This is a genomic window from Acidovorax sp. Q11, assembly GCF_054950075.1.
On the sequence record NZ_JBUDZG010000004.1, the window covers coordinates 56,641 to 112,448 of the forward strand.

A 55,808-nucleotide genomic window follows, 5' to 3' on the forward strand; every position below is an offset into this window, starting at 1 on the left:
CTTCTTTCGGCAAGCCCTCGCGTTTTTCCCGTAGTGCTGTTGTCGCACGGTACCGGCGGCAGCGCATTCCAGCTGGGGTGGCTTGGCCGTGCTTTCGCGGCCCGAGGCTATATCGCAGTCGCTGTGAATCACCACGGCAATACCAGCATTGAGCCGTATGTTCCGCACGGATTTTTGCTGTGGTGGGAGCGCGCGAAGGACTTGACGGCTGCGCTGGATCAGCTTCTGGCGGACCCGCTCTTGGGTGATCGGGTCGATGTTGCTCGCATCGGAGCTGCTGGCTTCTCGCTCGGCGGCTACACGGCTTTGACCGCCGTGGGTGGCCGTTGCAGCCTTGAGCATTTTCTTGCGCTCAGTCGGGCGAATGGTGAGTCTGCGCCTGCGGGTCCTCGCGAGTTCCCCGACGTAGGTAAGTTATGGGTCGAACTCATGAACACCGATCCTGCCTTTGTGAACTCCGTTGCAGAACATGCGCGCTCGTACCGCGACGAGCGGATCAAGGCGGCATTTGTGATGAACCCAGCGCTCGGTGGTGCGTTTGACGCTGGCGGACTGGCTGATATCCGCGTGCCTGTTCATATCGTAGTCACGGCAGGCGACCAAGAGGTGCCGCCGCTATCAAATGGCTCCCGCTATGCGGATCACATCGCTTCGGCTGAACTCACCTGGATTGATGGCCCGGCTGGACACTACGTTTTTTTGGCGGAACCCACAGCCGCTGGCAAGAAACAGCTGCCTTTACTCTGTGTAGACGATCCCTTGGTCGATCGGAAGGCCATCCATGATGAAGTTGGAAACTTGGCGTGTTCATTCTTCGAGCAGCATCTGGTGTTGCCGTCGCGAAGTTCCGCCGCCTATTGAAGTTGCCATGCGTTCGTACCAGATCCGCTTGTTCTGAATGACGCTCGTACGCACTCTGTGACGCACGCACGGGCAAAGTGAGGCATATGTCACGCTTCGCAGCCTGCGATCTTTGTTGTCTGGCAATTGCGGCCATACCATCTCGATGCCGTTAATTCTGACGGTTCGATCCCACGAAGCATCGAGATATGCAAGATTTAGCCCGCCTTGTGCGGGCTATTTTTTTCGCAACCTTGGGGCATGTCTGCCGCAAGCAGACTGAGGCGCAGTCAGATGGGGCCATCTCTGACGATGGATCGGAACGCGCTGAGTGGTCTTTTTTGGACGTCCAGGCGCAGCCCGACCACTGCCCCGCGTTGCTCCGCTGCCGCAATCCCCCACTTTTGTGTAACCGAACCCTTCAACACGCATTTTTTTCTTGTTATTTTGCGTAATTATGAGAAATTACGTGTATGGCGAAACGATGCACCCGGTAGCCAGCATTTAACGGTGTGTTGCGAGCAGTAAAGGTGGGGCTGGCCGCTGGATGTCTGCGGTGGCTCCTTCCGGTCTGTGTGCGCCAGAGGAATCAAGCGATCAACCGAGTACCCCAGTGGGTCGATGACCCTGGAGCCCTGTCCACCATGCGTCCCGTTCCGAACTCCCTGCACGATGAAGTCGCCTCGCGGCTGCGGGACCAGATTTTTGCGGGGGACCTGCGTCCCGGCAGCTTTCTGGACGAGGCCGCGCTGTGCGAGCGGCTCGAAATCTCGCGCACGCCGTTGCGCGAGGCGCTCAAGGTGCTGGTGGCCGAGGGGCTGTTGCGCCACGAGCCGCGCCGGGGCTGTTTTGTGGCCGAGATCACCGACAAAGACCTGGACGACCTGTTCCCCGTGATTGCGCTGCTGGAAGGCCGCGCGGCGCACGAGGCCACGCACAAGGCGAGCGGGGCCGACGTGGCGGCGCTGGAGCTGCTGCACCAGCGGCTGCAGCAATGCGCGGCCGAGGGGCGCATCACCGACTACTACGAGGCCAACTACGCCATCCACGAGGCCTTCATCACGCTGGCCGACAACCGCTGGCTGGCCCAGGTGATTGGCGACCTGCGCAAGATCCTGCGCCTGGCGCGCCACCAGACGCTGCACGCCCCGGGCCGCCTGCAGCAAAGCCTGGCCGAGCACCTGGCCGTGTTTGCCGCCCTCAAGGCGCGCGACTCGGAAGCCGCCGAAGAGGCCATGCGCACCCATCTGTTGCGCCAGCGCGATGCGCTGCGCGACATCGCCCGCAATCAGCAATCGAGGTTGACACCATGATGAACAGCACCCCCGAATGGATCACCCGCAGCGTGTCGCGCCTGCGCACCAGTGCCCCCGCCGCCGACAAGGGCGGTGACAAGCTGGCCAAGTCGGCCCTCGACAAATCCGTGACCGATGTGGTGGCCAAGGTGGCCGTGCCACGTTCCACCAACGAGCGGCTGGCCGCCACGCTGCGCCGGGGGCAGGAGGCGCTGTCGCCCCGTGCGCTGCGCCGCCTGCTGGCCGACCTGCAGGAGGTCGTCGCCCCGCAGGTGAGCGAAATCGAAGGCGGGCGCCGCGCGCAGGCCGTGGCCGATTGGTATGCCAAGGCCGAGCTGGAGGAGCGGCGCGACATGTGGCTGCTCATGTGCGAGCAGTTCGCGCCCGATGCCACGCGCTTCAAATCGGCCCGCCAGCGCTATGAAGCGGCGGCGGGCACGGCCGAGGAGGGCCAGGCCGAGATCAGCCTGCGCCGCGCGCTGGTGTCGCCGCGCACGCGGCTGCTGCAGCGGTTCTCGGCCTTCCCCGAGGGCATGCGGTTTCTGGTGGACATGCGTGCCGAGATCCTGCCGCTGCTCAAGGCCGACAAGCGCCTGCTGGCGCTCGATGCCGAGCTGGAGCATCTGTTCTCGACCTGGTTCGATGTGGCCTTTCTGGAGCTGCGCCGTCTGTCGTGGGATTCGCCCGCATCGCTGCTCGAAAAGCTCATCAAATACGAGGCGGTGCACGACATCCGCAGCTGGGCCGACCTGAAGAACCGCCTGGACAGCGACCGCCGCTGCTACGGCTTCTTCCACCCCCGCCTGCCCAATGAGCCGCTGATTTTTGTGGAGGTGGCGCTGGTGGACAAAATCTCGGCCAGCATCACGCCGCTGCTGGACGAGGCCGCCGCGCCGGTGGACATCACCCGGGCCACCACGGCCATCTTCTATTCGATCAGCAACACGCAGACGGGCCTGCGCGGCGTGAGTTTTGGCGATTCGCTCATCAAGCATGTGGTGGAGACGCTCACGGCCGAGTTTCCGCGCCTGCGCACCTTTGCCACGCTGTCTCCCATCCCGGGCTTTCGCGCCTGGCTTTCCAAACATGCGGGCGCGATGCTGGAGCGCTTGGACGACAAGCGCCGGGCCGAGCTGGGCCGCGCCGTGGGTTTTGAACCACCGCAGGCCACGCACCTGCTGGGTGCCATCGACAAGGCGCTCGAGCTGGATGCCAGGTCGCCCGTACGCCAGATGCTGCTGGAATGCGCCGCGTACTATCTGGGCCGCGAGATGCAGGAGGGCAAGCCGGTGGACCCGGTGGCCCGCTTCCACCTGGGCAACGGTGCCCGGGTGGAGCGCCTCAACTGGGCGGGCGATCCGTCGTCCAAGGGGCAGAAACAGTCGTACGGACTCATGGTGAATTACCTGTATGACTTGAAGCGCATCGACAAGCACCGCAGCCTGCTGGCGCAGGGCAAGGTGCCGGTGTCGGGCGACATCGACAGCCTGTGCCGCGACTGAGTGAGTGCGCAGGTGGCCAAAGGTGCGAGTGAGTTGTGAGTTGACCGGTAAGTGTGTGAGTAGGTGAGTGAATGAATGATGGAGCGCGGACGGGTGCACCACATGGCGCCCGGCCCGCGTTGCTGGCAATGATTTTTACAACGACAGGAGACAAGCGAATGAATAGGAACCCATCGCGAATTCAACGCCGGGATGTGCTGCTGGGCGCGGCCGCTGCAGGCCTGGGTCTGGCCAGTGGCAGCAGCTGGGCGCAGGCCTCGGCCTGGCCCGCCAAGCCGGTGAACTTGGTGGTGCCGTTTCCGGCCGGGGGCGGCACCGACACGTTTGCTCGCCCGCTGGCGGCGCAGTTTGCCAAGACCACCGGCAAGACGCTGGTGATCGACAACCGGGGCGGCGCGGGCGGCAACGTGGGCGCAAGTTTTGCCGCCAAGGCCCCGGGCGACGGATACACGCTGTTCATGGGCGGCGCGCACCACGTGATCGCGCCCTCCGTCTACCCCAAGCTCGACTACGACCTGGAGAAGGACTTCGTTCCGCTGGCCCTGCTGGCCAGCGTGCCCCAGGTGCTGGTGGTCAACCCCAAGAACATGCCAGTCAAGGACTTCCGCGAGTTTCTGGCCCTGGTGCGTGCCAACCCCGCCAAGTTCAATTACGGCTCGGCGGGTTCGGGCAGCTCGCACCATCTGGCGGGGGAGCTGTTCAAGATCCAGTCCAAGACCTTCATCACCCACATTCCCTACCGGGGCGCAGGCCCGGCGCTGGCAGACCTGGTGGGCGGGCAGGTGGACATGATGTTTGACGGCCTGGGCTCGTCCGCCGGGCACATTAAGGGCGGGCGCATCAAGGCCCTCATGGTGGCGGGCGCCAAGCGCAACCCAGCCTTCCCCGACGTGCCTTGCGCCGCCGAAGTTGGGCTGCCCGACTACACCGTCACCACCTGGTACGGCCTGTGGACGCCCAAGGGCACCCCCGCCGACGTGCAGGCACGCATTGTTGAAGAGGTGCGCAAGCTTGGCCAGTCAGAAGAAATCAAGACCACCTGGGCTGGCAATGGCGCCGAGTTCGGCACGCTGAACCCGCAGGACTTCGGCAAGATGGTCAGCGGCGAGATCAAACGCTGGGCGCAGGTGGTGAAGGCCGCTGGCGTCAAGCTGGACTGAGGGGCACCATGCCGGGTGAAGTCAGGGCCCGCCAGGGCGATGGGGGTGTGGTGCATGTTGTGCTGTGCCACGAAGGGCGGCTCAACGCCATGTCGCGCGCCATGTGGCGCGAGTTGCGTGCTGTGTTTGAGGGCGTTCAGCGCAGTGCGGACGCGCGCTGCGTGCTCATCGAGGGCGATGGCGGTGCGTTCTGCGCAGGGGGGGATATCTCCGAGTACCCCGGCTTTCGCTTTGACGCTGCCACTTTGCGCGACTTCCATGAGGGCGACGTGTGGGGCGGGCTCCATGCCATGCTGGCCTGCGACGCGCCCATCGTGGCCAGCATTCGCGGGGCCTGCATGGGCGCGGGGGTCGAGATTGCGAGTTGCTGCGATATCCGCATTGCGGGCAGCGCCGCCCGATTCGGTGCCCCCATCGCCAAGCTCGGCTTTCCCATGGCCCCGCGCGAGGCGCAGCTGGTGGCGGGCGCGGTGGGCGAGGTGGTGGCGCGCCAGATGCTGCTGGAGGCCGCCACTTTCAGCGCCCCCGACATGCTGGCGCGTGGTTTTTTGAGCCGGGTGGTGGCCGACGACATGGTGGCCACCGACGCCCTGGGCAGTGCGCAGCGGGTGGCGGCGCTCGCCCCCCAGGCCGCGCGCCTGAATAAACAGACATTAAGAGCATTAAAAATGCCTTCTGCGCGCGACAGTAAAGAGTTTTTTGCTATCGAAAACATAGTAAACGGTGCCCCTGACCCCTACGGCTATGCGAACAGCGCCGAGCACCGTGAGGGCATCACCGCATTCCTGGACAAGCGCCCGCCGGTGTTTTGACCGGAGCGCTGCAGGCCCGCCTTTCGCCTTCTTCCTTGTTTCAAAAAAAGCCAAGCCCAAGCCATGAGCCAACACAACCTCTTCAGCGCCCTGCGCGCAGCCTTCCCTGCCGACCTGCCGAGCACCGCCGTGGAGACCACGGCGCCCGATGGCTCACCCCTGTTCTACACCTGGGGCGACCTGGACCGGGCCAGCGCCCGCATGGCCAACCTGCTGGTGTCGCTGAAGCTGCCCGAGGGCAGCCGCGTGGCCGTGCAGGTGGAGAAATCGGTCGAGGCCATGGTGCTGTACCTGGCCACGCTGCGCGCGGGTTATGTGTTCTTGCCGCTCAACACGGCCTACCAGAGCGCCGAGATCGAATACTTCATCGGCAACGCCGAGCCAGGTGTGGTGGTGTGCACGCCCGGCAACTTCGGCTGGGTGAGCAAGATCGCCTTTACCCAGGGCACGGGCCATGTCTTCACGCTGAGCGATGACCGCACAGGCAGCCTGCTGGAGCGCGCGGCGCACCACAGTGACGTGCACCAGCCGGTGCAGAAGTCGGCCGACGACCTGGCCGCCATCCTCTACACCAGCGGCACCACGGGCCGCAGCAAGGGCGCGATGCTGACGCACGGCAACCTGCTCAGCAATGCGGTGACCTTGAAGGACTACTGGGGCTGGAAGGCTGGTGACGTGCTCATCCACGCGCTGCCCATCTTCCACGTGCACGGCCTGTTCGTGGCCATCCACGGCGCGCTCATCAACGGCAGCAAGATGATCTGGTTCGCCAAGTTCGACCCCAAGGCCGTGCTCGCCGCCATGCCACGCGCCACCGTCTTCATGGGCGTTCCCACGCTGTATGTGCGCCTGCTGGTTGAGGCGGGTCTCACCAAGGATGCGGCCAAAAACATGCGCCTGTTCATCGCGGGCTCTGCGCCGCTGTTGATCGAGACCTTCACCGAATGGCAGCAGAGCACCGGCCACACCATCCTGGAGCGCTATGGCATGAGCGAGACCATCATGCTCACCTCCAACCCCTATGCCGCCGACAAACGCCATGCGGGCCAGAGCGAGCGGCGCGGTGCCACCGTGGGCTTCCCGCTGCCGGACGTGGGTCTGCGGGTGGTGGATGACGCCAACAAGCCACTGCCCGTGGGCGAGATCGGCAACATCCAGGTGCAGGGCCCCAACGTGTTCAAGGGCTACTGGCGCATGCCCGAGAAGACCAAGGAAGAGTTCACCGCTGACGGCTGGTTCAAGACCGGCGACGTGGGCAAGGTGGACGAGCGCGACTACGTGAGCATCGTGGGCCGCAGCAAGGACCTGATCATCAGCGGCGGCTACAACGTCTACCCCGCCGAGATCGAGGGCTACATCAACGACATGCCCGGCGTGGCCGAAAGCGCGCTGGTGGGCGTGCCGCACCCCGACTTTGGCGAGGTCGGTGTGGCCGTGGTGATTGCCAAGCCCGGCGCCAGCCTGAACCCCGACGCCATCGTGGCGCAGCTCAAGTCGCAGCTGGCCAACTTCAAGATCCCCAAGAAGTGTTTTGTGGTGCCCGAGCTGCCCCGCAACACCATGGGCAAGGTGCAGAAGAACCTGCTGCGCGAGCAGCACAAGGGGCTGTTTGCCTGATGGCCAAACGGCTAGACGGCTAGATGGCCGGTGGCAAGACAAAAACAAATAGGGCCGCGCAGGCCCCATTTGTTGCTCATTTTTGATAGCTGCTACCGCTTTGTGGATGCGCGATAGAGCCTGTTTCTATTCAAATTTTCTTATCGCAGCACCAGCACCGGGATGTGCGAGTGCGTCAGCACATGCTGCGTTTCGCTGCCCAGCAGCAGGCGCTTGAGGCCCTTGCGGCCATGTGATGCCATCACGATCACGTCGCACTTGTGCTTCTTGGCGGCAGAGATGATGGCCTCGGCCACCAGGTCGGACTTGGCGATGACGGGCTTGACCGACACGCCCTGTGCTTCGCCTTGGGCCTTCACGCCATCGACCATGGCCTGGGCTGCATCGCCCCACTGCGTTTCGATGCGCTTCACATCGTTGGTATCGACGGGCATGCCGCCTTCAAAGTAGCTGCGGGGGTAGCGGGGCACCACCTTTAGTGCGACGGCAGAGGCGCCGGTGAGGGCGGCCAGCGACAGCCCGTGTTCCACGGCTTTGTCCGAGAGGGGGGAGCCGTCCGTTGCGATCAGGATGCGTTTGTACATAAAGGTCTCCTCAAAACGATGGATCAAGCTTAGGATGAATCATGTTCCGGGACTTGATGCAGGTCAATGTACCTGTCATGGCCCAACGATAGGCTTGAACCATGTCAATGTTTCGACCCGATGCGTCGGTGGCTTCCCCGGCGCATCTGCCTGATGGCATGGCGGATTCATCGCCCGTCGCGCCCACCCAGTTGCTGGACGACCCGCAGGAATGGCTGGCGTTTGGCCGCCCCTGCACACCCGCAGGCAGCCCCTTGCCCGCCCAGGCCGCCGAGGCGGTGCAAGCCTGTCCCGAATCCACCACCTGGGATTCGCATGTGGTGTTGGAGGGCATGCACTGCGCCGCCTGCGCTCTCACCATCGAAGACGCCCTGCGCGCCGTGCCCGGTGTGTTGCAGGCCGACGTGAGTGCGGCCACGCGCCGTGCCCGCGTGGTGTGGCAGCCGGGCAGGGTGCTGCCCTCGCAATGGATGAAAGCTGTGCAGAACGCGGGCTACCGTGCCATGCCGGCCATGGATGCGTTTGCCCGCGCGCAGCGCCAGCGCGAAAGCCGCCGCGCCTTGTGGCGCTGGCTGGTGGCGGGCTTTTGCATGATGCAGGTGATGATGTACGCGTGGCCCGCGTATGTGGCGCAGCCCGGCGACCTGTCGGGCGAGATGGAGCAACTGCTGCGCTGGGCGTCCTGGGTCATCACGCTGCCTATGGTGGTGTTCTCTTGTGGCCCCTTCTTTGCCAGCGCATTGCGCGATGTGCGCCTGCGCCGCGTCAGCATGGACCTGCCGGTGGCGCTGGGCATGGCGATCACCTTTGTGGTCAGCACGGCGGGCACGTTCGACCCGAGCGGCATTTTTGGCAAGGAGGTGTACTACGACTCCCTGACCATGTTCGTATTCTTCCTGCTCACTGGCCGCTGGCTGGAGCTGCGCCTGCGCGACCGCACGGCTGGTGCGCTGGAGGCGGTGATGAACCGCTTGCCCGACAGTGTGGAGCGGCGTGATGACGCCACGGGCACCTTCGCCCGCGTGGCCACGCGCCGCCTGGTGGTGGGCGACACCATCCGCGTGCTGCCGGGCGAGGCCTTTCCGGCCGACGGCTGCATCACCGCAGGCAACACCCACGCCGATGAGGCGCTGCTGACCGGTGAGTCCACCCCCGTGGCACGCCCGGTGGGCAGCCGCGTCACGGCGGGCAGCTACAACCTGCAGTCACCCGTCGAGGTGCGGGTGGAGGGCACGGGCGGGCAGACCCGGTTTGCGCAGATCGTCGCGCTGATGGAAAGCGCGTCACTGCAAAAGCCCCGGCTGGCCTTGCTGGCCGACCGCATTGCACGGCCCTTCTTGGTGGCCGTGCTGCTGGCGGCGGGGTTGGCGGCCGCATGGTGGTGGCCGTCGGACCCTGGGCATGCACTCATGGTGGCGGTGGCCGTGCTCATCGTGACCTGCCCTTGTGCGCTTTCGCTGGCGACGCCGGTGGCCATGCTCACCGCAGCGGGCACGCTGGCACGCCACGGGGTGCTTGTGCGCAACCTGCAGGGGCTGGAGGCGCTGGCCCATGTGGACACCCTGGTGTTTGACAAGACCGGCACCCTGACGCGCGACGGCATGGCGCTGCAGGCCGTGCACACCGCGCAGGGCTGGACAGCCGATGACGCGCTGGGCCTGGCGGCTGCGCTCGCGCGCCACTCCATGCACCCGGCATCGCGCGCGGTGGCGGCAGCTGCCTCGGCATCGGCGCCAGCACTGCAAGGGCGCTGGCGCGTTGCCAATCTGCAAGAGGACGCGGGCTTGGGCCTGAGCGCTACGGTGTCGGACAACATGGGCGTTGTGCCCGATTGCAAGGTCTGGCTGGGCTCGGCCCGCCACGCCGGGGTGGCACCGCAGCAGGGCACTGCGGCGCTGCAGGTGGTGCTGTCGGCGCAAGGGATCGAGCAAGGGTCCGATGGCGACCTGCTGGAGCTGGCCCGGTTCGATCTGGTCGAAGACCTGCGCAGCGAGGCCCCGGCCGCGGTTGCCACGCTGCAGCAGGAAGGTGTGGCGGTGCAATTGCTGTCTGGCGACCGACTAGGGGCCGTGCAGCGTGTGGCCGCGCAGGCAGGCATTGCGCGGGTGCAGGGCGAATGCTCGCCCCAGGGCAAGCTGGAGGCCTTGCGGGCACTACAGGCGGGCGGGCACCAGGTGGCCATGGTGGGCGATGGCCTCAATGACGGCCCGGTGCTGGCCGGTGCCCATGTCTCGTTTGCGTTTGGCCGCGCCGTGCCGCTGGCGCAGTCGCGGGCGGATTTTGTGGTGCTGGGCGACAGCCTGGCGCTGGTGCCGCAGACCGTGTTGCTGGCACGCCGCACGCTGCGGGTGGTGCGCCAGAACCTGTGGTGGGCTGCGGGCTACAACGCGCTGTGTGTGCCGCTGGCGGTGGCGGGCTGGATGCCTGCCTGGCTGGCCGGGCTGGGCATGGCGCTGAGTTCGCTGCTGGTGGTGCTCAACGCGGCGCGGCTGGCGCGCGGCCTGCCTGTACTGCCCGCCCTGGCCGGTGCAGATGCTGGTGCGGATGCCGAGGTCATCGCTGCGGGCAAGGCGCAACAGGTGCCCCCGCCTCTTCCCAAGACAACCCTGGAGCCCGTCTGATGGACATCCTTTATCTCCTGATCCCGCTGTCTGTGCTGCTGGTCCTGCTGATCTTGGGAGGGTTGTGGTGGGCTGTCTACCACGGCCAGTTCGAGAGCGTGGAGCAAGAAGGGGAGCGCATTCTCAGAGGCGATTGACATGTGTCAATGTCGCAAATGATGCTCTGCAACAAACTCTTACTGCAATACAAAGAGGTGCCCGATGGATTCTCAAAAAACTATGACTGCGCACTACAACGATACGGTCGTGCGGCAGTTTTCTATCTTGGCCGTGGTTGTGGGGGTGGTTGGCATGCTGGTGGGGGTTGTCATCGCCGCCCAGCTGGCCTGGCCAGAACTCAACTTTGGCATTCCCTGGCTTAGTTATGGGCGCTTGCGCCCCTTGCACACCAATGCGGTGATCTTCGGTTTTGGCGGCAGCGCCCTGTTCGCCACCAGCTACTACGTGGTGCAGCGCACCTGCCAGGTCCGGCTGTTTGCCGGGCCCTTGGCCGCATTCACTTTCTGGGGCTGGGTGCTGGTCATCGCGGCCGCTGTGGTCAGCTTGCCGATGGGCTACACCTCTGGCAAGGAATACGCTGAGCTGGAGTGGCCCATTGACATCCTGATCACGCTGGTGTGGGTGTCCTATGCCATCGTGTTCTTTGGAACCGTGGGGACCCGCAAGGTCAAGCACATCTACGTGGCCAACTGGTTCTTTGGCGCGTTCATCCTGGCGGTGGCGCTGCTGCACCTGGTCAACAGTGCGGCCATTCCCGCAGGGCTCATGAAGAGCTACTCGGCCTACGCCGGTGTGCAGGACGCCATGGTGCAGTGGTGGTACGGCCACAACGCCGTGGGCTTCTTCCTCACGGCGGGCTTCCTGGGGATGATGTATTACTTCATCCCCAAGCAGGCTGGCCGCCCCGTGTATTCGTACCGCCTGTCGATCGTGCACTTCTGGGCGCTGATCTTCACCTACATGTGGGCGGGCCCCCACCACCTGCACTACACCGCGCTGCCAGACTGGACGCAATCGGTGGGCATGGTGTTCTCGCTCATCCTGCTGGCGCCCAGTTGGGGCGGAATGATCAACGGGATCATGACCCTGTCGGGTGCATGGCACAAGCTGCGTGACGACCCCATCCTGCGCTTTCTGATCGTGTCGCTGTCGTTCTACGGCATGTCCACGTTCGAAGGCCCGATGATGTCCATCAAGACCGTCAACGCCCTGAGCCACTACACCGACTGGACTGTGGGTCACGTGCACTCTGGCGCGCTGGGCTGGGTGGGCCTGATTTCCATGGGCTCGCTGTATTACCTGGTGCCGCGCCTGTTCGGCCGCGACAAGATGCACTCCATCAAGGCGATCGAGCTGCACTTCTGGATGGCCACTATCGGCATCGTGCTTTACATCGCCGCCATGTGGATTGCCGGTGTGATGCAGGGCCTGATGTGGCGCGCCATCAACCCCGACGGCACGCTCACCTACACCTTTGTCGAGAGCGTGAAGGCGACCTATCCGTTCTACGTGATCCGTGTGGCCGGTGGCCTGCTGTACCTGGGAGGCATGGTCATCATGGCCTGGAACGTGTGGATGACCGCGATCTCTGGCCGTTCGGTCAAGGTGGCCATTCCTGCCGTGAATGCTGCCCACGCCTGAGCCGAAGGAGTCAATTCATGTCCAACAACAATTCATCTTCCTCCACCGGCTTCTCGCACGAGAAGGTCGAGACCAACAACTTCCTGATGATCGTGCTGATCCTGCTGGTGATCGCCATTGGCGGTCTGGTGGAGATCGTGCCCCTGTTCTTCCAGAAGTCCACCACCGAGGCGGTGAAGGGCGTTGAGCCCTACACCGCCACCCAGCTGGTGGGGCGCGATGTGTACATCCGCGAGGGTTGCTACAACTGCCACTCGCAGATGATCCGCCCCTTCCGTGCCGAGACGCTGCGCTACGGCCACTACTCGGTGGCGGGCGAGTTCGTCTACGACCACCCCTTCCAGTGGGGCAGCAAGCGCACCGGTCCTGACCTGCACCGCGTGGGCGGCAAGTACAGCGACGAATGGCACCGCATCCACCTGAACAACCCGCGTGACGTGGTGCCCGAGTCCAACATGCCCGCCTATCCCTGGCTGGAGAAGAGCGTGGTGGACCCCGCCAGTGTGGCCCCCCGCATGAAGGCGCTTCGCACGGTGGGCGTGCCTTATACCGACGAGCAGATCACTGCCGCCGCAGCCGAGGTGAAGGGCAAGACCGAAATGGACGCCCTCATTGCCTACTTGCAAGTCATGGGCCGCGCGCTCAAGTAAAGGAGATTGGCCATGGACATCACGACCATGCGCATCGTCGCCACCCTGGCATCGATGGCCTGCTTCATTGGCATTTGGGTCTGGGCCTACCGGGGCCGCAACAAGTCCCGGTTTGACGAGGCGGCACAACTGCCCTTCGAACAAGATTGACCCTCACCAGAACGAGAACATCCCATGAGTGACTTCACCAGCAATTTCTGGTCGGTCTTTGTGACCGCGCTGACACTGGTCGGCATCATCGCCTGCGGCATCCTGCTTTGGATGGCGGGCCGCAAGAAGGTGATGGCCACGGCCGACAACACCACGGGCCATGTCTGGGACGAGGACCTGGTCGAAATGAACAACCCCCTGCCACGTTGGTGGGTGTGGCTGTTTGTCATCACCATCATCTTCGGCCTGGGCTACCTGGCTGCCTATCCGGGCCTGGGGAGCTTCACCGGCAAGCTGAACTGGACCCAGAAGGGCGAGTACGAGGCCGAAATGGCCAAGGCCAAGACCGAGCTGGAGCCGTTGTATGCCCGTTTTGCCTCTATGAAGCCAGAGGACATGGCCAAGGACCCCCAGGCCCACGCCATTGGTGAACGCCTGTTCATGAACAACTGTGCGCAGTGCCATGGCTCGGATGCACGTGGCAGCAAGGGCTTCCCCAACCTGGCGGACGGCGACTGGCTGCACGGCGGCGCCCCCGAGAAGATCCGCGAAACCCTGGAAAAGGGCCGTATCGGCAACATGCCTCCCATGGCAGCGGCTGTGGGCTCGCCAGAAGATGTGCGCAACCTGTCGCACTATGTGCTGAGCCTGTCGGGCAGCCCGCACGACTCGCTGCGCGCTTCGCTGGGCAAGTCCAAGTTCACGGCGTGTGCTGCCTGCCACGGCATGGACGGCAAGGGCAACCAGGCCCTGGGTGCACCGAACCTCACCGACGATATCTGGCTGCATGGCTGGGGCGAGGCGGCGATCACCGCCATCGTCAACAACGGCAAAGTCAACCAGATGCCTGCGCAGGCTGACAAGCTGACGGAAGCCCAGATCGGGGTCCTGTCCGCCTATGTCTGGGGTTTGTCGAACGGCAAGCAGGCGGCTGCCGCGCGGTGATTGGTGCTGCCAGGCAGCCCGCATCTGGCGGTGGTTGCCTGGCTTCTTTGTTGTTAGGCTGTTTACCTCCCTGTGAGTAGATCGACACCATGAAGCCCCCCAGCGAGCCTGCTCGCAAGGTCATTCCCATCGCACCCGTGGCGTCCGAGCCGTCTGCCCAGGGCGAGATCGTCTCGCTGTACGAAGCGCAGAAAAAGATCTATCCGCGCTCCATCAGTGGCCTGTTTGCGCGCTGGCGCTGGGGCATGGTGCTGCTCACGCAGATCGTGTTTTATGGGCTGCCCTGGTTTGAATGGGGACAGCGCCAGATGGTGCTGTTCGACCTGGACGCGCGCCGCTTCTACATCTTCGGGTTGGTGCTGTACCCGCAGGACTTCATCTACCTCACCGGGCTGTTGATCATTTCGGCGTTGTCGCTGTTCCTCTTCACGGCGGTGGCCGGGCGGTTGTGGTGTGGCTTTGCCTGCCCGCAAACGGTCTACACCGAGATGTTCATGTGGATCGAGCACAAGATCGAAGGCGATCGCAGTGCGCGGCTGCGGCTGGACAACGGGCCCTGGACCTTCGAGAAGATCCGCAAGAAGTTCTTCAAGCAGTTGGTGTGGGTGGCGGTGGCCTTGTGGACCGGATTCACCTTCGTGGGCTACTTTGTGCCCATCCGCGAGCTGGGCAGCGAGTTGCTGGCGCTGCAGGGCAGCTGGCAGATTTTCTGGGTGCTGTTCTACGGCTTTGCCACCTATGGCAACGCGGGCTACATGCGCGAGCAGGTCTGCAAGTACATGTGCCCGTACGCACGCTTCCAGAGCGCCATGTTCGACAAGGACACGCTGGTCGTGACCTACGACCCCGAGCGGGGCGAGCAGCGCGGCCCGCGCAAGAAGAACCTGGATTACAAGGCGCAGGGGCTGGGCGACTGCATTGACTGCTCGCTGTGTGTGCAGGTCTGCCCCGTGGGCATCGACATTCGCAAGGGGCTGCAGTACGAATGCATCGGCTGCGGCCTGTGTGTGGATGCCTGCAACACGGTCATGGACAAGATGCAGTACCCCCGGGGGTTGATCCGCTACTCCACCCAGAACGGCGTGGCCCAGCGGTGGACCCAGTCGCAGATGCTGCGGCGCGTGCTGCGGCCAAGGGTGCTGATTTACAGCGCGGTGCTGGTGGCTCTGTGCGTGGCCATGCTGGCCAGCCTGGTCGTGCGGACTCCGCTCAAGGTCGATGTGGTGCGGGACCGTGCAGCGCTTTCGCGCATCGTGGCAGGGGGCAAGCTGGAGAACATCTACCGCCTGCAGATCATGAATGCGACGGAGGGCGAGCAGCGCTATCGCATCAGCGCACGGGGGCTGGAGGGGCTGGAGGTGTCTTCCGATGCCGAGGTGGACATCGGCCCGGCGGAGTCGCGTTGGGTGGCGGTGCGTTTGCAGATCCCGTATGGTTCGGCAAACCCTGGCTCCCATGCCGTCCAGTTCGATGTGCAGGCCGTCGGCGCCGCCGCCCATGTGACAGAAAAATCTGTGTTCCTGGTGCCGCGCTGAGCCGCACCCTGGTGCAAGGCCTCGCATGGCCTTGTGTTGATTGAGATGATTGTGAAGGAGTAAATCGCCATGTCTTCAAGCCCAGCTATTGCCCCTGTTGCGTCAGCACCCTGGTGGAAATTCGGCCATGTCTGGCTGGTGATTGCCGGCCCGGCCATTGTGATCGTTGCGGGTTTTGTGACCTTGTGGCTGGCGCTGTCCCGGCCCGATCCTGTGGTGGCAGAGGACTACTACCGCAAGGGGATCGAGATCAACAAGACGCTGGAAGCCCCCGAGAAAAGCCTGGCACCCGCCATGAAGGGCCGCAACCATGCGGCCACCCCCGTGCAGGACCAGCCGCGTTGAAACGTGCAAGCATGTGGCTCGTCAGTGATGCCAGCTTGCCGTAACTGAGCCCCCAGGAGACAGGAACAACGATATGTGGACGCAACGCCTGATGTGGATTGCATGGCCCGCCTTCTTGATGGCAGGGGTGCTGGAGATGCTGGTTTTTGCCATGGTGGACCCCCAGGATCTGCACTGGCTTGGGCAGCCCCTGGCGCTGTCGCGGCAGGGCGTTTATACGCTGGCGTTTTTTGCGTTCTGGATCATCACCATGGCAAGCAGTGCATTGACCACGCTACTGGCCATGTCGCCCTTCGAGCTGAACCGCTGCCCGGTACCTGAAGGAGAGCGGCCGGATGACTGCCGCAAGACATCATCCTGCTCTTGAACTGAGGGGAGGCGCTTCTGGTCGGCCGGTGAAGGCAGGCCGGGATGGCTGCCGATCAGTGGCAGGCTTGCTGGCTGTTGACGATGCGCTTGAGGGCATCCGTGTCCAGGATGCGGACATGGCGCTGCTTGACTTCCACGATGCCTTCCTCCACAAATTTGGAGAAGGTGCGGCTCACGGTTTCGAGCTTCAGGCCCAGGTAGCTGCCAATTTCTTCGCGCGTCATGCGCAGCACCAGTTCGGACTGCGAGAAGCCGCGGGCATGCAGGCGTTGCACCAGGTTCAGCAGGAAGGCTGCCAGGCGTTCTTCGGCGCGCATGCTGCCCAGCAGCAGCATCACGCCGTGTTCGCGCACGATCTCGCGGCTCATGATCTTGTGCACATGGTGCTGCAGGGCCGTGACCTCGCGCGAGAGTTCCTCGATGCGGTCGAAGGGCATCACGCAGACCTCGGCGTCTTCCAGGGCCACCGCGTCACAGGTGTGGTGGTCGTTCACGATGCCATCGAGGCCAATGATCTCTCCAGCCATCTGAAAACCGGTGACCTGGTCGCGGCCATCTTCGGTAGCCACGCAGGTCTTGAAGAAGCCGGTGCGGATGGCGTAGAGCGATGTGAAGGATTCGCCGTTGCGGAACAGCGTGCTGCCGCGTTTGACCTTGCGGCGTACGGCAACGACTTCATCGATGCGCTGCAGTTGCTCTTCGTTCAGGCCCACGGGCATGCACAGCTCGCGCAGGTTGCAGTTGGAGCAGGCGACTTTGATGGTGAGCGGGTTCATAGGCACGTGAGCTAGGGGTTGGGTGTCGAGTACATTGCGCCCGATACGAAAAGCTGGGAAGGCCTTCGGGTGGGCGCCTTAGCGACTGACATTTGTCAAATTGTCGCTCGTCGGCCTGATCGTTCACTTGATGCAGGTCAAGGACATCGTGCAGAGGGTACGGCACAGTCAGAGTGTACGCAAGGATATTCCCCCATGACCGCTGTTTCGCCCGATCTCCTGCGCCGTTTTGACGTGCCGGGGCCCCGCTATACCTCTTATCCGACAGCCGACCGGTTTGTCGAAGCGTTCGGGCAGGAGGACTACATCCTGGCACTGGAGCAGCGCCGGACAGGCTCGGTGGCCAAGGCCTTGCCCCTGTCCTTGTATGTGCACATTCCGTTCTGCGAATCGCTGTGCTACTACTGCGCTTGCAACAAGATCATCACCAAGCACCATGACCGCGCAGAAGTCTATCTGCGCTATCTGAGCCGCGAGATCGACCTGCACACCGCGCACTGCGGGGTGGGCCAAGTGGTGAGCCAGCTGCACCTGGGTGGAGGCACGCCCACGTTCCTGTCGGATGCGGGCTTGCGTGAACTGATGGCCATGCTCAAGCGCAGCTTTACCTTGGCGCCGGGCGGTGAGTACTCTATTGAAGTGGATCCCCGCACCGTGAACGCCGACAGGCTGGCGTTGCTGGCTGAGCTGGGCTTCAACCGGCTCAGTTTTGGTGTGCAGGATTTTGATGCCGAGGTGCAGAAGGCTGTGCACCGCGTCCAGCCTGCCGAACAGGTGTTTGCGCTGGTGGAGTCTGCACGCTCGCTGGGTTTTGACTCGGTGAATGTGGACCTGATCTATGGCCTGCCGCGCCAGACCCCCGAATCGTTCGACCGTACTCTGGCGCAGGTGGCGCAGTTGCGGCCTGAGCGCATTGCGCTGTATGCCTACGCGCACCTGCCAGAACGTTTCAAACCCCAGCGCCGCATTGTTTCGGCCGAGCTGCCAACGGCGTCGAGCAAGCTGTCCATGCTGTCGCGCTCGCTCGATGCGTTCATGGACGCGGGCTATGTCTATGTCGGCATGGACCACTTTGCGTTGCCCTCGGATGCCTTGGCTGTGGCCAAACGCCAAGGGCGCTTGCACCGCAACTTCCAGGGCTACAGCACACAGCCTGACTGCGACCTGATCGGCTTGGGCGTGTCGGCCATTGGCCGGGTGGGTGCGACCTACAGCCAGAACTCAAAGACCTTGGACGAGTATTACGACTTTCTCGACCAGGGACGTTTGCCGGTGGTGCGGGGTCTGGCGCTCACGCGTGACGATCTCGTGCGCCGCGCCGCCATCATGGCCCTGATGTGCCAGGGCGAGTTGCTCTATGAATCCATGGAGCAGGCCTGGTTGATTGATGTGCGGCAGTACTTTGCGGCAGAGATCGCGCAGCTCGAAGACATGGCCGAACAGGGGCTGGTGCGGGTGGGGCCCGAGGGGATCGAAGTGACGGCCATGGGATGGTTTTTTGTGCGGGGCATTGCCATGGTGTTTGACCGTTATCTTCAGGCAGACCGCAACCGCGCCCGGTTTTCGCGCATCATCTGAGGCCTATGCTCGCAACCGTGGCCTGGACGGCTTTGCTCATGGGACTCGCAGGCGGGTCCCATTGCTTGGCCATGTGCGCCGCGCCCTGTGGTGCCCTGGTGGGGCGGGCTGCGGCCGCAGAAGGCACGGGTAAGCTGGCGCAAGAAAGCACCGCAGTGCAGGTTGTGCAATGGATGCCGCAGGGTGGTGTGGTGTTGCGCACCCTGGCGTTTCATGGGGGGCGGCTGGCGGGCTACGCGGCCGCAGGCGCCCTGGCGGCCCTGGCCATGGACAGCCTGGCGTGGCTTACCCAGCAGACCACGGCCTTGCGTCCGGTGTGGACCCTGATGCATGTGGCTGTCATGGCCTGGGGCCTGATGATGATGGTGCAGTCGCGCCAGCCCGCCTGGGTGGAGCAGGCCGGGAGGGCCGTGTGGGGGCGCGTGCGGCCATTGGTGGGGGCGCCCGCTGGCGTGCTGGCGGCAGGTGCCCTGTGGGCCTTGATGCCCTGTGGATTGCTTTACTCGGCCCTGCTGGTCGCCGCTCTGAGTGGCGGCGCATTGGAAGGGGCGCTGACCATGGTGTTGTTTGCCGTGGGTAGTGGGGTGTGGCTGCTGGGTGGCCCTTGGGCGTGGAGCCGACTGCGAAGCCGTCTCAATCGGGTGCGTGCCGACTGGGGCACCCGGGTCGCGGGAGGCTTGCTGTGCGCCGTCGCAGCCTGGGCTCTCTGGATGGACCTGATCTACAAGCCTTCGCTCTGGTGCCGCTGAGGCCAGGCGCGGTCTGAGCCGAGGCGACCTTGGAGCCCGGCGAAGGCGGGCAGGCTTCAGTGCATTTTGAGCCCTGTTTTATGGCGATCTGCCACGGTCCAGGAGCTTTGGGGACAAGTGTTGCCCAAGTGTTGCCGTATCGCTGCGATGGGGCTGTGCTCCTTAGACAAGCCCCAGTAACTGGTGATAATCTGCGTAACTATTGGTGGCATTGATGTCTCCATGTTTCGCGTACGCCTGAAGTGAACTCTTCCATCCTCATCGACATCAGCCAACTGCGGGTCGGCATGTACATCCAGCTCGATGTGGGCTGGATGCATCATCCATTCCCGACCAGCAGCTTCCGGGTGGCGTCGGCCGAGCAGATCGCCACCTTGCGGGGGCTGGGGTTGACCGAGGTGCGCTACCTGCCCAAAAAAAGTGACCCAGCGCTCAAGGAGCTGGTGCCTGCCGCCTGGAGCGTTCCCGAAATGGTCGCGCCCCCCGCCAATGGCCTGGAGGCCCCGGGGGTTCCCGCAGCGGTGGACGCCGAAGCCCTTCGGCGGCGCCAGTTGCTGGACGCACAGAACAAGGCGCTGGCCGCCTGCAACCAGCGATTCGCCGAGGCCACCCGGCAGTACCAGGCACTGGAGCGGGCTGTGTCCGAACACCCCGACCAGGCGCGCGACAAAGGTGTGGCGCTGGTGTCCGGGTGTGTTTCCGAACTGCTGGAGAACGGTGACTCGGTGATCCGGCTGTTGTCGGAAGGTGTGGGCGAACGCAACGCCTTGCACCCTATCAACGTGATGGTTATTTCGCTGTTGCTGGGTCGTGCTTTGGGTATGAAAAGCGAAGAACTGCAGGGCCTGGGGGTGGCGGCACTGATTCACGACCTGGGCAAGCTCAAGCTGCCGCCGAACCTGCGGCAGCCCACGCCGTCGATGCCCCTGATGGAGCGGTCGCGGTACGAAACCCATGTGGCGGAATCCGTGGCCATGGCCAAGCGCATGGGGTTTGCTGAGGCCGTGGTGCTGGCGGTGGCCCGGCACCATGAAATGGCCGATGGCAGCGGGTTTCCGCAGCGGCTCACCGGGGTGGACCTGGGGCGGGCAAGCCAGGTGCTGGCGCTTGTCAACCGGTACGACCGCATGTGCAACCCTACTGTTGGTGTGGATGCCCTCACACCCCACGAGGCGCTCTCGGTCATTTTTGCCCAGCTCAAGGCGAAGTTCGATTCCGTGGTGCTGGGCGCTTTCATCCGCATGATGGGGGTGTATCCGCCGGGTTCCATCGTCCAGCTGGTCAACGACCGCTATGCGATTGTTGCTTCGGTGAATTCTTCGCGCCCCCTGCGGCCTAAGGTCATCGTCCACGACTCCAGGGTGCCCAAGGATGAGGCGCCCATCCTGGACCTGGAAACTGTTCCCGAGCTGGGCATACGCCGCAGCCTCAAGCCGGCACAGCTGCCGCGCGACGCGCTGGACTACCTGTCGCCCCGGCAGCGCATCTGTTATTTTTTTGAGCGAGCGGTCAGCCCCGGCCCTGAAGAGGCGGATACGTGACCGATTTGCAATCGCATGGCTGGCTGGATGGGCTGCAGGAAGCCGTCTGGCTGGTCGACGAGGCACACCACCTCATTCTGCATGCCAATGCCGCCGCCGAACGCCTGGTGGGTATGCCCGCAGCCGACATGGCGGGCAAGCCCGTGCTGGGCCTCGCAGCCACCCCGCAAGACCAGGCCTTCTGGGTCGAGCCCCCGGAGGTGATTGCAGCGGGAATCCATTCGCACACCAGCCTGGTGCGTGCCAATGGCCAGCTGGTGCCTGTGGAGCGCCATGTGGTGCGTGTGCCCTGGGGGCCGGACGGACGCACGGTCTTCATGTTGACCATGCTCGACCGCAGTGCCCAGGAGGCGACGGAGCGCGAGCTGGAAACTTTGTTGTCCGAATTGCGTGCGACGCTGGATTCAGCGGCCGATGGCATGTTGGTCTGCGGGCTGGACCGCAGCGTGCGCGCTTTCAACCAGAGGCTGGCCCAGCTCTGGGGGCTGCCGCGCCAGCTGCTGGTGGAGCGCGACGATGCGGCCGTCTATGCCTTCATGGCCAGCCAGGTGGCAGATGCCCGCGCCTATGCCGAGCGCATGGTTGCCATTGAGCGCGAACCCATGCAGGAGAGCACGGACATCCTGGAGCTGCGCAGCGGCATGGTGCTGGAAATGCGGACCGTGCCGCAATTTCGCCAAGGGCGGGCGGTGGGGCGCGTCTACTCATACCGGGACATCACCCGGCAGACCGAAATCCAGGCCAGCCTGCGCCTGGCGGCACGCGTGTTTGAGTCAAGCCTGGATGCCATTTTTATTGCCGACAGCCAGCACCGCATCATGCGCATGAACCCGGGCTGTGAGCGCCTGGTGGGGCCTGCTGCCAAAGCCTTTGAGGGCTGCATGGCCGCCTCGCTGTTTGGCGGCGGCTCGGATGCTGCCTTCATGGAGCGGGTGCAGCAGGGTTGGTCGCGTGACGGTTTCTGGGAGGGGGAGCTTTGGCTGCCCCGCGACAACGGGGCTTACTGCGCCGTGCAACTGTCTTGGGTGGCGCTGCGTGACGACGAAGGGCGGCTGGTGCAGAGCATCGGCTTCATGCGTGACCTCACGCTGCAGCACGCTGCACAGAAGCGCATCGAGGAACTGGCCTACAGCGACGTGCTCACCGGCCTGCCAAACCGGCTGCTGCTGTCTCAGCGGGTGGACACCGCGATCCAGGGGGCGCGCCAGAGCGACACCGGGTTTGCCGTCCTCTTCCTGGATCTGGACCGTTTCAAAATCATCAACGATTCCCTGGGGCACCCTTTTGGCGACCGGGTGCTGCAACTGGTCGCCGAGCGCCTGCAGACCTGCCTGCGGCAGACCGACATGCTGTGCCGGCTGGGGGGGGATGAGTTCGTCATCTACCTGCATGGTGGTGATGCGCCGGTGGCCGAAAGCGTGGCGCGCCGCATCCTGGACGACATGCTCAAGCCTTTCATGCTCGACAGCATGGGGTTCTCCATCCAGTGCAGCATTGGCATTGCTCTGTATCCGCAGGACGGGGCGACGCTGGACGACCTGATCAAGCAGTCGGATACCGCGATGTACCGGGTCAAGGAGCGGGGGCGTGGCAGCTATGGCTTCTACCAGCCTCAGATGAATGCCAACCTGCTGGCCCGCATGCAGATGGAGCACGCCATGCGGCAGGCGCTGGGTCTGCAGCGCATGGCCGTGCACTACCAGCCGCAGGTCAACATGGCCACAGGGCGTATTACCGGGGCCGAGGCGTTGATCCGCTGGACCGATCCCGAGTTCGGTGCGGTTTCACCGGGCGTGTTCATCCCCTTGGCGGAGGAGTCGGGCTACATCGTGACCCTGGGCGCCTGGGTGATGGAGCAGGCGGTGCGCGAGGCGGCGGTGTGGATGCACAGTGGCATGCCGATCATGATTTCCGTGAATGTGTCGGCGCTGGAGTTCCGCCAGCCTGATTTTGTGGACCGGATCACGCGTTTGCTGGCCGTACACCAGCTGCCGCCGACCTTGCTGGAGCTTGAGCTGACGGAAACCATCCTGCTGCAGGATGCGCAGGAGATGGAGCAGCGCCTGCGGGTGCTGGCCGATCTGGGCATTGGCCTGGCCATTGATGACTTTGGCACGGGCTACTCCAGCCTGGCTTACCTTAAGAAGTTACCGATCCACAAACTCAAGATCGATCAGTCCTTCGTGCGTGGCTTGCCCGATGACGATGGCGATCGTGCCATCGTGAGCGCCATCATCAGCATGGGCCGTGCCATGCACATCGAGGTGGTGGCGGAAGGCGTGGAAACCGAAACCCAGCAGGCCGTGCTGCAGCAGATGCTGTGTGAGCACTACCAGGGCTTCTTGTGCGCCCCCGGGCTTCCGGCCGACAAGTTCCGCGCCATGCTGCGCGAGCCCTTGCCGCTGAAGGCGCAGGGCAAACACCGGCCGATCATTTCGTAACTCCCGTTGAGGGAGGGGCTTGCATCAGCAGGCTCGCCAGTGTCTCCAGAGTCTTCTGGAGCGCCAGGGCCTCAAAGGGCCGCCACGCCCTTCCACAGCATGTAGGCCGCCAGGCCAAACAGCAGGTAGGCGAACACGCGCTTGAGCTGCTTCACGGGGAGGCTGTGCGCGGCCTTGGCGCCCAGTGGCGCCGTCAGCACGCTGCAGGTGGCGATCACCGCGAGCGCGGGCAGCCAGACATAGCCCAGGGATGCAGCGGGCAGGCCCGCCACGTTCTGCCCGCCCACCACGTAGCCGACCACATTGGCCAGCGCAATCGGAAACCCGAGCGCTGCACTGGTGGCCACGGCGTTGTGGATGGGCACATTGCACCAGGTCATGAACGGCACGCTCACAAAGCCTCCACCAGCCCCCACCAGGCCGGACAGGAATCCGATCACGCCGCCTGCTGCCACCTGGCCTGCGCCACCAGGCATCTGGCGCGTGGGGGCGGGTTTTTTGTCCAGGAACATCTGCGTGGCGGAGAAGCTCACGAACAGTGCAAAGAAGATGGCGAGGAAGGAGCCCTTGAGTAGCGCAAACACCCCGAGGCTTGCCACAAACCCGCCCAGCACGATGCCGGGGGCCAGGCGCTTGACGATGTCCCAGCGCACCGCTCCACGCTTGTGGTGGGCCCGCACGCTGGAGATCGATGTGAACATGATGGTGGCCATCGACGTGGCAATCGCCATCTTCACGGCCAGGTCTGGCGCAACTTTTTGTGCTCCCAGGATGTAGGTCAGGAACGGCACCAGCAACATGCCGCCACCAATGCCCAGCAGACCGGCGAGAAAGCCGGTGGCCAAGCCCAGCACACCGAGTTCAACAATCAGGAGAGGGTCCAGCATGGCGCAATAAGAAGAAATGAAACAGAGCAGCGTGGCCCGGAGAGAGGGGGCAATGCCCTGCCTGGAGGGATGCAACAGTGGCGTGCGATGGCAGGGGCATGGGGAAGAGGGTGTCTGCGAATGCCACCGGACTCTCATCCTGAACCGGGGGTTCAGGTGGGCGAGGGCAGCCAAGCGTTGGGTTCATCTGACGCGAGATGATCACGCTCACCGGGCAATGTACCAAGCCCGAGCTCGTTGAGCATTGGTTCAAGGAAATATAAAGCCCGGCGGCTTCGCAGACCTCGTCATTGTAGGCGCTCACAACGGGCGTGGAGAGCGGAGCGAAGGAAAAGCCCGCAGGCTTGCTGGAGCATCGTCTGCGGTGGCCTGCGCGCCGGGGCGGCGCAGCGTCAGAGCAGGCGGCCGTCGTCGCCCAGTGCCTGGTCTAGGCGCTGCACCAGGGTCTGCAGGCGTTGGTTGTCGTCGTCGGGCAGCAGGGATTCTTGCTGCCCTGCCGCCGATGCAGGCGCTGCTGGGGGCGCCGCTTTGGCTGCAGAACCCGCCGCCAGGTCGGCGGCTTCACGGTCGGCGATCTCGAAGGCCAGATTCAGGGCGGCCAGCACAGCGATGCGTTCGCGGGCACGCACCTTGCCTGCATCACGGATGCGGGTCATGGCGGTATCCACGCGCTCCACGGCGTCCAGCAGGCGGCTCTCTCGGCCCTCGGGGCAGGTCAGCAGGTAGCTTTGCTGCAGGATCTGCACCTCGATTTGCTTCATTCGGCTTCTTTCGTGAGCGGCACGGCGGCGGGAAGGCGTTCGAGCAGGGCATCCACACGGGCACGCGCTGCACTCAGGCGGGACTTGAGCGAGTCCCGCTCCTGGGTGAGGGCGGCCACCTGGTCCGTCAGCAAGGCGTTGGTGCGTTGCAGTTCCGCGTGGCGCAGCAGCAGGCGCTCAACGCGGTCGGCGATCTGGTCGGTGGGGGACGGTGTTGCCATACAGCCAGCGATTGTAGGGTTGCGCGTTGTAAACGGTCGTAAAATCCCGCCGTTGGTGCTCGCGGTGTGGTTCACATGCCGCAGTTCAACGGGAAGCAGGGAGGTGCCGCCACACATGGCGCGCCCAGCCTGCGCTGCCCCCGCAACGGTCAGCGGACGAATCTTCGATTCTCTCTCCATCCATAAGCCACTGGGCGCCTTGAACAAGCGGCTGGGAAGGCATTGGAGGGTGCTCCGCCAGCCCGGATACCGGCCAACATGGTGGCTGCGTGCGCCTTTTTTTGGCGCTGCGCGGCTGTATCACCCACATGCTGGCGGGAGGCCGGCCCCGGGTTGTTTGTTGACGATGATCCCCATGAAAATCCGTACCCTTCGTGCGCGCCCTGTGGCGTCGCTGCGCGTGCCCGCCCAACGCCTTGCGCTGGTGGCCCTGGCGGTTGGCAGTGCCTGCAGTGCCCTGGCCCAGACCGTGCCCGGCGCTGGTGAACTGCTGGCCCAGAATCTGCGCGCGCCCCAGCTCGGCGAGACCGTGGTGGCTGCCACGCGCACGCCGCAGCCGCTCACCGACCTGGTCGCCGACGTGTCCATCGTGGACCGCGAAACCATCGAAACCAGCGGCGCCACCGGCCTGGCCGACCTGCTGGCGCGCTTGCCAGGGGTGGAGTTCTCGCGCAATGGCGGCCCGGGCACGACCACTGGCGTGTTCCTGCGCGGCGCCGAGTCGCGCTTCACGGCGGTGTACATCGACGGCGTGCGCATCGATTCGCAGTCCACTGGCGGTGCGCCCTGGGAGAGCATTCCGCTCGGCCTGATTGACCGCATCGAAGTGCTGCGTGGCCCGGCTGGGGCCGTGTATGGCTCGGACGCCATGGGCGGGGTGGTGCAGATCTTCACCAAGCGCGGCGAGAACGGCACGGCGCCCTATGTGGGCGCGGGCGTGGGCAGCCATGGCACCTCCAAGCTGGAGGCCGGTATCAGCGGTGCCCGCGGCACCCTGGACTACGCGCTGGGCCTGTCCCGCGAAAACAGCAAGGGCTTCAACGCCCGCACTGTCGCCACGCAGAACCCCGACCGCGACGGCTACCGCAACACCGCAGGCCACGCCCGCGTGGGCCTGCAGGTCGATGCCGTGCACCGCCTCGAAGGCACGCTGATGGTCAACGACACCAACAGCGGCTACGACAACGGCCTGGGCAAGGACGACCGCAACCTGCACACCATGCACGCGCTGGGGCTGAACTGGAATGCCCAGTGGAGCAGCGCCTACAAGACGCGCCTGTCCATCACCGACTCGCGCGATGAGTACGAAACCCGTCCTTCGCCCTATCTCAGCGACACGCGCCTGCGTGGCTACTACTTCCAGAATGAGTACCGCCAGGGCGCACACCTGGTCACCGCTGCGCTGGAGCGCCGCGAAGACCGCCTGGAGAACAAGCCCATCGACGCCAAACGCTCGCAGGATGCGCTGGCCCTGGGCTATGGCTACAACGCCGCAGGCCACACCGTACAGCTCAACGTGCGCCACGATTCCGACAGCGAGTTTGGCGGCAAGAGCACCGGCAGCGCGGCCTATGGCTACGCCATCACCCCGCAGTGGCGCGCCACGGCATCGGTGGGCACGGCCTTCCGTGCGCCCACGCTGTACCACCGCTTCAGCGAATACGGCGTGGCCACGCTGCGTCCCGAAAGCAGCCGCAATGCCGAGCTGGCGCTGCGCTACGCCCAAGGCGGCAGCACGTTCTCGGCCACGCTGTTCCGCAACCGCGTGAGCAACCTGATCTCCTTCGGTGGCGCAGGCACCTGTGCTTCGAGCTTTGGCTGCTACGCCAACACGGCACGCGCCGAGTACAAGGGCGTGACGTTTGCTGGCTCGCACCGTATGGGCGATGTGCAACTGCATGGCTCCATCGACCTGCAGCGCCCGCGTGACCTGGACACCGGCAAGCAGCTGGCGCGCCGCGCCAAGCAGCACGCCACCTTTGGCGCCGACACACGCCTGGCGGGCTGGACCGTGGGCGCCGAAGTGCAGGCCTCGGGCAGCCGCTTCGATACCGTTGCCAACACCAACGTGCTGGGCGGCTATGTGCTGGTCAACCTGTACGCCAGCACCCGCATCGCGCGCGACTACACCCTGCTCGCCCGCATCGACAACTTGGCCGACAAGGACTACCAGCTGGCCCGTACTTACGCCACTGCTGGCCGCACGGTCTACGTCGGGGTGAAGTGGGCGCCGCAGTGACCCTGGCGGCCTCTGCCACCGCCGCTGCCCGCGGCCCGGCGCTGCTGATCGCAGCCCCGGCCTCTGGGCAGGGCAAGACCACCGTCACCGCCGCCCTGGCGCGCTTGCATGCGCGCCAGGGGCGGCGCGTGCGGGTCTTCAAGTGTGGGCCGGACTTTCTGGACCCGCACTGGCACCAGCTCGCCAGCGGTGCGCCCGTGCACCAGCTCGACCTGTGGATGAATGGCGAGGCCGACTGCGCGCAGCGCCTTCATGACGCTGCACGCGAGTCGGACCTGATCCTCATCGAAGGCGTGATGGGGCTGTTTGACGGCAGCCCTAGCGCGGCCGACCTGGCCCGGCACTTTGGTGTGCCGGTGCTGGCCGTGGTCGATGCCTCGGCCATGGCGGGCACGTTTGGCGCACTGGCGTTTGGCCTGCGCCACTACCGCCCCGGCCTGCCCTGGGCAGGGGTGCTGGCCAACCGCGTGGGCAGCGCACGCCATGCCGACATGCTGCGGGACGGCCTGCAGGATCCCGACGACTGGATGGGCGCACTGATGCGGGTGCAGGCTACCGGCAAGGTGCCCGCTGCCGCCAAGGCGGCTGCCGCATTGCTGCCCGAGCGCCACCTGGGCCTGGTGGCCGCACACGAGCTGGAAGACAGCCTGCAGCGGCTGGACGCCGCCGCCGACGCGCTGGCTGCCACGCCGCTGGGCCAGATGGACCTGGACGACCTGCAGTGCTGGGCTGTGGATTTCCCGGCGCCCGCATCGGCGCCCGCCGTGCCGCGCCTGCTGGCAGGCCGCACGGTGGCTGTGGGGCGTGATGCGGCCTTCTGTTTTATCTACGCTGCCAACGTGCAATCCCTCGAACAGATGGGCGCGCGCGTGGTGTTTTTCTCGCCGCTGCACGATGCCGCGCTGCCCGACTGCGACGCGGTGTGGCTGCTCGGCGGCTACCCGGAGCTGCACACCGCGCAGATCGCAGCCAACACCGGAATGCAGGCCAGCCTGCGTGCCCATGTGGAGGCAGGCAAACCCCTGTGGGCCGAGTGCGGCGGCATGATGGCGTTGTTTGAATCGATCACCCTGGCCGACGGCAACAAGGCCGCGCTGTGGGGGCTGTTGCCCGGCCATGTGACCATGCAAAAACGCCTGGCGGCGCTGGGCCCGCAGCAACTGGCCGTGGCCGGGCACACCCTGCGCGGCCACACCTTCCACTATTCGACCAGCGACAGCAGCGCCCCTGTGGTGGCCCGCACGGCGCGCCCGAACGAGGCGGTTGCGCCGGATGCGGGCGAGGCGCTGTACCGGCAGGGCAGCATCCATGCCAGCTATTTCCACGCATGGTTTCCGTCCAGCACCGAAGCCGTGGCGCAGCTGCTGGGGGGCGCATCGGCATGACCATTACCACCGAACTGATCCTGGGCGGCCAGAAGAGCGGCAAGTCCCGCCGCGCCGAGCTGCTGGCGCGCGACTGGCTGGCGCAGTCCGCTGATCACCGCGCGGTGTTGATTGCCACCGGCGAAGCCTGGGACGACGAAATGCGCGAGCGCATCTCCCGCCACCAGCGTGACCGCGCCGAACGGGTTCCGGGTCTGCAGACGGTGGAAGAGCCGCACGACGTGGCCGCAGCCCTCACGCGGCTCAGCACGCCGCAGACCCTGCTGGTAGTGGACTGCCTCACGCTGTGGCTCACCCACTGGAGCATGCCCCTGGGTGTGGAAACCATGAGTTTTGAACAAAAACAGGCCCTTGCGCTCGACTGGAAAGCGCAGGTAGCTATGTTTTTAGGAGCGGTTCGGAAATCCCCCGGCCCCGTTGTTCTGGTGGGCAACGAAATTGGCCTGGGGGTCATCCCGATGGGGCGCGAGGTGCGTGCCTTTGTGGATGCACTGGGCACGCTGAATCAGCAGGTGGCCCAGGTGTGCCCCCGCGTCACGCTGATGGCCGCCGGGCTGCCCCTCACTTTGAAAGAACCTTGCTGATGAAACCCACCCCCGTGCGCCGCATCCTGTGGGTGATCGCCATCCTCATCGTGCTGGGCCTGCTCATGGCCGGGCTGGCGCAGGCGCAGCCGGTGCACATCAAGGACGACCGGGGCCGCGAGGTCTCGCTGCCCCGGCCGCCGCAGCGCATCGTGAGCCTGCTGCCCTCGTTGACCGAAAGCGTGTGCGAGCTAGAGCAATGCCACCGGCTGGTGGGGGTGGACCGCTATTCCAACTGGCCCGAGGCCGTGATCGGCAAGCTGCCCAAGGTGGGAGGCGGCATCGACCCGAGCATCGAGGCCATCGTGGCGCTCAAGCCGGACCTGGTGCTCATGTCCGTCAGCTCGCGCGCCAGCGACCGGCTGGAGGCGCTGGGCCTCACGGTGGTGCAACTGGAGCCCAAGACCCATGCCGACGTGCGCCGCGTGCTGGGCACTGTCAGCGACCTGCTGGGCGTGCCGCGTGCCCAGGGCTCTGACCGCCTCTGGCGTGTGATCGATGCGGGCGTGCTGGCGGCGGCACAGTCCCTGCCGCCCAAAGCCAAAAATGCACGCGTGTACTTCGAGGTGAGCCGGGGGCCTTACGCGGCGGGCGAGGCGTCGTTCATCGGCGAATCGCTCACCCGCCTGGGCGTGCGCAACGTGGTGCCGGCGTCGCTGGGCCCGTTTCCGCGCCTGAACCCCGAGTTTGTCGTGCGCGCCAACCCCGACATCATCATGATCGGCAACCGCAGCATGCAGGCCATGGTGCCGTACCCCGGCTGGGCCAGCATGCGCGCCATCCGCGACAACCGGCTGTGCGTGTTCGGCCCCGGCGATTCCGACGTGGTGGTGCGCCCCGGGCCCCGCATGGCCGAGGCCGCCCGCATCATGGCGCGCTGCCTGGTGGATAAATCCTCGTGACCTACGTTGCCATGGACTTGCCCACTGGTTCCGCCAGCCGCCGCGCAGCATGGTGCGCCGCTTGGCTGCTGCTGGCCAGTGTTGTGCTGGCCGTGTGTGGCGCCAGCGTGGGCAGCACGGGCTTTGACAGCGTGCTGCGCATGCACGGTGACCCTGTGGCCTGGCAGATCGTGTGGGACATCCGCCTGCCGCGCACGCTGGGTGCGTGGCTGGCGGGTGCGCTGCTGGGCCTGTCAGGCGCGGTGGCGCAGGGGCTGTTCCGCAACCCGCTGGCCGACCCCTACCTGCTGGGCAGCGCCTCGGGCGCCGCGCTGGGCGGGGCGGTGGCGATGGCGATGTTCGGCGTGTCACCGGTGGCAGCGCAGTGGCTGGCGCGCATCGGCATCACGGGCATGGCATTTTTGGGCGCGGCGGGGGCGGTGGTGCTCACGCTGCTGTTGGCCAAAGGCGTGCAGCACACGCTGCGCCTGCTGCTGGCGGGCGTGATTGTGGGGGTGGTGCTGGGCGCGCTGCGCGACTTGGTGGAGCTGGCCTCGCCCGATATCCTGCAGGCCATGCAGGCCTTCATTCTGGGCAGCACGGCCTTTGTGGGCTGGATGGCCTGTGTGCTCATGGCCGTGGCCTGGGGGCTGTGTTCGATGGTCGCCTGGATGCTGGCGCGTGCGCTCGACGGCCTCACGCTGGGCGAGGCCACGGCCGCCAGCCTGGGCCTGCCGCTCATGCCCATGCGCGCCGGGCTGGTGGCCGCCATGGCGCTGGCTACGGGCGCTGCCGTGGCGCAAACGGGGCTCATCGCCTTTGTGGGGCTGGCCGCGCCACACCTGGTGCGCTCCATCGTGCGCGTGACGCACGAGCGGCACATCGTGCTCTCCAGCCTGATGGGCGCGGTGCTGCTGCTGGCGGCCGACATCCTGGCGCGCTGGCTGCTGGCGCCGCAGGAGCTGCCCGTGGGCGTGCTCACGGCGGCGCTGGGCGGCACCTACCTGCTGTGGCTCATGCACCGGCGCACGGCGCAAGGCGGTGCACTATGAATTCAATAGCTATCAGTGCTTTCCAGATAGGCGCAAGCATCGGAAATCGCTTGATACTGCAGAGCATCGACCTGCAATTGCCCGCCGGGCGCTGGACCAGCATCGTCGGGCCCAACGGCGCGGGCAAGTCCACCCTGCTCAAGGTGCTGGCGGGCCTGTTGCCGCGCGCAGCGGTGCAGGGCGACGTGTTGCTGCTGGGCCGCCCGCTGGCGCAAATCCCGGCGCGCGAACGCGCCCGCCAGCTCGCCTGGCTGGGCCAGAACGAAGGCTCGGCCGACGACCTGACAAGCTACGACGTGGCCATGCTGGGCCGCCTGCCGCACCAGGCCTGGCTGGCGCCGCCGGGCGCGGCCGACCACGCGGCCGTCGAGCAGGCGCTGCGCACCACGCAGGCCTGGGACTGGCGCCACCGCCCGCTGTCGCAGCTGTCGGGGGGCGAGCGCCAGCGCGTGCTGCTGGCCCGCGCCCTGGCCGTGCAGGCGCAGGTGCTGCTGATGGATGAACCCCTGGCCAACCTCGACCCGCCCCACCAGACCGACTGGCTGCACACCATGCGTGCGCTGGTCGATGCGGGGGGCACGGTGGTCAGCGTGCTGCACGAGGTGTCGCTGGCGCTGCAGGCCGACGACATGGTGGTGATGGCGGGTGGCCGCGTGCTGCACCAGGGCGCCTGCGATGCGCCCGATACCCACGCCGCGCTGGAGAGCGTGTTTGACCACCGCATCCACGTGCGGCATCTGGATGGCATGTGGATGGCGCTGCCCTCCCTGCAACGCAAGAACAACAACCAAGGAATGAAGGACGTGCAAGCATGAACATCGAATCGGGTTTTTCGCAGGTTGCGCAGTCGTTGCTCTGGCCCGTGCTGGTGCTGGTGGGGCTGGCGTTTGTCTACGCGCTGTGGTCGGGCGGCGCCACGCTCATGGAGGCGTGGCAACGCTGGCGCCAGCCGGAGTACCGCTCGCTGCGCGTGGCCCCTGGCTTGTCGATGGAAGAGCTGGAGCTGCAACTGGTGCGCCAGGTGGAGCCCGTGCGCCTGCTCAGCCGCCTGTCGCCCATGCTGGGGCTGATCGCCACGATGATCCCACTCGGCCCCGCGCTGCAGAGCGTGGCGGCGGGCAACGGCCAGCAGGCGCTGGCCGTTTTCAGCGGCGCCTTTGCGGGCGTGGTGCTGGCGCTGGCCGCCGCGTCGGTGGGCCTGGTGGTGTACTCGGTGCGCCGCCGCTGGCTGCTGGCCGAGCTGCTGGTAGTGCGCAAGGAGCGCGGGGTGGCGCAATGAGCTTGCGCCACTTGAACGTCCTGGCCGAGGACGACGACGATCCGATGCTGTCGGCCGTGAACCTGGTGGACGTGTTCCTGGTGCTCGTGGTGGCGCTGCTCACGGCCGTGGCCGTGCAGACCCAGACCAGTGCTCATGAGAGCGTCACCATCATCCGCAATGCAGGCCAGCCCGACATGGAAGTGGTCGTGCGCGAGCAGGGCAAGGAAGTGCGCTTCAAGGGCGCTGGCAGCGCAGCGCAAGGGCAGGGCGTGCGTGCGGGCGTGGCCTACAAGCTGGAAGACGGCAATATCGTCTACATCCCCGAAACCGGTGTGGCGCCTGCAGACGCGGGCGCTGGCGCGGCCGACCCCGCCAAGCCATGAAGGCGCTGATTCTGCGCATGGCACTGTGGTGCCTGCTGCTGGCTGCGCCGCTGGTGCAGGCCGCGCAGTCTGCGCCCGTGTTGCTCTGGCTCACCTCCGACATCACCACCGCCCCGCGCACGGCCATGGTGCAGCGCCTGGCTGGCGAGGCGGGCCTGGGTTTTGTGCATATCGACTACCCGCTGGGTGGCCCGGCGGTGCTGGACGCGGCCCAGGCCCAGACGCTGGAGCGCGCGCTGGCGGGCGCTGCGCTGGTGTGGGTGGATGCGCCGCATGCCAGCGTGGAGGCGCGCTTGCGCCGCATGGCGGGGGCGCAGCTCAATGCCCGTGCCATACGTTTCCCCGGCCGCGTGGTCTGGGTGCCTGCGGGCACCCCCGCCGCCGACTTGACCGCGCTCGACGCGCCCGCCCGCATGGTGGCCTACCTGCAGGCCGGCGGCCCGCGCAACCTGAAGAGCGCCATCGCCCTGGCGCGTGCCACCTTGGCGGGTGCTGCCATGCCCGCCTTGCCCGCGCCCGACATCCTGCCCCCCCGGGGCATCTACCACCCCGACGCGCCCCGCCTGCTGCCCCACGCCGCCGCGCTGGAGGCCTGGCGCCAGGAGCAGCCCGCGCTGCGCAGCCTGCCCGCCGTGGCCGTGCTGGTGCACCGCCACCATTTTGTGGATGGCAGTACCGAGTGGCTCGATGCCTGGCTGCGCACCTTCCGCCAGCAGGGCCTGTTCGCCTATGCGGCCTTTGGCCAGCAGGTCACGGCGCAGACCCTGGCCGAGGTGCTGGAGCTGCCCCTCGAAAGCGGCACCGGCCAGGGCCGCCTGCATGCCTCTGCCCTGGTGCTGCACCAGCTCGTGCCCCAGGCCGCCGCGCTGCAGCCGCTGCTGGCCCGCTGGGGCGTGCCGCTGTTGGGCACGCAGCCCTACCGCGCGGGCGATGCCGCCGCGTGGGAGGTCAACGACACGGGCCTGTCGCTGTCCGATGTACCGTTCTATCTGGCCCAGCCCGAAGCGGCCGGTGCCATCGACCCCATCCTGGTGGCAGCCCACGGCGCCGAGGGCCGGGACTTTCGCCTCATCGAGCGCCAGGCCCAGGCCGTGGCGGCCAAGGCACGGCGCCTGATCGCGCTGCAGACGAAGCCCGCCGCCGACAAGCGCCTGGTGGCCATGGTCTACAACTACCCGCCGGGTGGAACCAACTTCGGCGCCTCATTCCTCAACGTGCCGCGCAGCTTGGAGCAGGTGTCGGGCGGCCTGGCCCAGGCGGGCTACCGCACGCAGCAGGTGCCCGAGCAGGGCTGGATCGATGGGCTCAAGCCGCTGCTGGCCGCCTACTACCCCGGCGCCGATGTGCGCGCGCTGCTGCAAAACGGCCAGGCCGCCGCGCTGCCGCTGGCGCGCTACGAGCAGCACCTGGCCACCTTGCCGAAGGCCGTGCGCGAGCGCATGAACGCGCACTGGGGCACGCCCGAGAAGAGCCGCTACGTGGTCGATTGGCAGGGCGAAAAGGTGTTCGCCATCCCGCGCCTGCAGGTGGGCAAGCTCTCGGTATTGCCCCAGCCCCCGCGCGAAGAAACCCTGCGCCTGGGCCAGAACCCGTTCATGCACAAGTCCAAGGCGCCGCTGTCGCACCATTACCTGGCGGTGTACCTGTGGGCGCAATTGGAGGCCGACGCGCTCATCCACTTCGGCACCCACGGCACGCAGGAGTGGGCCGGTGGCAAGGCGCGTGCGCTGGATGTACACGACGACGCGCTGCTGCCCCTGGGCGACCTGCCCGTGGTCTATCCCTACATTGTGGACAACCTGGGCGAGGCCCTCACGGCCAAGCGCCGGGGTCGCGCCGTGCTGGTGAGCCACCGCACGCCCGTGTTCGCCCCGGCGGGCTTCGAGGCACGCATGGCCCACATGCACGAGGTGATGCACGAGTGGGAAACCGTGGACGAAGGCCCCACGCGCCGCGCGCTCGAAAAGCAGCTGGTCGCGCAGTTTGTGGAGCACCAGTTGCACCGCGACCTGGGCTGGAGCGCCGAGCGCATCGCGGCCGATTTCAGCGGCTTTCTTGAAATCCTGCACCCCTACCTGGACCAGCTCGCGCAAAGCTCGCAGCCCAAGGGCCTGGCCGTGTTCGGCCGCGTGCCCGCGCCCGAGCAGCGGCGCGAGACTATCCTGCAGGCGCTGCGCAAGCCGCTGATCGAGGCGCTGGGCGAGGACATCGATGAGGCCTTTCTCATCAAGCACGATGCGGTGCTGGCAGCGCGCCCCGCGCGCTGGCTGGAAGTGGCGCTGACCGACGCGCAGGCTGCCAGCGTGTTGGACCTGCGCCCCGCGCTGCCCGATGCGCCGCCAGCACAGGACGGCTTGGTGCGCGCCCAAGACCATGTGCCCAACCGCGCAGCGCGCCAACCCATCGACACGCCCGCGCTGCTGCAACTGGCACAGCGCGCGCAAGAGCTGGAGCGCCTGCTGGCCACGGAAGGCGAGCTACCCGGCTTGCTGGCTGCGCTGGAAGGGCGCTACCTGCCCGCTGCGTACGGTGGCGACCCCATTCGAAACCCCGACAGCCTGCCCACAGGCCGCAACCTCACGGGGCTGGACCCGAGCCGCCTGCCCACGCGCCAGGCCTATGCCGTGGCGCAGACGCTGTTCAACGACTGGTTCAAGGACTACCAGGCGCGCCATGGCGGCCAGGCGCCAGAGCGTATGGCGCTGTCGCTGTGGGCGGGTGAAACGCTGCGCCACCAGGGCATCATGGAAGCCCAGGCGCTGGTGGCGCTGGGCATGCGCCCGGTGTGGGACGACGCGGGCCGCCCGGTGCGCGTCGAGACCATTGCCGCCGAAGAGCTCAAGCGCCCGCGCGTTGATGTGCTCATGAGCATCACCGGTTCGTACCGTGACCAGTTCCCCGCGCTGATGGCGCTGCTGGACCGTGCGGTGGCTCAGGCCGCCACGGCCGAGCCCGGCAATGTGATCGCACGCAATACCGCGCAGATCGGCCAGGAGCTGCGCAAGCAGGGCGTGCCCCGCGCGCAGGCCGAGCAACTGGCGCGCGTGCGATCTTTCGGCAATGCGGTGGGCGACTATGGCACCGGCCTGTCGGACGCGGTGCAAAGCGACGGGCTGCAAACCAACGATGCGCGCCTGGGCCAGATGTTCCTCGAACGCATGAGCCAGCCCTATCTGGAGGGCGAGCCGGTGACGGGGGTTGCGGGCGGCACGGCGGCGAAGGCGCTGGGAGCGCACCTGCGCCGTACCGATGCAGCCATTCTGTCGCGCAGCTCGCACCTGTATGCCATGGTCAGCTCGGACGACCCTTTCCAGTACCTGGGCGGCCTGTCGGCGGCCGCCCGCGTGGCTGGGCGAGCGCAGGGGCTGGAGCTGCATGTGGCCCAGCTGCAGGATGCAGGCGAGCCCACCACCGAGACCGCGCAGCGCGCCATTGCGCTGGAGATGCAGTCGCGCTACCTGCACCCTGGCTGGCTCCAGGCGCAGAAGGCCGAGGGCTATTCGGGCACGCTGCAGGTGCTCAAGGCCGTGCAGTTCGCCTGGGGCTGGCAGGCCGTGGCGCCCGACACGGTGCGCAGCGACCATTGGCAAAGCTTTTATGACGTGCTGGTGCGCGACAAGCACCAGCTGGGCCTGCCCGAGTGGCTCAAAGAGCATCCACAGGCCTATGCCCAGTCCCTGGAGCGCCTGGTGCAGGCACAGCGCCAGGGTTATTGGCAGGCCGATGCCGACACGCAAAAACAACTGGCGCAGATGTACCAGGAGCTCACGCGCGCCGCGCCGCTGGCGGCCGAGCTGCCCAGCGTACGCCGCTGGGTGGAGCAGGCCGCGCAGGGCATCGCCCCTGCGTCTGCCGGCATGGCCGTGGCCACGCCACAGTTGCCAACGGCCCCGGCGCCGCAGCCCGCACCGCCTGCTGCCGACCTGCCTGCACCGCCCCCCCAGGCCGAGGCACCGCCCGCCGCACCCACTGTGCCCGCCATGGGCGTGCTGCTGGAGCGCCAGCCCGAGCGCGATATGCACACCGCTGAGCCCACGCCCGTCGAGCGCATGGCCGGCATCGTGGCCCTGCTGGTGATGGCCCTTGTGGTGCTTGCGGGCGCTGCGTGGCAGGCCCGCCGTCCGTCTTCACTGTCCGCAGCGCCCGGCCTGGCCCGCGCTTGAATCGACCCTTCTTGAAAGCACCCACACCATGCAGATCGAAACCCCACCCACCGAGAAGCGCTACGAAAAGCCCGAGGGCGAACGCCGCGGCATCGTCATCGTCAACACCGGCGACGGCAAGGGCAAGAGCACGGCGGCCTTTGGGCTGGCGCTGCGCGCCCACGGCCGGGGCAAGGCCGTCAAGATTTACCAGTTCATGAAGGTGCCCACGGCGCGTTTTGGCGAGCACCGCATGTTCGAGCAACTCGGCCTGCCCATCGAGGGCCTGGGCGATGGCTTCAGCTGGAAGAGCAAGGACCTGGAGCACTCGGCCCAGCTGGCGCGCGACGGCTGGGAGAAGGCGCGCGCCGCCATCCTGTCGGGCGAACATTTTCTGGTGGTGCTCGACGAGATCACCTATCCGCTGATCTACGGCTGGCTTCCGCTGGAGGGCGTGCTGCAGACGCTGCGCGACCGGCCCAAGGAGGTGCATGTGTGCCTCACCGGCCGCCGCTGCCCGCCCGAGATCATCGAGCTGGCCGACACGGTGACCGAGATGCAGATGGTCAAGCACGCGTTCAAGGCGGGCATTCCGGCGCAGCGCGGCATCGAGGACTGAAACCTGTCATTCCCGCAGCTGCTTTGGGGGCCCGTCCTTCCGCCCCTGTTTTTCTTTCGTTCGTCCTCTTCATGCGCAAACACCTCACCCCCCTGTCGCTGGCTGTGCTCGCCTGCACCACGCAGACCGCCATGGCCCAGGTCACCGCCGAGTTGCCGGCCGTCCAGGTCACGGACACGTTGTCCGCGCCCGGCAGCACGCTCTCGCTTGACGCGCCCAGCGCCACGGGCTCGCGCCTGGGCCTCACTGCGCGGGAGACACCGGCCAGCGTGAGCAGCCTGGGCACGGCCGACATTGCCGAGCGCAGCCTGACCCGCGCCCAGGACGTGGCCGTGCGCATGCCTGGTATCACCGAGGCTCCGGCCCCTGGCAATGGCGGCACCAGTCTGGTGGCACGCGGCTTTGCGGGCCACAACTCGGTGGCGCAGATGGTCGATGGCACGCGCCTCATCGTCGCCTCGGGCACCATCACCTACCCGTTCTCGACCTGGCCCATGGAATCGGTCGAGGTGCTGCGCGGCCCGGCCTCGGTGCTCTATGGCGACGGCGCCATTGGCGCGGCCGTGAACTACGTGACCAAGCGTCCGATCTTCGGTGCCCCGCAGCGCGAAGCGTTCTTGAGCGTGGGCTCCTTCGGCACGGTGCAGGGCGGCGTGGGCCTGCGCGGCCCCATCAACGACTTGCTGGCGTACTCGGTCTACCTCGATGCGGAAAAGAGCGACGGCTACCGCGCGCTGATGGACACGCAGCGCCACAACTACGCCCTAGCCCTGGCCGTGCGCGCCAGCCGCGACCTGAACGTCGCCCTGTCACTGGACGGTGGTGTGAACGACGACGCGCGCTACTTCGGCACGCCGCTGCGCAATGGGATGCTGGACGACCGCCTGCGCCGCACCAACTTCAACGTGGCCGATTCGGTGGTCAAGTACGACGACCGCATCCTGCGCGCCAAGGTCGACTGGCAGGCCGCCGCGGGCGTGCACCTGCGCAACGAGACCTACCACCTGACCACCGACCGCCACTGGCGCAACGCCGAGGCCTATGCCTTCAACGCCGCCGGCACGGCCGTGAACCGCAGCGACTACCTGGAGATCCTGCACGACCAGGAGCAGACCGGCAACCGCTTCGACGCCACGTTCGACGGCCACCTGGGTGGCATGAAGAACCGCTTTATCGTGGGCCTGGACTGGTACCGCACAGAATTGGTGCACACCAACAACTCGCCCTATGGCGGCGCGAGCACGGTGGACCCGTTCAACTTCACGCCCGGGGGCTTTGTCAGTCCTGTGCCCACCATCCCCGGCCGACGCTCCAGGCTGCAGGCCACGGCCTTGTTTGCCGAGAACGCCCTTGATCTCACGCCCGAGTGGAAGCTGGTGGCGGGCCTGCGCAGCGACCGCATGGAGCTGGACAACACCGACCTGCGCACCGGCGTGAACCTGGTCAAGAAGTATTCACCCGTCACCGGCCGCCTGGGCGCCGTGTGGTCGCCCAGCGATGCACTGTCGCTCTACGGCCAGTTCGGCACCGGCACCGATCCGCTGAGTGGTGCGCTGTCGCTGCCCGGCGGCGGCAACACCCTCGATCTGACGCGGGGCCGCCAGGTGGAAGTGGGCGCCAAGGGCGCGGTGCCTGCACTGCGCGGCGAGTGGACGGTGGCTCTGTACCAGATCGAAAAGCGCAACCTGCTCTCGCGCGATGCCAGCAACCCCAACATCACCCAGCAGATCGGCAGGCAATCGTCTACCGGCATCGAGCTGGCCTTTGCGGCCGAGCCCGTGCGCGGCTGGACCATCGACGCCAACGCGGCTTTCCTGCGGGCGCGCTACGACGATTTCAAGGAACTGGTCTCGGGCAGCGTGGTCTCGCGCGATGGCAACACGCCCACGGGCGTGCCCCAGCGCACGGCCAGTGTCTGGACGGCCTACCGTTTCCTGCCCCAATGGCAGGCTGGTTTTGGCGCACGCTATGTGGGAGAGCGCCAGGGCAACACCGCCAACACCGCTCAGCTGCCGTCGTATGTGGTGCTGGATGCCTCGCTGGCCTACGACTATTCGCGCAACCTCAAGCTCAGCCTGGCGGTGAAGAACCTGGCCGACCGCGACTACGCACTGGCTGGCACGGCCAACGCGCGCTGGCTGCTGGGCGCACCGCGCTCCGTGCAGCTGACTGCGCGCGCAGCGTTCTGATCTCGGTGAGTCGAGTGAGGAGCGGCGCATGGTGAAGAAGCTCGTCATCTTTGTGCACAAGTGGCTGGGCGTGGTGCTGGCGCTGTTTTTCCTCATGTGGTTCGTGAGCGGGGTGGTGCTCTACTTCGTGCCGTTCCCCAGCCTGACGCAGGCCGAGCGGCTGGCGGCCTTGCCGCCGCTTCAGCTGCCTGCCGATTGCTGTCTGGCCGCGCCCGATGCCGCTCAGCGCGCGGGCTTGCGCCCGACTGGTGGCGGCGAGGCGCGGCTGGGCATGCTGGCCGATGCGCCTGTGTGGCGCATGCTGGCGGCGTCAGAGGCGGGCGCGGCCCCGCGCTGGCACACGGTGGATGCCCGCACCGGGGCCGTGGTGCCACCACTCAGCGATGCGCAGGCCGCCACCTTAGCCGAGGCCTTCAGCGGGCGCCGTGCCATGGGCTCCGAATGGGTGGAGCGGGATCAGTGGACGGTGCCCCAGGGCCTGGATGTGCACCGTCCCTTGGTCAAGGTGTTGCTCGACGGCGACGACGGGTTGGAGCTGTACGTGTCGCCCGGTGCCACTGAGGTGGTGCGCGACACGCGACGTGCCGAACGCTTCTGGAACTGGCTGGGCGCCGTGCCGCACTGGATCTACCCGACGGTGCTGCGGCAGTTCCCCAAGGCCTGGCACCACGTGGTGGTGTGGCTCTCGATCCCCGGTGTGCTGTTGGCCGCCACGGGCATTGCGCTTGGTATCTGGCAGCTGTTCCTGAACCGGCGGCGCTGGATTCCCTATCAGAAGTTCTGGATGCGCTGGCACCACATCCTGGGCTTGGTGGCGGCGGCGTTCACGCTCACCTGGATGTTCTCGGGCCTGATGTCGATGAACCCGTTTGGCGTGTTTACCGGCCGCGCGGTCGACCCACAGGCGCGCACGCAATGGGCGGGGGAGGCTCCGCGCATGGTGCGCGGCCCTGCCGAGGCCGTGGCGCTGGCGGCGGCCGAGGGGCTGGTGCCGCTGGAGGTGGACACCTTGCGCATGGCCGGCCAGGCCTGGTACCGGGTGCGGGGCCAGGGGGAGGGCGTGGTGCAACGCATAGTGAGTGCCGACGGACCCGAGGCCACCGTGGCGCAGGCCGTGCCCGATGCGACGGTGCTGGCTGCGCTGCAGGGCCTGCGCCCGGGCGCGAGGCCGCCGACCATTGAACGGCTCACCCAGTACGACGGCCTGTACTATGCGCGCCACCATGACGCATCCACTTCCTTCCACCGGCCGCTGCCCGTCTGGCGTGCCCACTGGGCTGAGGACGAAGTGACGGTGTACGCCGACGCTGCCTCCGCCCGCATCGTGATGCGTGCCGACGCCTCCACGCCCTGGCGGCGGTTGCTCTACAACGGACTGCACAGTCTCGACTTCGCGCCGCTGCTGGCGCGCCCGGCACTGCGTACCGTGCTGATCGTGGGGCTGTCGCTGCTGGGGGGGGCGCTGTGTATCACCTCCTGTGTGGTGGCCTGGCGTGTGCTGGTGCCGCGTCGGCGGCGGGCTGCACGGCCAGTGCCCGCCGAGCGGACAGTGGGAGGCGCATGGACAGCCTGAGCGCCTTGCTTGCTCCCGGCATGGGCGGGGCCCTGTTCCAGGTGCTTTTGTGGTGCCCGCTGCTGGCCCTGGCGGTGGACTGGTGGCTGGGCGAGCCGCCCGTGGCCTGGCACCCCGTGGTGTGGATGGGCAAGGCGTTGCAGTGGTGGGGCGACCGGTTGGCGCCCTTGGTGCCTGTGGCCCAGGATTTCAAGATTTTTTGGCGCTCTGCGCTTGTCTGGTGTGCCTTGGCAGCTATTGTTTTGATAGTTTCAGGGCTGGCGCAGCATCTGGCGCTGATGCTGCACGGTTTCCTGGCGGCGGCGTTGCTGGCATTGCTGCTCAAGCCCTTGCTGGCCTGGCGCATGCTGCACGACGAGGTGCTGGCGGTGGAGGTGGCGCTGGGTCAGTCGCTGCCCGCAGGCCGCGCGCAGCTCGCACGCCTGGTGAGCCGCGATGTAAGCAGCCTGAGCGCCGTGCAGGTGCGCGAGTCCGCCATCGAGTCGCTGGCCGAGAACCTCAACGACTCGGTGGTGGCGCCACTGTTCTGGTTTGCGCTGCTGGGCTTGCCGGGGGCGGCGCTGTACCGCCTGGCCAACACGGCCGACGCCATGTGGGGCTACCCCGGCATGCGCGGCGGACGCTATTGGCAGTGGGCGGGCAAATGGGCGGCGCGGGCGGACGATGTGCTGTCGTGGCTGCCTGCGCGCATCACGGCCCTGCTGTTGGTGCTGGGCGCCCAAGGTTTGCCGCTGCGCACCTTGGCGCGCCAGGCGCGCAAGACGCCTTCGCCCAACAGCGGCTGGCCCATGGCCGCCATGGCCCTGGTGCTGGATGTGCGGCTGGCCAAGCCGGGTGTGTACACCCTGCACAGCAAGGGGCGCAGGGCGGGGCCGCTCGATACGCGGCGGGCGGCGCGCGCCGGCACCCGGGTGGTGCTGGCCCTGGTGCCGGTGGTGGCGGCCCTCCAGTTGCTGGTGGCCATGGTTTTCTCTGTATGGATGTCCACGTGACGCACCTTGAAACCCAGCCCGTGTGGGTGCCCCAGCACGGCGGCCCGGATGCCGGGGGCGTGCCGCTGTTTGATTTTTCGACCAACAGCAATGCCTGTGGCCCCTGTGCAGAAGCACGCGAGGCGGTGCAATCGGCCGATGCCACGCGCTACCCCGACCCGGCTTATACCGCCCTGCGCGAGGGCCTGGGCGCATTCCACTGCGTGGCGCCGGGCCGCATCGTGCTGGCGACCAGCGCCAGCGAGTTCATGCACCGCTTTACGGCGCTGGCCGCGCAGCAGGGTGCGGTGCAGGTGGCCCTGCCGACGCACAGTTATGGCGACTATGCCCAGGCCGCCCAGGTGCGCGGGTTGGGTGTTGTGCGTGGCAATGGCGCGGCGGCGGGCCTGCAGTGGGCGTGCGAGCCCTCCAGCCCGCTGGGCCTGGCCGACCCCGCAGTGCGCGCCTGGCAGCACGACGGCGCGGAGCGCGGTGGTGACGGGGCCAACGTGCTGCGTGTGCTTGACTGCGCCTATGCCCCCCTGCGGCTCGACCTTGAAGGCGCGTGGACTGGTGTGCCGCCTGCACAGTTGCCAGCAACCTGCTGGCAACTGTGGACCCCCAACAAGGCCCTGGGGCTGACCGGTGTGCGTGCCGCCTACGTCATTGCGCCCGCGGGCAGCGAGGAACTGGTGCGCGCGCTCGTGGCCCTGGCGCCTTCGTGGCCGGTGGGCGCGCATGGCGTGGCCTTGTTGCAGGCCTGGGTGTTGCCCGTGGTGCAGCATTGGCTGGTGTACAGCCTCTCCACCCTGCGCGAGTGGAAGTCGCGCCAGCAGGCGCTGTGCCTGGACCTGGGCTGGGCGGTGCACGCGGGTAGCCTGGCCAACTACTTTTGCGCGCAGCCTGTCAGCACGTCGCTGCCGAACGACCTGGCAGCTTTGCGCGCGGCGGGTATCAAGCTGCGCGATACCACCTCGTTTGGGCTGCCGGGCAGCGTGCGCCTGGGGGTGCTGGCGCCCGCAGCGCAGGATGCGTTGCGGCTGGCCTGGAAGGCTGTCGAAAGCAGCCGTACCATCGCCGACAGCCATTCAACTGGTTCAAAGGACGCCTTGTGAGAACCATCACTGTCAATCGCTACGTCACGCCACTGCGCGAAGGGGGCTCCATGCCCGCCATCGTCGAGGGCGACGACCTGGGCACCTACGTGCTCAAGTTCCGTGGTGCAGGACAGGGCGTGCGCGCCCTGCTGGCTGAAATGAACGCGGGTGGTATCGCCCGTGCGCTGGGCCTGCCTGTGCCCGAGATCGTGCTGGCCCAGCTCGACCCCGCCCTGGCGCAGACCGAGCCCGATCCCGAAATCCAGGACCTGGTACGCGCCAGCGGCGGCCTGAACGTGGGGCTGGATTACCTCTCGGGCGCGCTCAATTTCGACCCGGCGGTGGATGTCGTGTCGGATGATTTCGCCTCGCGCCTCGTGTGGTTCGACGCGCTGGTGGGCAATGTGGACCGAACCGCGCGCAACACCAATCTGCTGATGTGGCACCGCCAGCCCTGGCTCATCGACCATGGCGCGGCGCTGACTTTTCACCATTCGTGGAACGGCACGGTGGCTCTGCCCGCCAAACCTTTTGCGCCCATTGCCGACCATGTGCTGCTGGCCCGGGCCACGCTGCTCGCGCAGGTGGATGCCGAGCTGGCCGCACGCCTCACGCCCGAGGTGGTGGCGGGCATCCTGGCCGAGGTGCCCGACGAGTTCTTGTTGCTGGCCGGTGCCGACCACGAAGAAGGCCTGCTGACCGCTGCCGCTACCCACCGCCAAGCCTATGTGGACTACTTCTGCGCGCGCATTGCCGGGCGCGCCACTTGGGTGAATGCGCTGAAGGAGGCCGTCGATGCACGCGCCTGAGGTGTATGACTACGCCATCGTGCGCGTGGTGCCGCGCGTGGAGCGCGAAGAGTTCATCAACGCGGGCGTGATCCTGTCGTGCCAGCGCACCGGCTTTCTGCAGGCTGCCATCGCGCTCGATGAAGCGCGCCTACTGGCCATGGATCCGCACGCCGACATCGACACCGTGCGCCGCCACCTGTCCGCCATCGTGGCCATCTGCGCGGGCGACGAAGGCTGTGGCCCCATCGCCCGCCTGCCGTACCGCCAGCGCTTCCACTGGCTCACCGCCAAGCGCAGCGCCATCATCCAGACATCCCCCGTGCACACCGGCCGTTGCACCGATGCGGCGGCAGCACTCGACCACATCATGGACCGCATGGTCCGCCCACTGCCTTGACTTCAAACACATCTTCCAAGCTAGCCCGCTGTGTGATGGTGCTGGGCACCACCAGCGGCGCGGGCAAAAGCTGGCTGACCACGGCCCTATGCCGCTACTACAGCAACCTGGGCCTCAAGGTCGCGCCGTTCAAGGCGCAGAACATGAGCAACAACGCGCGTGTGGTGCCAGGCCCTGCTGGTGTGATGGGCGAAATCGGCAGTGCCCAGTATTTCCAGGCGCTTGCAGCCCGCGCCGAGCCCGAGGTGCGCATGAACCCGCTGCTGCTCAAGCCCGAGGCCGACACGCACAGCCAGGTCGTGCTGATGGGCCAGGTGAGCGCAGAGTTGACCGCCATGCCCTGGCGCGGCCGCAGCGAAAAGGTGTGGCCGCAGATCGCCGCTGCGCTCGATGCGCTGCGGGCAGAGAACGACGTGGTCGTGATTGAAGGCGCGGGCTCGCCCGCCGAGATCAATCTGCACGCGAGCGACATCGTGAACATGCGCGTGGCCCGCCATGCCGATGCGCGCTGCCTGCTGGTGACCGACATCGACCGGGGCGGCGCGTTCGCCCACCTGTACGGCACCTGGGCACTGCTGCCCGAGGACGAGCGCGAGCTGATCCATGGCTTTGTGCTAAACAAGTTTCGCGGTGACGCCAGCCTGCTGGCCCCTGCGCCGCAGATGCTGCAAGACCTGACCGGCGTGCCTACGGTGGCCACCATCCCCATGCAATGGCGCCATGGCTTGCCGGAGGAAGACGGCGTGTTTGACGACCGCACCTTGTCAGCGGGCGCCGTGCACACCACGGTGGCCGTGGTGGCGTACCCGCGCATCAGCAACCTGGACGAGTTCCAGCCGCTCAAGAACGTGCCCGGCGTACGCCTGCTGTGGGTGCGCAGCCCGGCCGACCTGGGGGGGCTGAAGCCCACCGACTGGGTGGTGCTGCCTGGCTCCAAGGCCACCGCCGCCGACCTGGCCTGGCTGCGCGCACAGGGGTTGGACCAGGCCATTGCCCATCACTCAGGGCAGGGCGGCACGGTGCTGGGCGTGTGTGGCGGCCTGCAGATGCTGGGCGAGGCGCTGATCGACACCGCCGGCATCGACGGCAATGCGCCGGGCCTGGGCCTGCTTCCGCTGGTCACCACCTTCGAGGTTGCCAAGACCGTGCAACGCACCCAGGCGCAGTTTGGTGCTGTGCAGGGGGCCTGGGCCGCTCTGGCGGGTGTGTCCGTCATGGGCTATGAAATCCACCACGGCCAGACAGCCCAGCACCCCGCCATGGCCGCCAAGGGCGATATGGCGCGTGAGGTGATCCCCGGCATCGCTTGGCAAAACCCGGCGGGCAATGTGCTGGGTGTGTACCTGCATGGCCTGCTCGAAGACCCCGCCGCGTTGCAGGCCCTGTTTGGCCGTGCGGGCGCGGGGCCCGTTCCCACGCTCGACGCGGTGTTCGACGGCCTGGCCCGCATGGCCGAGGCCAGCTTTGCCCCTGGTGCACTGCAGGCTTTGATCGCGCCAGATTCGGCCACTGCCTGAGCGCTGGTGCCTTCGGCCTTCAGCCCTTCCCGTTTCTTTTTTCTTTTCGCTATCTCACACACCATGCAATCACTGGCCCAGTTCACCGTCCCCGCCATCGCTGACATCACCGATGCCCCCCTGACCGCCCGTTTGCAGCACCTGCTGGACAACAAGACCAAACCACTCGGTTCGCTGGGGCGGCTGGAAGCGCTGGCCCTGCGCATCGGCCAAGTGCTGGGCACTGAGGCCCCCGTGCTCACGCAACCGCAGATGCTGGTGTGTGCGGGCGACCACGGCCTGGCGGCCAAGGGTGTCTCGGCCTTCCCCAGCGACGTGACCTGGCAGATGGTGGAGAACTTTCTGGCCGGTGGTGCCGCAGTGAGCGTGCTGGCCCGCCAGCACGGGCTGCAACTCACGGTGGTGGACTGTGGTGTGGCGCGCACCATTGCCGCGCGCGACACGGCACCCGGTGCACCGCGCCTGCTGGTGCGCAATGTGGCGCCGGGCACCCAGGATGCTTCGGTCGGCCCTGCCATGGCGCCTGAACAATGTGCACAGGCCTTGCTCAACGGCATGGAGGTGGTGCGCGGCCTGCCGGGCAATGCGTTGCTGCTGGGCGAGATGGGCATTGCCAACACCTCGGTCGCATCGCTGCTGCTGGCGCGCCTGGCGGGCCTGCCCCTGGCGGACGTCACGGGCGCTGGCACGGGTCTGAATGCTGCAGGCATCGAGCGCAAACGCGCCGTGTTGCAGCAGGCGCTGGACGCGAATGCCGAGGCCACCACGCCGCTGGCCGCATTGGCCGCGTTGGGCGGCTATGAGGTGGCCACGCTGGTGGGCGCTGTGTTGCAGGCAGCGCTTGAGCGGCGCGTGATTGTGGTGGATGGCTTTATCACCAGTGCTGCCGTGCTGGTAGCCAGCCGTCTGCAGCCTGCGGTGCTGCAGCGCTGCGTGTTTGCGCACCGCTCGGGCGAGCGCGGCCACAGCCTCATGCTGGCGCAAATGCAGGCCGAACCGCTGCTGGACCTGGGCCTGCGCCTGGGCGAGGGTTCGGGCGCTGCGTTGGCGTGGCCGCTGTTGCAGTCGTCCTGCGCGGTGCTGGCAGAAATGGCGAGCTTTGAATCGGCCGGTGTGGCCACGCAGACGGCCTGACCCAGTGGACTTCCCTGCGTCGTATCAAGCGACGCAGGTCCGGTTGCGCCCCTCGTTCTTGGCGCGGTACAGCGCCGCATCGGCACGTGACAGCATGGCATCCAGCGTTTCGTGGGGGCCGGTCCAGCTGGTGAGCCCGATGCTGACCTCGCAGTCCAGGGGATGGCCGGCGGACAGCGTGGCGTGGATGCGCTGGGCCACGCCCTGGGCGGCGGCAGTGTCTGCGTCGGGTAGCAGCACCAGAAACTCCTCGCCGCCGTACCGCCCCAGCCGATCCGCGCGGCGCAGCACCTGGCGGGTGCATTCTGCAAAATGCACCAGCACCGCATCGCCATGCTGGTGGCCTCGGGTGTCGTTCACGGCCTTGAAGTTGTCCAGGTCCACCATCATGATGGACGGCCCGTTGCCGTAGCGCTGTGCGCGCTCCAGCTCTTCATCGCAGCGCTGCAGCAGCGCTCGGCGGTTCAGTGTGTTGGTAAGGGAGTCGTGGGTGGCCAGGTGTTCCAGCTCGGTACGCAGGCGGTCGGTGGCCATGAGCACCGCGCCGATGGACAGCATGAGCACAGTGATCACATAGGCCCCGATGTACAGCGTCTGGAACAGCGAAGGCTCCATCAGGTCGGCACCGGCATTCCCGGTCACGATCGAGATCAGCCGCACGGCCAGCACCGCCATGTGCAGGGCCAGCACCACCTCCACCAGCCGCACGGGGAAGTTGCGCCCTCCGTGGCGCAGCATGAAGCGCATCTGTGCGATGTAGATCACCTCCATGACCACCGTAAAAAAGCCCACCCGCAGTGCGTAGTGCGGCATCCAGTAAGTGAGCACGATGAACACCAGGGTGGTGCCCACCATCAGCCAGTTCCAGGGCCGCCAGACGGTTGGCTGCCCCATGAAGCTGCGCGTGCCCATGTAGTAGGTGACGGTGCCCAGCACCAGCAGTTGGTTGGCGAGCACCAGGCTGAGCCAGTCTGGGATGAGCCCGCGCGCGCCGAACAGCACGGTGGACACCAGCCACAGCAGCGGCGCTGCGGCCCAGGCACCCACGCCACGGATGGAGGGCGGGTAGTAGCGCCGCATGAACAGCAGCACGATGGCCATGATGGCGGACATGAAGCCCGCCATGGCAATCATCGAGTGTGGGTCGAGGTTCATGCGGCGAGCGCGGAAGGGCTGTACGTAAGAAATTGTTTCTTGATGCCGAGGCCAGTATAGCCACGCACCTGCGTGCGGACGTAGGGTGATTTACTAAATCCCGCAGTGCACCGTGTGCACCACAACGAGCTGCGTGTGGGCCGACTGTGGTGCACAAGCGCTTTGGTGCAGGTGCGATCGCGCACAGTGCTGGTGCATTTTGTATGCAAAACAAATAAAACATTGTGTACAAAGTTGGCACAGGCTTTGCGTACGGCAAGTTCATGCAAAGCCTCACCCCCGAGCCGACTCCGGCCGCCATCGAGATCGTCGCCCTCACCAAACGCTACGCCCAGGGCAAGCCGGCGGTGGATGCGATCAACCTGCGCATTGCCAGCGGGAGCTACTGCTGCCTGCTGGGCCCCTCGGGCTGCGGCAAGAGCACCACGCTGCGCATGATCGCAGGGCATGAGTCGGTGACCAGCGGAGACATCCTGCTGGAGAACCGCAACATCACTGACCTGCCCGCCGCCGCGCGCGGCACGGCCATGATGTTCCAGAGCTTTGCGCTGTTCCCGCACCTGTCTGCGCTGGACAACGTGGCTTTCAGCCTCAAGATGAAGGGCGTAGCCAAGGCCGAGCGCCAGGCCAAGGCGCGTGACCTGCTGGAGCGCGTCGCGATGGGCCACCTGGCCGAGCGAAAGCCCGCCGAACTCTCTGGCGGGCAGCAGCAGCGCGTAGCGCTGGCGCGGGCCCTCATCACCCAGCCGCGTGTCTTGCTGCTGGACGAACCTTTGTCGGCACTCGACCCCTTCCTGCGCATCCAGATGCGCGCCGAGCTGCGTCGCTGGCAGAAGGAACTGGGCCTGACGTTTATCCATGTGACCCACAGCCAGGAAGAAGCCATGGCCCTGGCCGACACCATGGTGGTGATGAACCACGGCGTGATCGAGCAAGTGGGCAGCCCGCATGAGGTCTACAACCGGCCCGCCAGCGAATTCGTGGCGCGCTTCATGGGGGGGCACAACGTGATCGACACGCCCGAAGGCAAGGTGGGCGTGCGCACCGACCACCTGCAGATTGCCCCCGCCAGTGCCGAATTGCCATGGGGTGCCCAGCGCATGCAGGCCGTGGTGACCGACGTGGAGTACCAGGGCACCTACGTGCTGCTGGGCCTGCAAAAGCAGGGCGTGGCCTTGTCGGCCAACGCCACGGCGGCCTATTCGGTGATGGTGTCTGAAGCCGCCTTTGCCGCGCAGCCCTACCAGGTGGGGCAGGGCGTGCAACTGCACTGGACGCCCGACCAGGCACACCCGCTCTCCCAGCCTGCTGCCGCATCACTGGCGGTGCCTGCTCCCGCAGTAGCCGTCGCCGCCTGACCGCGCCGCCACACCCCCTCTTTTTCCACCCGTCCCCTTCCGCAACCCAAGGAGTTTTCCCATGTCCGATGCTTCCCGTGCTGATTCCCCTGTTGTTGTCTCCGATGCCACTGGCGTTGTCCGTGAAGCCACTGGTGTGGCTCGCCGCTCGCGGCTCAAGGGCACGGCGGGCATCCTGGCCGCTGGCATGTTTCCGGCCGTGCATTCGCAGGAAAAGATCGTGCTGCGCTACCTGGGCACGGCGGTGAACCAGGACAAGGCGATTGCCGAGAAGTTCAAGGCCGACACCGGCATCGAGATCCAGTACGTGGCCGTGACCACCGACGACGTGACCAAGCGCGCCGTCACCGCGCCCAACAGCTTTGACCTGATCGACACCGAGTACTTCTCGCTGAAAAAGATCGTGCCCACGGGCAACCTCAAGGGCATCGACACCAAGCGCATCAAGAACGCCGACAAGATCACCACGCTGTTCACCACCGGCCAGGTGGCCGGCAAGGCCGTGGGTGACCAGGGCACCGCACCCAAGAAGGTGATCTACCTGGAAGGCGAGAAGTCCAAGAAGTTTGCGACCGCGCCCACGCAGTTCATGTCGCTGATCCCCACCGTGTACAACGCCGACACGCTGGGCATCCGCCCCGACCTGATCAAGCGCCCCATCAACTCCTGGGCCGAGCTGCTCAACCCCGAGTTCAAGGGCAAGACCGCGATTTTGAACATCCCCTCCATCGGCATCATGGACGCCGCCATGGTGGTCGAGGCCATGGGCATCTACAAGTACCCCGACAAGGGCAACATGACCAAGAAGGAGATCGACCTCACGATCAAGACCCTGATCGAAGCCAAGAAGCAGGGCCAGTTCCGCGCGCTGTGGAAGGACTTCAACGAGTCGGTGAACCTGATGGCGTCGGGCGAAGTGGTGATCCAGTCGATGTGGAGCCCGGCTGTGACGGCTGTGCGCACCAAGGGCATCGCCTGCAACTTCCAGCCCCTGAAGGAAGGCTACCGCGCCTGGGCCGCAGGCTTTGGCCTGCCCGCCACATTGAGCGGCCGCAAGCTTGATGGCGCGTACGAGTTCATCAACTGGTTCCTGGACGGCTGGGCCGGTGCCTACCTGAACCGCCAGGGCTACTACAGCGCCGTGCTGGAGACCGCCAAGTCCAAGATGGAAGCCTACGAGTGGGCCTACTGGATGGAAGGCAAGCCCGCCACGCAGGACATCAAGAGCCCCAATGGCGACGTGCTGGCCAAGGCCGGTGCAGTGCGCGACGGCGGCAGCTACGAGTCGCGCATGGGCGGCATTGCCTGCTGGAACGCGCTGATGGACGAGAACAACTACATGGTCCAGAAGTGGAATGAGTTTGTAGCGGCGTAGAGGTTGCACCCCCTGAGGCGCTGCGCGCCTTCACCCCTCTCTCGACCCGCTGCGCGGGTCGGGAGGGGGACGCTCCCAGCGCGGCGGGGCGGCCCTTGCGCGGGAGCACTGGTCTTCGGCAGCGCCAGTTTCGACGGCCGTCTTCCGATGGATATCTGATTTGCAAAAAGCCATGAGCACTACCACCACACCGTCCTTACCTGCTGCCGCTGTCCCCGGCCGCAGCATCGCCGCCTGGTGGCAGGCCGCGCCGTTCACGCTGGTGTTCGCGCTGTTCTTCCTCATCCCACTCGCGCTGATCCTGATGGTCAGCTTTTGGGACTTCAACGAGTACGAGCTGTTGCCCGGCTTCACGTTCAAGAACTACGTGTCGATCTTCGCGGGCTGTGGCGATGCGTCGGAGGGCCTGTGCGTCACGCTCAAGACGTACTACTCCACGCTCAAGTTCAGTTTTCTGGTGTGGCTGATCACGCTGGTGATCGGCTTCACCGTGGCCTATTTTTTGGCTTTCCACGTGCGCTCTTCGGGCATGCAGACCCTGCTGTTCGTGCTGTGCACCATCCCGTTCTGGACGTCGAATGTGATCCGCATGATCTCGTGGGTGCCGCTGCTGGGGCGCAATGGTTTGGTGAACCAAACCTTGATGGGCATGAACCTCATCGAGACACCTGTGGAGTGGCTGCTGTTCTCGGACTTCTCGGTGGTGCTGGCGTTCGTGCACCTGTACACCATGTTCATGATCGTGCCCATCTTTAACAGCATGATGCGCATCGACCGCAGCCTCATCGAGGCGGCCAGCGACAGTGGCGCCAGCGGCTGGCAGACGCTGTGGAACGTGATCATCCCGCTGTCGCGCACCGGCATCATCATCGGCTCGATCTTTGTGATCACCATCGTCATGGGCGACTTCGTGACCATCGGCGTGATGGGCGGGCAGCAGATCGCATCGATTGGCAAGATCATCCAGGTGCAGACGTCTTACCTGCAGTTCCCGCTGGCGGCGGCCAATGCCGTGATCCTGCTGGCCGTGGTGCTGATGATCATCTGGGGACTCACGCGCCTCGTCGACATTCGCAAGGAGCTGTGAGATGAAAGTCCGTGAATCTCGTCCCGCCAGCTTCTGGCCCCTGGTCATCTTCTTTGCGCTGTTCGTGCTGTTCATGTACGGGCCCATGTTCGTCATCTTCATCCTGAGCTTCCAGGGCCCCGAGGGCGGGCTCACTTTCCCCATGCGCGGCGTGTCGCTGCACTGGTTCACCAAGCTGGCCGAAGGGCTGGGCGTGGTGGACATTGGCGCGGCGCTGTGGCGCTCGCTCGGCCTGGGCGTGGCGGTGATGCTGTGCACGGTGGTGCTGTCGGTGCTGGCCGGTCTGGCGTTTCGCAAGCGGCTGGCGGGCGGCAACACGCTGTTCTTCATCGTCGTGGCCAGCCTGATCATGCCGTCCATCATCGTCTCGCTGGGCATCGGGTTGGAGTTCCGGCTGATCGATACGGGTATCAAGTGGGTGCTTGAGCGCTTTGGCATGGAGAGCACGCTGGAGGGCTACGGCACAGCCCTGGGCCTGTTCACCTCCGCCCTGGGCGCGCACCTGACCTGGACGCTGCCGTTTGGCCTGCTCATCATGTTTGCGGTGTTCAACCGCTTCAACCCTGCATACGAAGAAGCCGCACGAGACCTGGGGGCCACGCCCTGGCAGGGCTTTGCGCATGTGGTGCTGCCGCTGATTGCACCTTCGGTCGTGGGCATTGGCATGTTCGGCTTCACGCTCAGCTGGGACGAGATCGCCCGCACCTCGCAGGCCATTGGCGACGTGAACACGCTGCCGCTGGAGCTGCAGGGTCTGACCAGCACGGTGACCACGCCATCGATCTACGCGCTGGGCACGCTGACCACGGTGGTGTCGTTCATCGTCATGGGCATCACGCTGGCGCTGGTGTGGGCATTGGGCCACAGGCGCAAGGGCCGTTCGGGGTAAAAACGGCACCCTTATGACGACCACCCTCCCCAAGCCCCGGCGCGCGCGCGCTGCGGTCACCGAACCGCCTGTGCAGCCCGACACGACCGGCCAGCTCAGTGACAACGACATGTACGACCGCATGGTGTCGGCCATCCTCGACCACCGGCTGCCCCCCGGCACCAAACTGGTGGAGGACAAGCTGGCGGCGGCCTTTGGCGTGTCGCGCACACGGGTGCGGCCTGTGCTGGTGCGGCTGGCCAACGAGCAGGTCGTTACGCTCACGCCCAACCGGGGCGCATCCATTGCCCAGCCCACGCCGCAAGAGGCGCTGGAAGTTTTTGAAGCCCGCCGCCTGCTGGAGCCGCGCCTGGTGGAACTGTTCATTGCCAACGCCACCGACGCCGACATCGCCGCGCTGCGCACCTGCATCGACGACGAAGAGGCCGCGCGCGCCAGTGGCGACATGCGCCGCGCCATCCGCCTCTCGGGCGACTTTCACCTGCACATTGCGCAGGCAGCAGGGCACCAGACGCTGGGTCGCATCCTGCGCGAGCTGGTCTCGCGCACCTCGCTCATCCTGATGACCTACAGCCCCAGCCACGCCCAAACCCGCGAAGAGGCCACGGCCTGCGGCTGCCGCGAGCACCGGGCGCTGATCGATGCCATTCGCCTGCGCGATGCGCGCGAGGCGCCCCGGCTGATGCTGGCCCACCTGGCGCGGATCGAAACGCAGCTGGAGTTCACGCCGCCTGCGGCAGAGGCGCCTGATCTGGCGCGGTTGCTGGGCGGGGTCTGACGGTTTTTTCACACGCTTGCCCATGCGTCAACTGCTCGTCATCAACCCCAACATGTCGGCCCATGTCAGCGCCTTGCTGCAGCGGCATGTGCAGGCAGCCGCAGGTTCGCATGTGGCGGTGCGCACGGTCACGGCGCGTTTTGGCGCCCCCTACATCGCGTGCGAGGCCAGCTACGCGGTGGCGGCGCATGCGGCGCTCGATGTCTGGGCGCACGACCTGGCGCAGCCCCGTTCCCGGCCCGATGCGGTGCTGATCGGCTGCTTTGGCGACCCGGGCCTGATGGCGCTGCGTGAAAGCAGCCCAGTGCCCGTGACGGGCCTGGCCGAAGCGTCTTTTATCGAAGCGGCGCGCCATGGCCGCTTTGCCATCGTGACCGGCGGCGAGCGCTGGGGGCCCATGCTGCAGCGCCTCGCGCAGGCGCTGGGCCACGCGCATGGGCTCGCGGGCATCCACACGGTGGCCCCGACAGGTGCCCAGCTGGCTGCAGACCCAGAGGCCGCGCGCGCGTTGCTGGCCCAGGCCTGCCGCGACGTGGTGCGGCAGATGGGCGTGCAGGCGGTGATTCTGGGCGGAGCGGGGCTGGCCGGTATGGCCGCTGCCGTGCAGCCGCAGTTAGCGGTGCCGGTGATCGACAGTGTGGTGGCTGGTGCCACTTGGGCGCTGCGTGCCCACCCGGTGCCGCCGGAGAGAAAGACGGCAGGGTTTGATGTGGCGTGGGCAGGGGTTTCGGTGGAGATGGCTGCGCTGGGTTTGGCTGGAGTGGTTTGACCGTACCGAGGGGAAGATTTAGTATTACGTTTGTAATTACTTGGAGTTTTCCCATGCACATGCTCAAGCTGACCCAGATCGGAAATTCTGTTGGCGTTGTTCTGCCCAAGGAAGCCCTGGCGCGTTTGAAGCTGGGCAAAGGTGAGTCCATCTTTCTGACGGAAACGCCCGATGGCTATGCCCTGACGCCGTACGACCCCACCCTTGAGGAAGAGATCAAGGCTGGCCGTGAGTTCATGCACGACTTTCGGGACACCTTTCACCAGCTGGCCAAATGAGCTGGCGCTGGGTGAGCAAGCAGGCGCTGGTTCTGCTCCACGGTGAGAGCCTTGCCACGCATGGCGGGCGCGAAGGTATGCGCGATGAGGGTTTGCTGGACTCTGCCCTGATGCGGCCGCAGAACATCGTGGCTTATGCGGACGTCGACAACCCCCCAGACGCGGCAACTCTGGCCGCGAGCTACGGGGTGGGCCTGGCCAAGAACCATCCCTTCGTGGACGGGAACAAGCGGGCGGCTTTCCTGGCCGTGGGCTTGTTCCTGTACCTCAATGGCTTGCGTTTAGGGGCCACCCAGACAGACGCTACGTTGACCATGCTCGCCGTCGCCGCAGGCGACATCACCGAAGAGGCCTTCGCCGTCTGGCTGCGGGAGCACGCCGTAGCCCGTTGAGTGAAATCTGAAGCTTTTTTGGGCTCTGCCGCCTATCCGGTAAGCTTTATAAGCTATAAAATAATAGCTAAATGCCGCACCTGATGGCTCAGGGCGCCGGTGTCTTTGGTCGGTATTCGCAATACTCGCTCACCACACATTCCCAGCAGCGCGGCTTGCGCGCCTGGCACACATAGCGGCCCAGCAGGATGAGCCAGTGGTGCGAATCCACTGCGTAGGCCGCAGGCACGCGCTTCATCAGCTGCAGCTCCACCGCCAGCGGGTTTTTGCCGGGCGCCAGGCCGGTGCGGTTGCTCACGCGAAAGATGTGCGTGTCCACCGCCATGGTGGGCTGGCCAAAGGCCACGTTCAGCACCACGTTGGCCGTCTTGCGGCCCACGCCGGGCAGGGCCTCCAGCGCTTCGCGCGTGCGGGGCACCACGCTGCCGTGCTGCTCCACCAGGATGCGGCAGGTCTCCATCAGGTTCTTGGCCTTGGTGCGGTACAGGCCGA

52 protein-coding genes and 1 riboswitch (2 of these 53 only partly in view) are annotated in these 55,808 nt (G+C 66.3%); of the genes, 45 read left to right on the top strand and 7 right to left on the bottom strand.

Features of this window, described 5'->3' with window-relative positions:
- From ACYZGB_RS05065 to ACYZGB_RS05090, 6 genes are all read left to right on the top strand, one after another.
- Positions 1-861, top strand: partial view of an alpha/beta hydrolase family protein gene (locus ACYZGB_RS05065; protein WP_462387131.1) — the 3' portion only. The gene continues 186 nt to the left of window position 1, outside the view; only the last 861 of its 1,047 coding nucleotides appear in the window; its start codon lies beyond the left edge, outside the window; the stop codon is at positions 859-861.
- 623 nt (positions 862-1,484) lie between these two features.
- Positions 1,485-2,153 carry a GntR family transcriptional regulator gene (locus ACYZGB_RS05070; protein ID WP_063461815.1) on the top strand — a complete coding sequence of 223 codons (669 nt, stop codon included), beginning with the start codon at positions 1,485-1,487 and terminating at the stop codon, positions 2,151-2,153.
- Positions 2,153-3,637, top strand: a complete 1,485-nt coding sequence (locus tag ACYZGB_RS05075) for a malonyl-CoA decarboxylase (RefSeq protein ID WP_462387327.1) — start codon at positions 2,153-2,155, stop codon at positions 3,635-3,637. Before ACYZGB_RS05070 ends, ACYZGB_RS05075 begins: the two co-directional genes overlap by 1 nt.
- A gap of 158 nt (positions 3,638-3,795) precedes the next feature.
- Complete coding sequence (locus ACYZGB_RS05080; RefSeq protein WP_462387132.1) at positions 3,796-4,797, top strand: Bug family tripartite tricarboxylate transporter substrate binding protein; 1,002 nt, start codon at positions 3,796-3,798, stop codon at positions 4,795-4,797.
- Between the two features lie 8 nt (positions 4,798-4,805).
- Positions 4,806-5,609 (top strand): enoyl-CoA hydratase/isomerase family protein, encoded by an 804-nt coding sequence (locus ACYZGB_RS05085; RefSeq protein WP_462387133.1) that lies wholly within the window; start codon positions 4,806-4,808, stop codon positions 5,607-5,609.
- Between the two features lie 63 nt (positions 5,610-5,672).
- Positions 5,673-7,226, top strand: coding sequence for a malonate--CoA ligase (locus tag ACYZGB_RS05090; RefSeq protein ID WP_462387134.1), 1,554 nt, complete (start codon positions 5,673-5,675; stop codon positions 7,224-7,226).
- A gap of 140 nt (positions 7,227-7,366) precedes the next feature.
- Here ACYZGB_RS05090 and ACYZGB_RS05095 read toward each other — a convergent pair whose 3' ends face one another.
- On the bottom strand, positions 7,367-7,810 hold the full coding sequence (locus ACYZGB_RS05095; protein ID WP_462387135.1) for a universal stress protein: 444 nt from the start codon (positions 7,808-7,810) through the stop codon (positions 7,367-7,369).
- Between the two features lie 158 nt (positions 7,811-7,968).
- On the opposite strand from ACYZGB_RS05095, the gene ACYZGB_RS05100 reads away from it, so the two are divergent.
- The 9 genes from ACYZGB_RS05100 to ACYZGB_RS05140 all read left to right on the top strand — a co-directional run bounded on the left by ACYZGB_RS05100 (position 7,969) and on the right by ACYZGB_RS05140 (position 16,064).
- A complete protein-coding gene (locus ACYZGB_RS05100) occupies positions 7,969-10,431 on the top strand; it encodes a heavy metal translocating P-type ATPase (RefSeq protein ID WP_462387329.1) in 2,463 nt (820 codons plus the stop codon).
- Complete coding sequence (ccoS, locus tag ACYZGB_RS05105) at positions 10,431-10,568, top strand: cbb3-type cytochrome oxidase assembly protein CcoS (protein ID WP_462387136.1); 138 nt, start codon at positions 10,431-10,433, stop codon at positions 10,566-10,568. The genes ACYZGB_RS05100 and ccoS overlap by 1 nt, the downstream gene beginning before the upstream one ends.
- 64 nt (positions 10,569-10,632) lie before the next feature.
- A complete protein-coding gene (gene ccoN, locus ACYZGB_RS05110; RefSeq protein ID WP_462387137.1) occupies positions 10,633-12,072 on the top strand; it encodes a cytochrome-c oxidase, cbb3-type subunit I in 1,440 nt (479 codons plus the stop codon).
- Positions 12,073-12,089: 17 nt separating this feature from the next.
- Entirely contained in the window at positions 12,090-12,722 is a 633-nt protein-coding gene (gene ccoO, locus ACYZGB_RS05115; protein ID WP_063461824.1) for a cytochrome-c oxidase, cbb3-type subunit II, read from the top strand.
- Between the two features lie 12 nt (positions 12,723-12,734).
- On the top strand, positions 12,735-12,872 hold the full coding sequence (locus tag ACYZGB_RS05120) for a cbb3-type cytochrome oxidase subunit 3 (RefSeq protein ID WP_063461825.1): 138 nt from the start codon (positions 12,735-12,737) through the stop codon (positions 12,870-12,872).
- 24 nt (positions 12,873-12,896) lie between these two features.
- A complete protein-coding gene (ccoP, locus tag ACYZGB_RS05125; RefSeq protein WP_462387138.1) occupies positions 12,897-13,817 on the top strand; it encodes a cytochrome-c oxidase, cbb3-type subunit III in 921 nt (306 codons plus the stop codon).
- Between the two features lie 89 nt (positions 13,818-13,906).
- Entirely contained in the window at positions 13,907-15,352 is a 1,446-nt protein-coding gene (gene ccoG, locus ACYZGB_RS05130) for a cytochrome c oxidase accessory protein CcoG (RefSeq protein WP_462387139.1), read from the top strand.
- Between the two features lie 69 nt (positions 15,353-15,421).
- Positions 15,422-15,697, top strand: coding sequence for a FixH family protein (locus ACYZGB_RS05135; protein WP_462387140.1), 276 nt, complete (start codon positions 15,422-15,424; stop codon positions 15,695-15,697).
- A gap of 73 nt (positions 15,698-15,770) precedes the next feature.
- Positions 15,771-16,064, top strand: a complete 294-nt coding sequence (locus ACYZGB_RS05140; RefSeq protein ID WP_462387141.1) for a hypothetical protein — start codon at positions 15,771-15,773, stop codon at positions 16,062-16,064.
- 55 nt (positions 16,065-16,119) lie between these two features.
- On the opposite strand, the gene fnr is transcribed toward ACYZGB_RS05140, so the two are convergent.
- Entirely contained in the window at positions 16,120-16,842 is a 723-nt protein-coding gene (fnr, locus tag ACYZGB_RS05145) for a fumarate/nitrate reduction transcriptional regulator Fnr (protein ID WP_462387142.1), read from the bottom strand.
- A 195-nt stretch (positions 16,843-17,037) separates the two neighbouring features.
- Here fnr and hemN point away from each other — a divergent pair, with 195 nt between their 5' ends.
- The 4 genes from hemN to ACYZGB_RS05165 all read left to right on the top strand — a co-directional run bounded on the left by hemN (position 17,038) and on the right by ACYZGB_RS05165 (position 23,151).
- The gene (gene hemN, locus ACYZGB_RS05150; RefSeq protein WP_462387143.1) at positions 17,038-18,420 is read left to right on the top strand and encodes an oxygen-independent coproporphyrinogen III oxidase; all 1,383 of its coding nucleotides are present in this window, start codon (positions 17,038-17,040) and stop codon (positions 18,418-18,420) included.
- Positions 18,421-18,425: 5 nt separating this feature from the next.
- Positions 18,426-19,169 (top strand): sulfite exporter TauE/SafE family protein, encoded by a 744-nt coding sequence (locus tag ACYZGB_RS05155; protein WP_462387144.1) that lies wholly within the window; start codon positions 18,426-18,428, stop codon positions 19,167-19,169.
- A 242-nt stretch (positions 19,170-19,411) separates the two neighbouring features.
- The gene (locus ACYZGB_RS05160; protein ID WP_462387145.1) at positions 19,412-20,710 is read left to right on the top strand and encodes an HD-GYP domain-containing protein; all 1,299 of its coding nucleotides are present in this window, start codon (positions 19,412-19,414) and stop codon (positions 20,708-20,710) included.
- Entirely contained in the window at positions 20,707-23,151 is a 2,445-nt protein-coding gene (locus ACYZGB_RS05165; RefSeq protein WP_462387146.1) for a putative bifunctional diguanylate cyclase/phosphodiesterase, read from the top strand. Before ACYZGB_RS05160 ends, ACYZGB_RS05165 begins: the two co-directional genes overlap by 4 nt.
- A gap of 71 nt (positions 23,152-23,222) precedes the next feature.
- Here the strand turns inward: ACYZGB_RS05165 and ACYZGB_RS05170 are convergent, their stop codons facing one another.
- The 3 genes from ACYZGB_RS05170 to ACYZGB_RS05180 all read right to left on the bottom strand — a co-directional run bounded on the left by ACYZGB_RS05170 (position 23,223) and on the right by ACYZGB_RS05180 (position 25,020).
- Positions 23,223-24,038: a sulfite exporter TauE/SafE family protein gene (locus ACYZGB_RS05170; RefSeq protein ID WP_462387147.1), complete on the bottom strand. Its 816-nt coding sequence runs from the start codon at positions 24,036-24,038 to the stop codon at positions 23,223-23,225.
- Positions 24,039-24,430: 392 nt separating this feature from the next.
- Positions 24,431-24,799: a cell division protein ZapA gene (locus ACYZGB_RS05175; protein WP_462387149.1), complete on the bottom strand. Its 369-nt coding sequence runs from the start codon at positions 24,797-24,799 to the stop codon at positions 24,431-24,433.
- Positions 24,796-25,020 (bottom strand): hypothetical protein, encoded by a 225-nt coding sequence (locus ACYZGB_RS05180; protein WP_063461837.1) that lies wholly within the window; start codon positions 25,018-25,020, stop codon positions 24,796-24,798. The genes ACYZGB_RS05175 and ACYZGB_RS05180 overlap by 4 nt, the downstream gene beginning before the upstream one ends.
- A gap of 36 nt (positions 25,021-25,056) precedes the next feature.
- Positions 25,057-25,292: riboswitch (cobalamin riboswitch) on the top strand.
- Between the two features lie 83 nt (positions 25,293-25,375).
- Here ACYZGB_RS05180 and ACYZGB_RS05185 point away from each other — a divergent pair.
- The 18 genes from ACYZGB_RS05185 to cobT all read left to right on the top strand — a co-directional run bounded on the left by ACYZGB_RS05185 (position 25,376) and on the right by cobT (position 47,235).
- Complete coding sequence (locus tag ACYZGB_RS05185; protein ID WP_462387150.1) at positions 25,376-27,259, top strand: TonB-dependent receptor domain-containing protein; 1,884 nt, start codon at positions 25,376-25,378, stop codon at positions 27,257-27,259.
- Entirely contained in the window at positions 27,244-28,644 is a 1,401-nt protein-coding gene (locus tag ACYZGB_RS05190) for a cobyrinate a,c-diamide synthase (RefSeq protein ID WP_462387151.1), read from the top strand. The genes ACYZGB_RS05185 and ACYZGB_RS05190 overlap by 16 nt, the downstream gene beginning before the upstream one ends.
- Complete coding sequence (locus ACYZGB_RS05195; protein WP_462387152.1) at positions 28,641-29,228, top strand: bifunctional adenosylcobinamide kinase/adenosylcobinamide-phosphate guanylyltransferase; 588 nt, start codon at positions 28,641-28,643, stop codon at positions 29,226-29,228. The genes ACYZGB_RS05190 and ACYZGB_RS05195 overlap by 4 nt, the downstream gene beginning before the upstream one ends.
- A complete protein-coding gene (locus tag ACYZGB_RS05200) occupies positions 29,228-30,130 on the top strand; it encodes an ABC transporter substrate-binding protein (protein WP_462387153.1) in 903 nt (300 codons plus the stop codon). Before ACYZGB_RS05195 ends, ACYZGB_RS05200 begins: the two co-directional genes overlap by 1 nt.
- A gap of 11 nt (positions 30,131-30,141) precedes the next feature.
- Positions 30,142-31,161, top strand: a complete 1,020-nt coding sequence (locus ACYZGB_RS05205; protein WP_462387330.1) for a FecCD family ABC transporter permease — start codon at positions 30,142-30,144, stop codon at positions 31,159-31,161.
- The gene (locus tag ACYZGB_RS05210) at positions 31,158-31,976 is read left to right on the top strand and encodes an ABC transporter ATP-binding protein (protein WP_462387154.1); all 819 of its coding nucleotides are present in this window, start codon (positions 31,158-31,160) and stop codon (positions 31,974-31,976) included. The genes ACYZGB_RS05205 and ACYZGB_RS05210 overlap by 4 nt, the downstream gene beginning before the upstream one ends.
- Positions 31,973-32,440, top strand: a complete 468-nt coding sequence (locus tag ACYZGB_RS05215; protein WP_462387155.1) for a hypothetical protein — start codon at positions 31,973-31,975, stop codon at positions 32,438-32,440. Before ACYZGB_RS05210 ends, ACYZGB_RS05215 begins: the two co-directional genes overlap by 4 nt.
- A complete protein-coding gene (locus ACYZGB_RS05220) occupies positions 32,437-32,805 on the top strand; it encodes a DUF2149 domain-containing protein (protein ID WP_462387157.1) in 369 nt (122 codons plus the stop codon). Before ACYZGB_RS05215 ends, ACYZGB_RS05220 begins: the two co-directional genes overlap by 4 nt.
- Positions 32,802-36,968, top strand: coding sequence for a cobaltochelatase subunit CobN (gene cobN, locus ACYZGB_RS05225; RefSeq protein WP_462387159.1), 4,167 nt, complete (start codon positions 32,802-32,804; stop codon positions 36,966-36,968). Before ACYZGB_RS05220 ends, cobN begins: the two co-directional genes overlap by 4 nt.
- 28 nt (positions 36,969-36,996) lie before the next feature.
- Positions 36,997-37,566 (top strand): cob(I)yrinic acid a,c-diamide adenosyltransferase, encoded by a 570-nt coding sequence (cobO, locus tag ACYZGB_RS05230; RefSeq protein ID WP_057223360.1) that lies wholly within the window; start codon positions 36,997-36,999, stop codon positions 37,564-37,566.
- A 71-nt stretch (positions 37,567-37,637) separates the two neighbouring features.
- Entirely contained in the window at positions 37,638-39,755 is a 2,118-nt protein-coding gene (locus ACYZGB_RS05235) for a TonB-dependent receptor (RefSeq protein ID WP_462387161.1), read from the top strand.
- A gap of 28 nt (positions 39,756-39,783) precedes the next feature.
- Positions 39,784-41,328, top strand: coding sequence for a PepSY domain-containing protein (locus tag ACYZGB_RS05240; protein ID WP_462387163.1), 1,545 nt, complete (start codon positions 39,784-39,786; stop codon positions 41,326-41,328).
- Complete coding sequence (gene cbiB / locus ACYZGB_RS05245) at positions 41,316-42,320, top strand: adenosylcobinamide-phosphate synthase CbiB (RefSeq protein ID WP_462387165.1); 1,005 nt, start codon at positions 41,316-41,318, stop codon at positions 42,318-42,320. Before ACYZGB_RS05240 ends, cbiB begins: the two co-directional genes overlap by 13 nt.
- Complete coding sequence (locus ACYZGB_RS05250) at positions 42,305-43,414, top strand: aminotransferase class I/II-fold pyridoxal phosphate-dependent enzyme (RefSeq protein ID WP_462387167.1); 1,110 nt, start codon at positions 42,305-42,307, stop codon at positions 43,412-43,414. The genes cbiB and ACYZGB_RS05250 overlap by 16 nt, the downstream gene beginning before the upstream one ends.
- Complete coding sequence (locus ACYZGB_RS05255; RefSeq protein ID WP_462387169.1) at positions 43,411-44,205, top strand: HipA family kinase; 795 nt, start codon at positions 43,411-43,413, stop codon at positions 44,203-44,205. The genes ACYZGB_RS05250 and ACYZGB_RS05255 overlap by 4 nt, the downstream gene beginning before the upstream one ends.
- The gene (locus tag ACYZGB_RS05260) at positions 44,192-44,584 is read left to right on the top strand and encodes a DUF3037 domain-containing protein (RefSeq protein ID WP_462387170.1); all 393 of its coding nucleotides are present in this window, start codon (positions 44,192-44,194) and stop codon (positions 44,582-44,584) included. Before ACYZGB_RS05255 ends, ACYZGB_RS05260 begins: the two co-directional genes overlap by 14 nt.
- A 35-nt stretch (positions 44,585-44,619) precedes the next feature.
- Positions 44,620-46,101 (top strand): cobyric acid synthase, encoded by a 1,482-nt coding sequence (locus ACYZGB_RS05265; RefSeq protein ID WP_462387331.1) that lies wholly within the window; start codon positions 44,620-44,622, stop codon positions 46,099-46,101.
- Between the two features lie 63 nt (positions 46,102-46,164).
- Positions 46,165-47,235, top strand: coding sequence for a nicotinate-nucleotide--dimethylbenzimidazole phosphoribosyltransferase (gene cobT / locus ACYZGB_RS05270; RefSeq protein ID WP_462387171.1), 1,071 nt, complete (start codon positions 46,165-46,167; stop codon positions 47,233-47,235).
- Positions 47,236-47,259: 24 nt separating this feature from the next.
- Here cobT and ACYZGB_RS05275 read toward each other — a convergent pair whose 3' ends face one another.
- Complete coding sequence (locus tag ACYZGB_RS05275) at positions 47,260-48,369, bottom strand: GGDEF domain-containing protein (RefSeq protein ID WP_431153077.1); 1,110 nt, start codon at positions 48,367-48,369, stop codon at positions 47,260-47,262.
- 284 nt (positions 48,370-48,653) lie between these two features.
- Here ACYZGB_RS05275 and ACYZGB_RS05280 point away from each other — a divergent pair, with 284 nt between their 5' ends.
- The 8 genes from ACYZGB_RS05280 to ACYZGB_RS05315 all read left to right on the top strand — a co-directional run bounded on the left by ACYZGB_RS05280 (position 48,654) and on the right by ACYZGB_RS05315 (position 55,316).
- Entirely contained in the window at positions 48,654-49,748 is a 1,095-nt protein-coding gene (locus ACYZGB_RS05280) for an ABC transporter ATP-binding protein (protein WP_462387172.1), read from the top strand.
- A gap of 61 nt (positions 49,749-49,809) precedes the next feature.
- A complete protein-coding gene (locus ACYZGB_RS05285) occupies positions 49,810-51,123 on the top strand; it encodes an ABC transporter substrate-binding protein (RefSeq protein ID WP_462387174.1) in 1,314 nt (437 codons plus the stop codon).
- A gap of 172 nt (positions 51,124-51,295) precedes the next feature.
- On the top strand, positions 51,296-52,210 hold the full coding sequence (locus ACYZGB_RS05290) for an ABC transporter permease (protein WP_462387175.1): 915 nt from the start codon (positions 51,296-51,298) through the stop codon (positions 52,208-52,210).
- Position 52,211: 1 nt separating this feature from the next.
- Complete coding sequence (locus ACYZGB_RS05295; RefSeq protein ID WP_462387176.1) at positions 52,212-53,099, top strand: ABC transporter permease; 888 nt, start codon at positions 52,212-52,214, stop codon at positions 53,097-53,099.
- 13 nt (positions 53,100-53,112) lie between these two features.
- Positions 53,113-53,877 carry a GntR family transcriptional regulator gene (locus tag ACYZGB_RS05300; protein ID WP_462387177.1) on the top strand — a complete coding sequence of 255 codons (765 nt, stop codon included), beginning with the start codon at positions 53,113-53,115 and terminating at the stop codon, positions 53,875-53,877.
- A 22-nt stretch (positions 53,878-53,899) separates the two neighbouring features.
- Entirely contained in the window at positions 53,900-54,646 is a 747-nt protein-coding gene (locus ACYZGB_RS05305; RefSeq protein WP_462387178.1) for an aspartate/glutamate racemase family protein, read from the top strand.
- A 53-nt stretch (positions 54,647-54,699) separates the two neighbouring features.
- Positions 54,700-54,924 (top strand): AbrB/MazE/SpoVT family DNA-binding domain-containing protein, encoded by a 225-nt coding sequence (locus tag ACYZGB_RS05310; RefSeq protein WP_063461858.1) that lies wholly within the window; start codon positions 54,700-54,702, stop codon positions 54,922-54,924.
- A complete protein-coding gene (locus tag ACYZGB_RS05315) occupies positions 54,921-55,316 on the top strand; it encodes a type II toxin-antitoxin system death-on-curing family toxin (protein WP_462387179.1) in 396 nt (131 codons plus the stop codon). Before ACYZGB_RS05310 ends, ACYZGB_RS05315 begins: the two co-directional genes overlap by 4 nt.
- Before the next feature lie 88 nt (positions 55,317-55,404).
- On the opposite strand, the gene nth is transcribed toward ACYZGB_RS05315, so the two are convergent.
- Positions 55,405-55,808, bottom strand: partial view of an endonuclease III gene (gene nth, locus ACYZGB_RS05320; protein WP_462387332.1) — the 3' portion only. Its footprint extends 235 nt past the window's final position; 404 of the gene's 639 nt are visible here — the last part of the coding sequence; its start codon lies off the right edge, out of view; it ends in the stop codon at positions 55,405-55,407.

Bases quoted from the DNA above. Each gene is read 5' to 3' on its own strand.
- ACYZGB_RS05100 (WP_462387329.1), top strand. From the start codon at position 7,969: ATGGCGGATTCATCGCCCGTCGCGCCCACCCAGTTGCTGGACGACCCG.
- cobN (WP_462387159.1), top strand. From the start codon at position 32,802: ATGAAGGCGCTGATTCTGCGCATGGCACTGTGGTGCCTGCTGCTGGCT.
- ACYZGB_RS05180 (WP_063461837.1), bottom strand. From the start codon at position 25,020: ATGGCAACACCGTCCCCCACCGACCAGATCGCCGACCGCGTTGAGCGC.
- ACYZGB_RS05295 (WP_462387176.1), top strand. From the start codon at position 52,212: ATGAAAGTCCGTGAATCTCGTCCCGCCAGCTTCTGGCCCCTGGTCATC.
- ACYZGB_RS05260 (WP_462387170.1), top strand. From the start codon at position 44,192: ATGCACGCGCCTGAGGTGTATGACTACGCCATCGTGCGCGTGGTGCCG.
- ACYZGB_RS05175 (WP_462387149.1), bottom strand. From the start codon at position 24,799: ATGAAGCAAATCGAGGTGCAGATCCTGCAGCAAAGCTACCTGCTGACC.
- ACYZGB_RS05280 (WP_462387172.1), top strand. From the start codon at position 48,654: ATGCAAAGCCTCACCCCCGAGCCGACTCCGGCCGCCATCGAGATCGTC.
- ACYZGB_RS05170 (WP_462387147.1), bottom strand. From the start codon at position 24,038: ATGCTGGACCCTCTCCTGATTGTTGAACTCGGTGTGCTGGGCTTGGCC.
- ACYZGB_RS05185 (WP_462387150.1), top strand. From the start codon at position 25,376: ATGAAAATCCGTACCCTTCGTGCGCGCCCTGTGGCGTCGCTGCGCGTG.
- ACYZGB_RS05075 (WP_462387327.1), top strand. From the start codon at position 2,153: ATGAACAGCACCCCCGAATGGATCACCCGCAGCGTGTCGCGCCTGCGC.
- ACYZGB_RS05140 (WP_462387141.1), top strand. From the start codon at position 15,771: ATGTGGACGCAACGCCTGATGTGGATTGCATGGCCCGCCTTCTTGATG.
- ACYZGB_RS05155 (WP_462387144.1), top strand. From the start codon at position 18,426: ATGCTCGCAACCGTGGCCTGGACGGCTTTGCTCATGGGACTCGCAGGC.
- ccoP (WP_462387138.1), top strand. From the start codon at position 12,897: ATGAGTGACTTCACCAGCAATTTCTGGTCGGTCTTTGTGACCGCGCTG.
- ACYZGB_RS05235 (WP_462387161.1), top strand. From the start codon at position 37,638: ATGCGCAAACACCTCACCCCCCTGTCGCTGGCTGTGCTCGCCTGCACC.
- ACYZGB_RS05240 (WP_462387163.1), top strand. From the start codon at position 39,784: ATGGTGAAGAAGCTCGTCATCTTTGTGCACAAGTGGCTGGGCGTGGTG.
- ACYZGB_RS05220 (WP_462387157.1), top strand. From the start codon at position 32,437: ATGAGCTTGCGCCACTTGAACGTCCTGGCCGAGGACGACGACGATCCG.
- ACYZGB_RS05250 (WP_462387167.1), top strand. From the start codon at position 42,305: ATGGATGTCCACGTGACGCACCTTGAAACCCAGCCCGTGTGGGTGCCC.
- ccoN (WP_462387137.1), top strand. From the start codon at position 10,633: ATGGATTCTCAAAAAACTATGACTGCGCACTACAACGATACGGTCGTG.
- ACYZGB_RS05285 (WP_462387174.1), top strand. From the start codon at position 49,810: ATGTCCGATGCTTCCCGTGCTGATTCCCCTGTTGTTGTCTCCGATGCC.
- ACYZGB_RS05275 (WP_431153077.1), bottom strand. From the start codon at position 48,369: ATGATTGCCATGGCGGGCTTCATGTCCGCCATCATGGCCATCGTGCTG.
- hemN (WP_462387143.1), top strand. From the start codon at position 17,038: ATGACCGCTGTTTCGCCCGATCTCCTGCGCCGTTTTGACGTGCCGGGG.
- ACYZGB_RS05210 (WP_462387154.1), top strand. From the start codon at position 31,158: ATGAATTCAATAGCTATCAGTGCTTTCCAGATAGGCGCAAGCATCGGA.
- fnr (WP_462387142.1), bottom strand. From the start codon at position 16,842: ATGAACCCGCTCACCATCAAAGTCGCCTGCTCCAACTGCAACCTGCGC.
- ACYZGB_RS05195 (WP_462387152.1), top strand. From the start codon at position 28,641: ATGACCATTACCACCGAACTGATCCTGGGCGGCCAGAAGAGCGGCAAG.
- ACYZGB_RS05095 (WP_462387135.1), bottom strand. From the start codon at position 7,810: ATGTACAAACGCATCCTGATCGCAACGGACGGCTCCCCCCTCTCGGAC.
- ACYZGB_RS05290 (WP_462387175.1), top strand. From the start codon at position 51,296: ATGAGCACTACCACCACACCGTCCTTACCTGCTGCCGCTGTCCCCGGC.
- cobO (WP_057223360.1), top strand. From the start codon at position 36,997: ATGCAGATCGAAACCCCACCCACCGAGAAGCGCTACGAAAAGCCCGAG.
- ACYZGB_RS05120 (WP_063461825.1), top strand. From the start codon at position 12,735: ATGGACATCACGACCATGCGCATCGTCGCCACCCTGGCATCGATGGCC.
- ACYZGB_RS05200 (WP_462387153.1), top strand. From the start codon at position 29,228: ATGAAACCCACCCCCGTGCGCCGCATCCTGTGGGTGATCGCCATCCTC.
- ACYZGB_RS05300 (WP_462387177.1), top strand. From the start codon at position 53,113: ATGACGACCACCCTCCCCAAGCCCCGGCGCGCGCGCGCTGCGGTCACC.
- ACYZGB_RS05315 (WP_462387179.1), top strand. From the start codon at position 54,921: ATGAGCTGGCGCTGGGTGAGCAAGCAGGCGCTGGTTCTGCTCCACGGT.
- ccoO (WP_063461824.1), top strand. From the start codon at position 12,090: ATGTCCAACAACAATTCATCTTCCTCCACCGGCTTCTCGCACGAGAAG.
- ACYZGB_RS05310 (WP_063461858.1), top strand. From the start codon at position 54,700: ATGCACATGCTCAAGCTGACCCAGATCGGAAATTCTGTTGGCGTTGTT.
- cbiB (WP_462387165.1), top strand. From the start codon at position 41,316: ATGGACAGCCTGAGCGCCTTGCTTGCTCCCGGCATGGGCGGGGCCCTG.
- ccoS (WP_462387136.1), top strand. From the start codon at position 10,431: ATGGACATCCTTTATCTCCTGATCCCGCTGTCTGTGCTGCTGGTCCTG.
- ACYZGB_RS05205 (WP_462387330.1), top strand. From the start codon at position 30,142: ATGGACTTGCCCACTGGTTCCGCCAGCCGCCGCGCAGCATGGTGCGCC.
- cobT (WP_462387171.1), top strand. From the start codon at position 46,165: ATGCAATCACTGGCCCAGTTCACCGTCCCCGCCATCGCTGACATCACC.
- ACYZGB_RS05305 (WP_462387178.1), top strand. From the start codon at position 53,900: ATGCGTCAACTGCTCGTCATCAACCCCAACATGTCGGCCCATGTCAGC.
- ACYZGB_RS05090 (WP_462387134.1), top strand. From the start codon at position 5,673: ATGAGCCAACACAACCTCTTCAGCGCCCTGCGCGCAGCCTTCCCTGCC.
- ACYZGB_RS05080 (WP_462387132.1), top strand. From the start codon at position 3,796: ATGAATAGGAACCCATCGCGAATTCAACGCCGGGATGTGCTGCTGGGC.
- ACYZGB_RS05135 (WP_462387140.1), top strand. From the start codon at position 15,422: ATGTCTTCAAGCCCAGCTATTGCCCCTGTTGCGTCAGCACCCTGGTGG.
- ACYZGB_RS05070 (WP_063461815.1), top strand. From the start codon at position 1,485: ATGCGTCCCGTTCCGAACTCCCTGCACGATGAAGTCGCCTCGCGGCTG.
- ACYZGB_RS05265 (WP_462387331.1), top strand. From the start codon at position 44,620: ATGGTGCTGGGCACCACCAGCGGCGCGGGCAAAAGCTGGCTGACCACG.
- ACYZGB_RS05085 (WP_462387133.1), top strand. From the start codon at position 4,806: ATGCCGGGTGAAGTCAGGGCCCGCCAGGGCGATGGGGGTGTGGTGCAT.
- ACYZGB_RS05215 (WP_462387155.1), top strand. From the start codon at position 31,973: ATGAACATCGAATCGGGTTTTTCGCAGGTTGCGCAGTCGTTGCTCTGG.
- ccoG (WP_462387139.1), top strand. From the start codon at position 13,907: ATGAAGCCCCCCAGCGAGCCTGCTCGCAAGGTCATTCCCATCGCACCC.